The sequence below is a fragment of the Streptomyces abyssomicinicus genome, from assembly GCF_008974245.1.
GTDB classification, from domain to species: Bacteria; Actinomycetota; Actinomycetes; order Streptomycetales; family Streptomycetaceae; genus Streptomyces; species Streptomyces abyssomicinicus.
Window position 1 is genome coordinate 1,101,126 of the sequence record NZ_BBZI01000006.1, and the last position, 55,767, is coordinate 1,156,892.

Annotated in this window: 55 protein-coding genes and 1 pseudogene (1 of these 56 cut by a window edge); 21 read left to right on the forward strand and 35 right to left on the reverse strand. The window is 72.5% G+C overall.

Annotation, left to right across the window (positions count from 1 at the left end):
- Together GBN72_RS12225 and GBN72_RS12230 are read left to right on the forward strand one after the other, a co-directional pair.
- Positions 1-1,043: nucleotide sugar dehydrogenase (locus GBN72_RS12225; protein WP_151772015.1), on the forward strand; the 1,043-nt coding region annotated here is incomplete at its 5' end.
- Positions 1,044-1,160: 117 nt separating this feature from the next.
- Entirely contained in the window at positions 1,161-1,760 is a 600-nt protein-coding gene (locus tag GBN72_RS12230; protein ID WP_151771719.1) for a proline-rich domain-containing protein, read from the forward strand.
- A 73-nt stretch (positions 1,761-1,833) separates the two neighbouring features.
- Here GBN72_RS12230 and GBN72_RS12235 read toward each other — a convergent pair whose 3' ends face one another.
- The 4 genes from GBN72_RS12235 to GBN72_RS12250 form a co-directional block, all read right to left on the reverse strand.
- A complete protein-coding gene (locus GBN72_RS12235) occupies positions 1,834-2,958 on the reverse strand; it encodes a GuaB3 family IMP dehydrogenase-related protein (protein WP_151771720.1) in 1,125 nt (374 codons plus the stop codon).
- 114 nt (positions 2,959-3,072) lie between these two features.
- A complete protein-coding gene (gene guaB, locus GBN72_RS12240) occupies positions 3,073-4,578 on the reverse strand; it encodes an IMP dehydrogenase (protein ID WP_151771721.1) in 1,506 nt (501 codons plus the stop codon).
- A 224-nt stretch (positions 4,579-4,802) separates the two neighbouring features.
- Positions 4,803-5,378, reverse strand: a complete 576-nt coding sequence (locus tag GBN72_RS12245) for a sigma-70 family RNA polymerase sigma factor (RefSeq protein ID WP_151771722.1) — start codon at positions 5,376-5,378, stop codon at positions 4,803-4,805.
- Positions 5,379-5,671: 293 nt separating this feature from the next.
- Positions 5,672-6,283 (reverse strand): response regulator transcription factor, encoded by a 612-nt coding sequence (locus tag GBN72_RS12250; RefSeq protein ID WP_003948568.1) that lies wholly within the window; start codon positions 6,281-6,283, stop codon positions 5,672-5,674.
- Between the two features lie 403 nt (positions 6,284-6,686).
- On the opposite strand from GBN72_RS12250, the pseudogene GBN72_RS12255 reads away from it, so the two are divergent.
- Positions 6,687-6,998, forward strand: a pseudogene (locus tag GBN72_RS12255) (WhiB family transcriptional regulator); the annotation flags it as partial.
- Positions 6,999-7,267: 269 nt separating this feature from the next.
- On the opposite strand, the gene GBN72_RS12260 reads toward GBN72_RS12255, so the two are convergent.
- The gene (locus tag GBN72_RS12260; protein WP_151771723.1) at positions 7,268-8,179 is read right to left on the reverse strand and encodes a LysR family transcriptional regulator; all 912 of its coding nucleotides are present in this window, start codon (positions 8,177-8,179) and stop codon (positions 7,268-7,270) included.
- A gap of 94 nt (positions 8,180-8,273) precedes the next feature.
- Here GBN72_RS12260 and GBN72_RS12265 point away from each other — a divergent pair, with 94 nt between their 5' ends.
- From GBN72_RS12265 to GBN72_RS12285, 5 genes are all read left to right on the forward strand, one after another.
- Positions 8,274-8,942, forward strand: coding sequence for an MOSC domain-containing protein (locus tag GBN72_RS12265; protein ID WP_151771724.1), 669 nt, complete (start codon positions 8,274-8,276; stop codon positions 8,940-8,942).
- A gap of 62 nt (positions 8,943-9,004) precedes the next feature.
- Positions 9,005-9,781 carry an SDR family NAD(P)-dependent oxidoreductase gene (locus tag GBN72_RS12270; RefSeq protein ID WP_151771725.1) on the forward strand — a complete coding sequence of 259 codons (777 nt, stop codon included), beginning with the start codon at positions 9,005-9,007 and terminating at the stop codon, positions 9,779-9,781.
- 124 nt (positions 9,782-9,905) lie between these two features.
- Positions 9,906-10,148: a DUF6243 family protein gene (locus GBN72_RS12275; protein ID WP_151771726.1), complete on the forward strand. Its 243-nt coding sequence runs from the start codon at positions 9,906-9,908 to the stop codon at positions 10,146-10,148.
- Positions 10,149-10,325: 177 nt separating this feature from the next.
- The gene (locus tag GBN72_RS12280) at positions 10,326-11,384 is read left to right on the forward strand and encodes an SPFH domain-containing protein (RefSeq protein WP_151771727.1); all 1,059 of its coding nucleotides are present in this window, start codon (positions 10,326-10,328) and stop codon (positions 11,382-11,384) included.
- Positions 11,381-12,283 carry an NAD(+)/NADH kinase gene (locus GBN72_RS12285; RefSeq protein ID WP_151771728.1) on the forward strand — a complete coding sequence of 301 codons (903 nt, stop codon included), beginning with the start codon at positions 11,381-11,383 and terminating at the stop codon, positions 12,281-12,283. The genes GBN72_RS12280 and GBN72_RS12285 overlap by 4 nt, the downstream gene beginning before the upstream one ends.
- 254 nt (positions 12,284-12,537) lie before the next feature.
- On the opposite strand, the gene GBN72_RS12290 is transcribed toward GBN72_RS12285, so the two are convergent.
- From GBN72_RS12290 to GBN72_RS12300, 3 genes are read right to left on the reverse strand one after another with little or no spacing between them, the layout of a single operon-like run.
- Positions 12,538-13,248: a hypothetical protein gene (locus tag GBN72_RS12290; RefSeq protein WP_151771729.1), complete on the reverse strand. Its 711-nt coding sequence runs from the start codon at positions 13,246-13,248 to the stop codon at positions 12,538-12,540.
- A complete protein-coding gene (locus GBN72_RS12295) occupies positions 13,248-13,973 on the reverse strand; it encodes a hypothetical protein (protein WP_164540574.1) in 726 nt (241 codons plus the stop codon). The genes GBN72_RS12290 and GBN72_RS12295 overlap by 1 nt, the downstream gene beginning before the upstream one ends.
- Complete coding sequence (locus GBN72_RS12300) at positions 13,918-14,160, reverse strand: hypothetical protein (protein ID WP_151771731.1); 243 nt, start codon at positions 14,158-14,160, stop codon at positions 13,918-13,920. Before GBN72_RS12300 ends, GBN72_RS12295 begins: the two co-directional genes overlap by 56 nt.
- A gap of 418 nt (positions 14,161-14,578) precedes the next feature.
- Between GBN72_RS12300 and GBN72_RS12305 the strand changes: the two genes are divergently transcribed.
- Positions 14,579-15,655: a hypothetical protein gene (locus GBN72_RS12305; RefSeq protein WP_174887122.1), complete on the forward strand. Its 1,077-nt coding sequence runs from the start codon at positions 14,579-14,581 to the stop codon at positions 15,653-15,655.
- Between the two features lie 109 nt (positions 15,656-15,764).
- On the opposite strand, the gene groL is transcribed toward GBN72_RS12305, so the two are convergent.
- Both groL and groES read right to left on the reverse strand, forming a co-directional pair.
- The gene (gene groL / locus GBN72_RS12310) at positions 15,765-17,393 is read right to left on the reverse strand and encodes a chaperonin GroEL (protein WP_151771732.1); all 1,629 of its coding nucleotides are present in this window, start codon (positions 17,391-17,393) and stop codon (positions 15,765-15,767) included.
- Positions 17,394-17,614: 221 nt separating this feature from the next.
- Positions 17,615-17,923, reverse strand: a complete 309-nt coding sequence (groES, locus tag GBN72_RS12315) for a co-chaperone GroES (RefSeq protein WP_031477499.1) — start codon at positions 17,921-17,923, stop codon at positions 17,615-17,617.
- A gap of 358 nt (positions 17,924-18,281) precedes the next feature.
- Here groES and GBN72_RS12325 point away from each other — a divergent pair, with 358 nt between their 5' ends.
- Positions 18,282-19,484, forward strand: coding sequence for a class I SAM-dependent methyltransferase (locus GBN72_RS12325; protein ID WP_439959753.1), 1,203 nt, complete (start codon positions 18,282-18,284; stop codon positions 19,482-19,484).
- Between the two features lie 209 nt (positions 19,485-19,693).
- Here the strand turns inward: GBN72_RS12325 and GBN72_RS12330 are convergent, their stop codons facing one another.
- Together GBN72_RS12330 and GBN72_RS12335 are read right to left on the reverse strand one after the other, a co-directional pair.
- Positions 19,694-20,884, reverse strand: a complete 1,191-nt coding sequence (locus GBN72_RS12330) for an LCP family protein (protein ID WP_151771735.1) — start codon at positions 20,882-20,884, stop codon at positions 19,694-19,696.
- Positions 20,885-21,060: 176 nt separating this feature from the next.
- Positions 21,061-22,119: a LacI family DNA-binding transcriptional regulator gene (locus GBN72_RS12335; RefSeq protein WP_151771736.1), complete on the reverse strand. Its 1,059-nt coding sequence runs from the start codon at positions 22,117-22,119 to the stop codon at positions 21,061-21,063.
- Between the two features lie 208 nt (positions 22,120-22,327).
- Here GBN72_RS12335 and GBN72_RS12340 point away from each other — a divergent pair, with 208 nt between their 5' ends.
- The 4 genes from GBN72_RS12340 to GBN72_RS12355 are packed head-to-tail and all read left to right on the forward strand — an operon-like array spanning position 22,328 to position 27,741.
- Entirely contained in the window at positions 22,328-23,638 is a 1,311-nt protein-coding gene (locus GBN72_RS12340; protein ID WP_151771737.1) for an ABC transporter substrate-binding protein, read from the forward strand.
- A complete protein-coding gene (locus GBN72_RS12345; protein WP_151771738.1) occupies positions 23,635-24,540 on the forward strand; it encodes a carbohydrate ABC transporter permease in 906 nt (301 codons plus the stop codon). Before GBN72_RS12340 ends, GBN72_RS12345 begins: the two co-directional genes overlap by 4 nt.
- 5 nt (positions 24,541-24,545) lie before the next feature.
- A complete protein-coding gene (locus GBN72_RS12350; RefSeq protein ID WP_151771739.1) occupies positions 24,546-25,403 on the forward strand; it encodes a carbohydrate ABC transporter permease in 858 nt (285 codons plus the stop codon).
- 16 nt (positions 25,404-25,419) lie between these two features.
- On the forward strand, positions 25,420-27,741 hold the full coding sequence (locus GBN72_RS12355) for a beta-xylosidase/alpha-l-arabinosidase (protein ID WP_151771740.1): 2,322 nt from the start codon (positions 25,420-25,422) through the stop codon (positions 27,739-27,741).
- Positions 27,742-27,761: 20 nt separating this feature from the next.
- Here GBN72_RS12355 and GBN72_RS12360 read toward each other — a convergent pair whose 3' ends face one another.
- From GBN72_RS12360 to tsaB, 6 genes are all read right to left on the reverse strand, one after another.
- Positions 27,762-28,604 (reverse strand): hypothetical protein, encoded by an 843-nt coding sequence (locus GBN72_RS12360; protein WP_151771741.1) that lies wholly within the window; start codon positions 28,602-28,604, stop codon positions 27,762-27,764.
- A 609-nt stretch (positions 28,605-29,213) separates the two neighbouring features.
- Complete coding sequence (locus tag GBN72_RS12365) at positions 29,214-29,621, reverse strand: DUF7919 family protein (RefSeq protein WP_151771742.1); 408 nt, start codon at positions 29,619-29,621, stop codon at positions 29,214-29,216.
- A 7-nt stretch (positions 29,622-29,628) separates the two neighbouring features.
- On the reverse strand, positions 29,629-29,886 hold the full coding sequence (locus tag GBN72_RS12370) for a hypothetical protein (RefSeq protein ID WP_151771743.1): 258 nt from the start codon (positions 29,884-29,886) through the stop codon (positions 29,629-29,631).
- Positions 29,883-31,025: a tRNA (adenosine(37)-N6)-threonylcarbamoyltransferase complex transferase subunit TsaD gene (gene tsaD, locus GBN72_RS12375; protein WP_151771744.1), complete on the reverse strand. Its 1,143-nt coding sequence runs from the start codon at positions 31,023-31,025 to the stop codon at positions 29,883-29,885. The genes GBN72_RS12370 and tsaD overlap by 4 nt, the downstream gene beginning before the upstream one ends.
- Complete coding sequence (gene rimI, locus GBN72_RS12380; RefSeq protein WP_151772016.1) at positions 31,018-31,524, reverse strand: ribosomal protein S18-alanine N-acetyltransferase; 507 nt, start codon at positions 31,522-31,524, stop codon at positions 31,018-31,020. The genes tsaD and rimI overlap by 8 nt, the downstream gene beginning before the upstream one ends.
- Positions 31,525-31,580: 56 nt before the next feature.
- Positions 31,581-32,234 carry a tRNA (adenosine(37)-N6)-threonylcarbamoyltransferase complex dimerization subunit type 1 TsaB gene (gene tsaB, locus GBN72_RS12385; RefSeq protein WP_151771745.1) on the reverse strand — a complete coding sequence of 218 codons (654 nt, stop codon included), beginning with the start codon at positions 32,232-32,234 and terminating at the stop codon, positions 31,581-31,583.
- 147 nt (positions 32,235-32,381) lie between these two features.
- Here tsaB and GBN72_RS12390 point away from each other — a divergent pair, with 147 nt between their 5' ends.
- Together GBN72_RS12390 and GBN72_RS12395 are read left to right on the forward strand one after the other, a co-directional pair.
- Entirely contained in the window at positions 32,382-32,936 is a 555-nt protein-coding gene (locus tag GBN72_RS12390; RefSeq protein ID WP_246212437.1) for a hypothetical protein, read from the forward strand.
- A 146-nt stretch (positions 32,937-33,082) separates the two neighbouring features.
- A complete protein-coding gene (locus GBN72_RS12395) occupies positions 33,083-33,280 on the forward strand; it encodes a hypothetical protein (RefSeq protein WP_151771746.1) in 198 nt (65 codons plus the stop codon).
- Positions 33,281-33,529: 249 nt separating this feature from the next.
- Here the strand turns inward: GBN72_RS12395 and tsaE are convergent, their stop codons facing one another.
- The 5 genes from tsaE to GBN72_RS12420 form a co-directional block, all read right to left on the reverse strand.
- Positions 33,530-34,162 carry a tRNA (adenosine(37)-N6)-threonylcarbamoyltransferase complex ATPase subunit type 1 TsaE gene (gene tsaE, locus GBN72_RS12400; protein ID WP_281371655.1) on the reverse strand — a complete coding sequence of 211 codons (633 nt, stop codon included), beginning with the start codon at positions 34,160-34,162 and terminating at the stop codon, positions 33,530-33,532.
- Positions 34,053-35,408, reverse strand: coding sequence for an alpha/beta fold hydrolase (locus tag GBN72_RS12405; RefSeq protein ID WP_439959754.1), 1,356 nt, complete (start codon positions 35,406-35,408; stop codon positions 34,053-34,055). Before GBN72_RS12405 ends, tsaE begins: the two co-directional genes overlap by 110 nt.
- An 84-nt stretch (positions 35,409-35,492) precedes the next feature.
- Positions 35,493-36,659: an alanine racemase gene (gene alr, locus GBN72_RS12410; protein ID WP_151771747.1), complete on the reverse strand. Its 1,167-nt coding sequence runs from the start codon at positions 36,657-36,659 to the stop codon at positions 35,493-35,495.
- Positions 36,660-37,149: 490 nt separating this feature from the next.
- Entirely contained in the window at positions 37,150-38,736 is a 1,587-nt protein-coding gene (locus tag GBN72_RS12415) for an NAD(P)H-hydrate dehydratase (protein WP_151771748.1), read from the reverse strand.
- Between the two features lie 22 nt (positions 38,737-38,758).
- Complete coding sequence (locus tag GBN72_RS12420; RefSeq protein ID WP_151771749.1) at positions 38,759-39,130, reverse strand: holo-ACP synthase; 372 nt, start codon at positions 39,128-39,130, stop codon at positions 38,759-38,761.
- Positions 39,131-39,321: 191 nt separating this feature from the next.
- On the opposite strand from GBN72_RS12420, the gene GBN72_RS12425 reads away from it, so the two are divergent.
- A complete protein-coding gene (locus GBN72_RS12425) occupies positions 39,322-40,281 on the forward strand; it encodes a hypothetical protein (RefSeq protein WP_151771750.1) in 960 nt (319 codons plus the stop codon).
- Positions 40,282-40,295: 14 nt separating this feature from the next.
- Entirely contained in the window at positions 40,296-42,050 is a 1,755-nt protein-coding gene (locus GBN72_RS12430) for an insulinase family protein (RefSeq protein ID WP_151771751.1), read from the forward strand.
- A gap of 186 nt (positions 42,051-42,236) precedes the next feature.
- Here GBN72_RS12430 and glmS read toward each other — a convergent pair whose 3' ends face one another.
- Positions 42,237-44,147 (reverse strand): glutamine--fructose-6-phosphate transaminase (isomerizing), encoded by a 1,911-nt coding sequence (glmS, locus tag GBN72_RS12435; protein ID WP_151771752.1) that lies wholly within the window; start codon positions 44,145-44,147, stop codon positions 42,237-42,239.
- A gap of 390 nt (positions 44,148-44,537) precedes the next feature.
- Here glmS and coaA point away from each other — a divergent pair, with 390 nt between their 5' ends.
- Together coaA and GBN72_RS12445 are read left to right on the forward strand one after the other, a co-directional pair.
- The gene (gene coaA, locus GBN72_RS12440) at positions 44,538-45,530 is read left to right on the forward strand and encodes a type I pantothenate kinase (protein ID WP_151771753.1); all 993 of its coding nucleotides are present in this window, start codon (positions 44,538-44,540) and stop codon (positions 45,528-45,530) included.
- A gap of 24 nt (positions 45,531-45,554) precedes the next feature.
- Positions 45,555-46,502 carry a DUF389 domain-containing protein gene (locus GBN72_RS12445; RefSeq protein ID WP_151771754.1) on the forward strand — a complete coding sequence of 316 codons (948 nt, stop codon included), beginning with the start codon at positions 45,555-45,557 and terminating at the stop codon, positions 46,500-46,502.
- A gap of 188 nt (positions 46,503-46,690) precedes the next feature.
- Here GBN72_RS12445 and glmM read toward each other — a convergent pair whose 3' ends face one another.
- The 3 genes from glmM to rplM form a co-directional block, all read right to left on the reverse strand.
- Complete coding sequence (gene glmM, locus GBN72_RS12450; RefSeq protein ID WP_151771755.1) at positions 46,691-48,049, reverse strand: phosphoglucosamine mutase; 1,359 nt, start codon at positions 48,047-48,049, stop codon at positions 46,691-46,693.
- A gap of 241 nt (positions 48,050-48,290) precedes the next feature.
- A complete protein-coding gene (gene rpsI / locus GBN72_RS12455; protein ID WP_151771756.1) occupies positions 48,291-48,803 on the reverse strand; it encodes a 30S ribosomal protein S9 in 513 nt (170 codons plus the stop codon).
- 42 nt (positions 48,804-48,845) lie between these two features.
- Positions 48,846-49,289, reverse strand: a complete 444-nt coding sequence (gene rplM / locus GBN72_RS12460; RefSeq protein WP_151771757.1) for a 50S ribosomal protein L13 — start codon at positions 49,287-49,289, stop codon at positions 48,846-48,848.
- 259 nt (positions 49,290-49,548) lie between these two features.
- On the opposite strand from rplM, the gene GBN72_RS12465 reads away from it, so the two are divergent.
- Entirely contained in the window at positions 49,549-50,442 is an 894-nt protein-coding gene (locus GBN72_RS12465) for a hypothetical protein (protein WP_151771758.1), read from the forward strand.
- Between the two features lie 224 nt (positions 50,443-50,666).
- Here the strand turns inward: GBN72_RS12465 and truA are convergent, their stop codons facing one another.
- From truA to map, 8 genes are all read right to left on the reverse strand, one after another.
- On the reverse strand, positions 50,667-51,545 hold the full coding sequence (gene truA, locus GBN72_RS12470; RefSeq protein ID WP_151771759.1) for a tRNA pseudouridine(38-40) synthase TruA: 879 nt from the start codon (positions 51,543-51,545) through the stop codon (positions 50,667-50,669).
- A gap of 90 nt (positions 51,546-51,635) precedes the next feature.
- Positions 51,636-52,130 carry a 50S ribosomal protein L17 gene (gene rplQ / locus GBN72_RS12475; RefSeq protein WP_151771760.1) on the reverse strand — a complete coding sequence of 165 codons (495 nt, stop codon included), beginning with the start codon at positions 52,128-52,130 and terminating at the stop codon, positions 51,636-51,638.
- Between the two features lie 180 nt (positions 52,131-52,310).
- On the reverse strand, positions 52,311-53,333 hold the full coding sequence (locus tag GBN72_RS12480; RefSeq protein ID WP_151771761.1) for a DNA-directed RNA polymerase subunit alpha: 1,023 nt from the start codon (positions 53,331-53,333) through the stop codon (positions 52,311-52,313).
- 189 nt (positions 53,334-53,522) lie between these two features.
- Positions 53,523-53,927, reverse strand: coding sequence for a 30S ribosomal protein S11 (gene rpsK / locus GBN72_RS12485; RefSeq protein WP_003956432.1), 405 nt, complete (start codon positions 53,925-53,927; stop codon positions 53,523-53,525).
- 65 nt (positions 53,928-53,992) lie between these two features.
- Positions 53,993-54,373 (reverse strand): 30S ribosomal protein S13, encoded by a 381-nt coding sequence (gene rpsM, locus GBN72_RS12490; RefSeq protein ID WP_151771762.1) that lies wholly within the window; start codon positions 54,371-54,373, stop codon positions 53,993-53,995.
- Between the two features lie 205 nt (positions 54,374-54,578).
- Positions 54,579-54,692 (reverse strand): 50S ribosomal protein L36, encoded by a 114-nt coding sequence (gene rpmJ / locus GBN72_RS12495; protein WP_003998809.1) that lies wholly within the window; start codon positions 54,690-54,692, stop codon positions 54,579-54,581.
- A 78-nt stretch (positions 54,693-54,770) separates the two neighbouring features.
- Complete coding sequence (gene infA, locus GBN72_RS12500; RefSeq protein WP_004927214.1) at positions 54,771-54,992, reverse strand: translation initiation factor IF-1; 222 nt, start codon at positions 54,990-54,992, stop codon at positions 54,771-54,773.
- A 421-nt stretch (positions 54,993-55,413) separates the two neighbouring features.
- Positions 55,414-55,767, reverse strand: the 3' end of a protein-coding gene (gene map, locus GBN72_RS12510) for a type I methionyl aminopeptidase (protein ID WP_151771763.1). 486 nt of this gene lie beyond the right edge of the window; only the last 354 of its 840 coding nucleotides appear in the window; its start codon lies beyond the right edge, outside the window; its stop codon occupies positions 55,414-55,416.

Here is a 55,767-nt window from a genome sequence, read left to right on the forward strand (position 1 = left end):
ACGAACTCGCCCGGGTCCGCACCGCCGTCATCTGCGCGCCCGTCACCCGCGCGGCGGACGGCGGCCTGGACCTCACGGAGGTGGCCTCCGCCGGCCGCACCCTGGCCGCCCGGCTGCGCCCGCACACCACCGTGATCCTCGAGTCACCCGTCCACCCGGGCACCACCGACGGCTTCCTGCGCGACGTGCTGGAGCGGGGCTCCGGACTGACGGCCGGCCGCGACTTCCACCTCGCCTACTCCCCCAGCCGCGTCGACCCCGGCAACCGCGCCTGGACGCCCGGCAACACCCCCACCGTCGTGGGCGGCCTCACCCCCGCCTGCACCGAGTCGGCGATCGCCTTCTACTCCCGGATCACCGACCGCGTGGTGCGGGCCCGGGGCCTGCGCGAGGCGGAGACGGTGCAACTGCTGGAGACCAACTACCGGCACGTCAACATCGCCCTGGTCAACGAGATGGCGGTGCTCTGCCACGGCCTCGGCGTCGACCTCTGGGACGTCATCCGCTGCGCCGAGACCAAGCCGTTCGGATTCCAGGCGTTCCGCCCCGGCCCCGGCGTCGGCGGCCACGGCCTTCCCCGCGACCTGACCGAGCACTCCGCCGGCCCCGACGGTCCCGCCCTGCGCATGGTCGAACTCGCCCGGCAGGTCAACGACGGCATGCCCCTGTACGTGGCCCGGCGGGCCGCCGCCCTCCTCAACGAGCACGGCAAGTCCGCGCGCGGCGCCCGGGTCCTGCTGCTCGGCGTCACCTACAAGCCCGACCTCGACGACGAGCGGAGCACCCCCGCCGAGGAGATCGCCGTCCGGCTCGGTGAGCTGGGCGCCCAGGTCCTCTTCCACGACCCGTACATCGGGGAGTGGCGCGTTCGCGACCGCCCCGTGCCCCGCGCCGACTCCCTCCACGAGGCCGCCGCCAACGCCGACCTCACCATCCTGCTCCAGCAGCACCGGGCCTACGACCTGCAGAGTCTGTCCGTGAAGGCCCAGCTCCTGCTGGACACCCGGGGCGCCACACCCACCGGAGCGGCGCACCGGCTCTGACGACGCGGTACCCCACGGACGGGCGGACCACTGGCCGAAAACCGGCGAAGGCGGCGGGGCTCCACTGCTACTCTGCCCCTTCTTCGTACACCCGCTCGTACCAACGGGGGAACTGTCATGACCCAACCAACGCCTCCTCAGCAGCCCGCCGAGGGCAACCCGTACGCCGCCGCTCCCGGCGTCCCGCCCCAGGGCGCGCCCCAGGGTGGCCCTTACGGCGCGCCGCAGGGCGCGCCCCAGGGTGCGCCGCAGTACCCGGCCGCTCCGGCCTACACCGCGCCCGCCATCCCCGCGCTGCCCTCGGGCGGCAAGCTGGCGCTGGGCGCCGTGGCCGGTCTGGTCGCCGGTCTGGTGGCGGCCGTCGTCTACGGCATGATCATCGGCAAGGCCGAGGTGGAGATCGGCTACGCCGCGGTGGGCGTCGGCGCCCTCGTGGGCCTGGTGGCCGGCAAGATCGGCGGCGGCAACCCGGTGACCGGCGCGATCGCCGCGATCATCTCGCTGGGCGCCGTCTACCTCGGCCAGGTGATCGGCATCGCCGTCTTCGCGGCGGACAGCCCGCTGCTGCCGTACGACAGCTTCCTCCAGGTGCTGACGGAGGACTTCAGCTCCGTCCAGCAGGTGTGGAGCGAGCAGCTGGACGTCCTCAGCTTCCTCTTCCTCGCCCTGGGCGGCGCCGCGGCGTTCAGCGTCGCCAAGAAGGTCGGCAACGACTGATCCGCACCCTGCGCCACGAGGGCCCGCCCACCGAAGCGATCGGTGGGCGGGCCCTCGTGCGTGAGCGGTGCGGTCAGCGGCGGTGCTGGGAGTCCGCGACCGTCACCTCGACGCGCTGGAACTCCTTGAGCTCGCTGTAGCCGGTCGTGGCCATCGCCCGCTTGAGCGCGCCGAAGAAGTTCATCGATCCGTCCGGCGTGTGCGAGGGGCCGGTGAGGATCTCCTCCAGCGTGCCGACCGTGCCCAGCGCGACCTTCTTGCCGCGCGGCAGCTCGGCGTTGACCGCCTCCATGCCCCAGTGGTGGCCCTTGCCCGGCGCGTCGGTGGCGCGCGCCAGCGGGGAGCCGATCATCACGGAGTCCGCGCCGCAGGCGATCGCCTTCGGCAGGTCGCCGGACCAGCCCACGCCACCGTCGGCGATCACGTGCACGTAGCGGCCGCCGGACTCGTCCATGTAGTCCCGGCGGGCGGCCGCGACGTCGGCGACCGCGGTGGCCATCGGCACCTGGATGCCCAGCACGTTGCGGGTGGTGTGCGCGGCGCCGCCGCCGAAACCGACCAGCACGCCCGCCGCGCCGCTGCGCATCAGGTGCAGCGCCGCCGTGTAGGTGGCGCAGCCGCCCACGATCACCGGCACGTCCAGCTCGTAGATGAACTGCTTCAGGTTCAGCGGCTCCTGCGCGGAGGACACGTGCTCGGCGGACACCGTGGTGCCGCGGATCACGAAGATGTCGACGCCGGCGTCCACGACCGTCTTGGAGAACTCTGCGGTGCGCTGCGGGGAGAGCGCCGCGGCGGTCACCACACCGGCGTCGCGCACCTCCTTGATGCGCTGCCCGATCAGCTCTTCCTTGATCGGGGCGGCGTAGATCTCCTGGAGGCGGCGGGTGGCCGCCTCGGCCGGCAGCCCGGCGATCTCGTCCAGCAGCGGCTGCGGGTCCTCGTAGCGGGTCCACAGGCCCTCGAGGTTGAGGACGCCGAGGCCGCCCATCTCGCCGATCCGGATGGCGGTGGCCGGGGAGACGACCGAGTCCATCGGCGCGGCCAGGAACGGCAGCTCGAAGCGGTAGGCGTCGATCTGCCAGGCGATCGAGACCTCCTGCGGGTCCCGCGTACGGCGGCTCGGGACGACGGCGATGTCGTCGAAGGCGTACGCCCGGCGGCCGCGCTTGCCGCGCCCGATCTCGATCTCAGTCACGTCTGTGGCCTTTCCCTCTGCTTGTCAGGCGTCATCCAGTATCACCGACGCCCATGACGAGGGCGGCCCCGCACTCCGCGGGGCCGCCCTGCTGCGTGTCTTTCGTGCTTCCCGTTACAGCTGGCCGCTGTAGTTCGGCGCCTCGACCGTCATCTGGATGTCGTGCGGGTGGCTCTCCTTGAGGCCCGCCGAGGTGATCCGGACGAACCGGCCCTTGGACTCCATCTGCTCGATGGTCTCCGCGCCCACGTAACCCATGGTCTGGCGGAGGCCGCCGACGAGCTGGTGCAGCACGTTGGAGAGCGGGCCGCGGTAGGGGACCTGGCCCTCGATGCCCTCCGGGACGAGCTTCTCGTCGGAGCTGACCTCGGCCTGGAAGTAGCGGTCCTTGGAGTACGACTTGCCCTGGCCGCGGGACTGCATCGCGCCGAGCGAGCCCATGCCGCGGTAGGACTTGAACTGCTTGCCGTTGATGAACTGCAGCTCGCCGGGGGACTCCTCGCAGCCGGCCAGCAGGCTCCCCAGCATCACGCTGTCCGCGCCGGCCGCCAGCGCCTTGCCGATGTCGCCGGAGTACTGGAGGCCGCCGTCGCCGATCACCGGCACACCGGCCGGACGGCAGGCGAGGGACGCCTCGTAGATGGCGCTGACCTGCGGCACGCCGATGCCGGCGACCACGCGGGTGGTGCAGATGGAGCCGGGGCCGACGCCGACCTTCACACCGTCCGCGCCGGCGTCGATGATCGCCTGCGCGCCGTCACGGGTGGCGACGTTGCCGCCGATCACGTCCACGCCGACCGCGGACTTGATCTTGGCCATCCAGGACAGGGCGTTGCTGTTGTGGCCGTGGGAGGTGTCCACGATCAGGAAGTCCACGCCGGCGGCGGCCAGCGCCTGGGCCCGCTCCAGGGCCTCCGGGCTGGCGCCCACCGCGGCGCCGACGAGCAGCCGGCCCTCGGAGTCCTTGGCGGCGTTCGGGTACTGCTCGGCCTTGACGAAGTCCTTGACCGTGATCAGGCCCTTGAGGACGCCCGCGTCGTCGACCAGCGGAAGCTTCTCGATCTTGTGGCGGCGCAGCAGCTCCATGGCGTCCGTGCCGGAGATGCCGACCTTGCCGGTGACCAGCGGCATCGGCGTCATGACCTCGTGCACCTTGCGGTTGCGGTCGGTCTCGAAGGCCATGTCGCGGTTGGTGACGATGCCCAGCAGCTTGCCCGCCGGGTCGGTAACCGGGACGCCGCTGATGCGGAACTTGGCGCAGAGCGCGTCCGCCTCGGCGAGGGTGGCCTCGGGGTGCACGGTGATGGGGTCGGTCACCATGCCCGACTCGGACCGCTTCACCAGGTCGACCTGGTTGACCTGGTCCTCGACCGACAGGTTGCGGTGCAGCACACCGACACCGCCCTGGCGGGCCATGGCGATGGCCATCCGGGACTCGGTCACCTTGTCCATCGCCGCCGAGAGCAGCGGGATGTTCACCTTGATGTTCCGGGAGATCCGCGTGGAGGTGTCGACCGCGTTGGGGAGGACGTCCGACGCTCCCGGTAGCAGCAACACGTCGTCGTAGGTCAGCCCGAGTGTCGCGAATTTGGCGGGCACTCCGTCGACGTTTGCAGTCATGACACCTTCCCCAAATGGCCTTGATCGGTGCGGATGTCCATGCTAACGGGATCCAGGGGTCCGGCATTCCACCATTCGTGGGCGCGGCGGGTGACGCACCGGCTCCGCGTTCGGTTACCGGCTGTGACCGGAGGCCGGGCCGGGAGGCGCGGACGCCTCCCCGCTGGGGCACGGACGCCCTGGTGGCCGGTAATCGCCGCTCCGTCCGTCGCGCGCAGTGACGGTCACTGCTCGGCGAGCGCCCTCAGGCGGCTCAGCGCACGGTGCTGGGCGACCCGTACGGCACCGGGTGACATTCCCAACATCTGGCCGGTTTCCTCCGCCGTGAGACCGACGGCGATGCGGAGCAGCAGCAGTTCGCGCTGGTTCTCCGGGAGGTTGGCCAGCAGCTTCTTCGCCCACTCCGCGTCACTGCTGAGCAGGGCCCGCTCCTCGGGGCCGAGCGAGTCGTCGGGCCGCTCGGGCATCTCGTCGGAGGGCACCGCCGTGGAACCGGGGTGGCGCATGGCGGCGCGCTGCAGGTCGGCGACCTTGTGCGCGGCGATGGCGCAGACGAACGCCTCGAAGGGCCGGCCGGTGTCCCGGTAGCGCGGCAGGGCCAGCAGGACCGCCACGCAGACCTCCTGCGCCAGGTCCTCCACGAAGTGGCGGGCGTCGCCGGGGAGCCGGGACAGCCGGGTGCGGCAGTACCGCAACGCCAGCGGATGCACCCGGGCCAGCAGGTCGTGCGTCGCCTGTTCGTCCCCGTCGACCGCACGACGGACGAGGGCACCGATCACCGTCGTCTCGTCGTCGCGCATCGCTCCATGGTGCCCTGGAGCCTGCGAGACGGGTCCGCCGTGCCCCTGGTTGTGCACCGAAGCGTTATGAGCAGGTGCGCCGGCACTCATCTCCTGCGCCCTCCCCTTCCGCTCGACCGACTCGTCCCCGAGAACTCCACACCTCAAGGATGCGGCATCCGCGGCGAAACGAGCATCGGGCACCCGTCGGGAGGTTCTGACGTCTCCGTCACAGGTGCGGCAGGCGGGGTCCTCCGGAGGGCTCTCCGGCACCCCGCCCTGACGCAGTCATCGAGGCGACCCACGAGCGGGTCCTACCGGACCAGGCCCCACCGGAACCCGAGCGCCACGGCGTGCGCCCGGTCCGAGGCGCCGAGCTTCTTGAAGAGCCGGCGGGCATGGGTCTTGACCGTGTCCTCGGAGAGGAACAGCTCACGGCCGATCTCCGCGTTGGAGCGGCCGTGGCTCATGCCCTCCAGGACCTGGATCTCGCGGGCCGTGAGCGTGGGCGCGGCGCCCATCTCGGCGGAGCGCAGACGGCGAGGGGCGAGCCGCCACGTCGGATCGGCCAGGGCCTGCGTCACCGTGGCGCGCAGTTCCGCCCGGGAGGCGTCCTTGTGCAGGTAGCCGCGGGCACCGGCGGCGACGGCGAGCGCCACGCCGTCCAGGTCCTCGGCGACGGTGAGCATGATGATGCGGGCCCCGGGGTCGGCGGAGAGGAGGCGGCGGACCGTCTCGACACCGCCCAGGCCGGGCATGCGGACGTCCATGAGGATGAGGTCCGAGCGGTCGGCGCCCCAGCGGCGGAGGACTTCCTCGCCGTTGGCCGCCGTCGTCACACGCTCGACGCCGGGCACGGTCGCGACCGCGCGGCGGAGCGCCTCTCGGGCAAGCGGGGAGTCGTCGCAGACGAGGACGGAAGTCATGACCGCCCTCCGCAGCTGATGCGCGTCACCTTGAGCCTCCAGGCTGGTACGAAATCGTCACCTGTGCGGTCGATCCTTCGTGGGCCTCTCGGATCATCCACCCGAGCGCTTGTTCCGTCGACCGCCTCGCCCTCTCAACGACGGTCACTCGAAAGAGTTACGGGGAGAAAGGCCGCCTTCAGCACTCTACGTGAGGGGGTCATCACCTCACAGTGACTCACAGCATGCACACAAGCTTTCCCCATGGCCTCTGACCCGATTGGTCCCTTTTCTTCCGTTTTGCTGGTGTCTGTGACTAGATTCGCAATGAGTCATATTTTCATCTCCTTAGATCGTTCGTAGATCTTCATTGATCGCGGGTACGCGGTCGCCGAACCGGCAACCAGCACCAAGGGGACACGCCATGGCTGATTTCTCCCGCCTTCCCGGCCCTAACGCGGATCTGTGGGACTGGCAGCTCCACGCCGCCTGCCGAGGAGTCGACAGTTCGCTGTTCTTCCATCCGGAGGGTGAACGCGGGGCGGCGCGCAGCGCCCGCGAGAACTCGGCCAAGGAGGTGTGCATGCGGTGCCCGGTCCGGGCCGAGTGCGCCGCCCACGCGCTGGCGGTGCGCGAGCCGTACGGGGTGTGGGGCGGGCTCACCGAGGACGAACGCGAGGAACTGATGGGGCGGGCGCGGCACCGCCTGGTCCCCGTGCCGGACCGGGGCGGCCACCGCGACCGCGACGAGGGGCACGGGGCGAGTGCCGCGCACGGCACGCAGAGGATGAACGGCGTCCACAGCGTGTCCGGGAGGCCGGACGGCATGGACGGCATCGATGGCATGGGCGGCATGGGCGGCATGGATGACATCGACGGCATGCACGGCGCCGACGAGTGAAACGTTTCTCCTGAGCGCCGGGCCTCGTACCGGGCGACCATCGCGCGACCACCGCACGCCACCGCACGAAGCCCGGGCGGTGACCGGGCGGCGAGGGCCGGGCCTCAGACGCGGGCGGCCGCCGCACGCTCCAGCTGGCGGAGGGTGGCCGCGACGGCGGGAACCTGCTCGAGGTCGGTGAGGGTGAGGGCGACCACCTCGCGCCGCACCGCCGGCTCCACGCGGACCTCGCGAACGCCCCGCCCCCGCACCGCCTCCACCGCCAGCCGGGGGAGCACGGCCACCCCGAGTCCGGCGCCGACCAGCCCGACCACCGCCGGGTAGTCGTCCGTCGCGAAGTCGATCCGCGGCGTGAACCCTGCCTCCGCGCACACCTGCACCAGCTGCCCGCGGCACCGCGGACAGCCCGCGATCCAGGGCTCCTCGGCCAGCTCCCCGATCCCGACCGACTCGGCGGACGCCAGCCGGTGCCCCTGCGGCACCAGCCCCACCAGCCGGTCGCTCAGCAGCGGCCGCACCACCAGGTCGTCCCACTCCTGCGACTCCGCGGAGCCCGCCGCGCCGCCGTACCGGAAGGCCAGCGCCACGTCGCAGTCACCGGCGCGGAGCATCTCCACCGAACGCGGCGGCTCCGCCTCCTCCAGCGACACCTGGGTGCCGGGGTGCTCGGCGCGCAGCGCGGCCAGGGCGGTCGGCACCAGCGTGGAGCTGCCGCTCGGGAAGGACACCAGCCGGACCCGGCCGGCGCGCAGCCCGGCGATCGCGGCGACCTCCTCCTCCGCGGCGGTCAGCCCGGCGAGGATGCCCGCGGCGTGCCGCACCAGCGCCTCACCCGCCTGGGTGAGGCGCATGCCGCGCCCGGCGCGGACGATCAGCGGCGTACCGGCCGAGGCCTCCAGCGCCTTCATCTGCTGGCTGACGGCCGGCTGGGTGCAGCCCAGCTCACGGGCCGCCGCGGAGAACGAGCCGGTGGTGGCCACGGCGCGCAGGACACGGAGATGACGAGCCTCGATCACCCTGCCCAGCATAGGTCAGCCCATAAGTGAGGCTTGTACCGGAAAGAAGAATATCGACTCCCGCTTTGACCACGGCGCCGCTACCGTGCCAGGTATGAAGGTGCTCTCACTCAACCTCGCCACCGCCGCCGTCGTGCCGTACACCAGCCAGCGCGACGGCCTCACCGGCATCGACAAGCGCCCGGTGGACGGTCCCGTCCGGGTCTTCGCCCCCGGCCCCAAGGGCACCGGAGGCAGCGGCATGACCGGTGACGCGGTCTGCCACACCCGCCATCACGGCGGCGACGACCAGGCGGTCTACGCGTTCGCCCGCGAGGACCTGGACGAGTGGGAGCGCGAGCTCGGCCGGCCGCTGCGCAACGGCGTCTTCGGCGAGAACCTCACCACCTCCGGCCTCGACGTCTCCGGCGCCCGCATCGGCGAGCGGTGGCGCATCGGCCCCGAGGTGGTCCTCCAGGTCACCTCGCCGCGCATCCCGTGCGGAACCTTCCAGGGCCATCTGGGCGAGCCCCGGTGGGTGAAGCGGTTCACCGCCAAGGGGGCGCCCGGCGCCTACCTGCGGGTGGTCACCCCCGGCGAGATCCGTGCCGGCGACGCCGTCGAGGTCGTCCGCCGTCCGGACCACGACATCACGATCGCCCTCTCCTTCCGCGCCCTGACCCTGGAGCGCGGGCTGCTGCCCCGCCTCCTGGAGGCGGGCGACGACCTCCCGGAGGAGGAGCGCGCGACCGTCCACACGTTCCTCGCGGGCCGCCCGTCCTGACGCGCGGTTCCACCCTGCGGCCCCACCTCCCCCACGCGTCCCGGCCTGCTTAATCTGACCCCATGACTACGGCTCTGATCACAGGTTCGACGGCCGGCCTGGGCGCCGCCTTCGCACGGCAGCTGGCCGCCCGCGGGCACAACCTGGTGCTGGTGGCCAGGGACACCGAGCGGCTGCGCACGCAGGCGACCGAACTGCACGACCGGCACGGCATCGAGGCCGAGGTGCTCACCGCGGACCTCGCCGCCGACGAGGGCATCGAGGCGGTGGCCGCCCGCCTGTCCGACCGCCGCGACCCCGTCGACCTGCTGGTCAACAACGCGGGCTTCGGCAACAAGGGCCGGTACCTGGAGGTCCCGGTCGCCGACGAGCTGCGGATGCTCAAGGTCCACTGCGAGGCGGTGCTGCGCCTGACCTCCGCGGCGGTCGAGGGGATGCGGGAGCGCAGGCGCGGCGGCGTGATCAACGTGGCCTCGGTGGCTGCCTTCCTCCCGCGCGGCACGTACGGCGCGTCCAAGGCGTGGGTCGTCCAGTTCACCCAGGGCGCGGCCCGCGACGTGGCGGCGGACGGCGTCCGCCTGATGGCCCTGTGCCCCGGCTTCGTGCGCACCGAGTTCCACGAGCGGGCGGGCATGGGCACGGACAACATCCCCGGCTGGATGTGGCTGGACGCCGACAAGGTCGTCACCGCGGCCCTCGCCGACCTCACCCGCGGCAAGACCGTCTCGATCCCGGACCCGCGCTACAAGACCCTGATGGGCCTGACCAAGCTGGTCCCGCGCAACCTGATCGGCGGCGTCTCCACGTCGGCGGGCCGGAAGTACGGGCCGGACCGCTGAGCGGTTAATCATGGTGGCCCTGGACCGGGGGGCGATTAGGCTACGAGCAGCCGGGGCAGCTCCGACACCGGTGGGCGTCATGACCCAGCCGTGCTCCAGCCCACCACTCACCGATGGGACTCCGATGGCCAACCGACGCAACGACATGCTCGGCGTCGGCGGACAGCGCAAGAAGCTGTCCCGTTCCGATCAGAAGGCCTCCGTCACCGCCGGCTCCAACAGCCGGCAGACGGCCGCCGAGCAGAAGCGGGAACTGCTCCGCAAGATGCGCGAGCGCACGCAGGGCACGGACGCGCGGACGGACGGCTCCGACGCGCAGACGGACGGCTCCGACGCGCGGACGGACAGCTCCGACGCGCAGGGCTGAGCCGTAAAGCACCGTGGCCGCCTCCCTCTGGGAGGCGGCCATCGTCGTTCCTCGCTCCGTCCGGTCTCGCCCGGCACCGGAGACGCCGGCGACGGCGACCCCTTCTCGTCGGGTTGACGAAAATAAGGTGGGCGCAATATCGTCAGAGGGACGAAAACCGGTGCCAGGGAGGCCCTCATGGCTGACATCATCAAGCGCTTCGGCATGCGCCACCTGCGCGGAACGCCCACCGCGCACATCCGGCACCACCGTTCCGGGCAGCTCGCGCACGAGGGGCCCGGGATCAGCTTCTGGTACCGGTCGCTGACCGCCGCGCTCTCCGAGGTTCCGGTGGACGACCGCGAACTCGCCATGACCTTCCACGCCCGCACGGCCGACTTCCAGGACCTGACCGTGCAGGCCACCGTCACCTACCGGATCGGCGACCCCGCCGTCGCCGCCGAGCGACTGGACTTCTCCATCGACCCGGACACCGGCATCTGGCGGGGCGCGCCCCTGGAGCAGCTCTCCACGCTGCTCACCGAGTCGGCACAGCAGCACGTGCTCGACGTGCTGGCCCGGACCCCGCTGGAGCGGGCGCTGGCGGACGGGGTCGGGCTGGTGCGGGAGAGGGTCGCGGCCGGGCTGGCCGCGGAGCCGCGGCTGCCGGCGACCGGCATCGAGATCGTCACCGTGCGGGTGGTGGCACTGCGGCCGGAGCCCGAGGTGGAGCGGGCGCTGCGCACCCCGGCGCGGGAGCGGATCCAGCAGGAGGCGGACCGCGCCACCTACGAGCGGCGGGCGGTGGCGGTGGAACGGGAGCGGACCATCGCCGAGAACGAGCTGGCCAGCAAGATCGAACTGGCCCGGCGCGAGGAGCAGCTGGTCGACCAGCACGGCACCAACGCGCGCCGCCAGGCTGAGGAGAAGGCGGCAGCCGACGCGGTGCGCGCCGAGGCCGAGGCGGCGCGCACGGTGCGGCTGGCACAGGCTCAGGCACAGGCGGAACGGGAGACCGGCGCGGCCAAGGCCGAGGCGCAGGCCGCCTGGCTGCGGGTGCACGCCGAGGTCGACGCCGGCACGCTGCGGGCGCTGACCGGCATGCAGCTCGCCCAGCACGTCCCGGACATCGCGAACCTCACCATCTCGCCGGACGTCCTCACCGGCCTGCTCGCGAAGCTGGCCGGGGGCGGCACCGTTCCCGGCACCGGCAGGGGCACCGGCACCGGTACCGGCACCGGAGGGACCGCGGCATGAGTCTCGCGCCGCGCGCCGTGGTGGTGCACCGGGCCACCGAGTACGAGGAGCTGGTGGCCCGGCACGGCACCCACGGCCAGGCCGCCTTCTTCCTCTCCTCCCGCGGCCGGAGCATCGACGAGGTCGCCGAACGCCACGCGCGGACCCGCCGCGCGCTGGCCGAGGTGGCGGCCGCCATACCGCTGACCTGGCGGCAGGCGCGGGTCGAGCGGCGCGACGTGGACCGGTTCCTGTTCGCACCGGAGGACGTGGTGGTCGTGGTCGGCCAGGACGGCCTGGTCGCCAACGTCGCCAAGTACCTCGCCGGCCAGCCGGTGATCGGCATCGACACCGACCCGGGCCGCAACCCGGGTGTCCTGGTCCGGCACCGCCCCGCCGCCGCACGGCGGCTCCTGCCCCACGCGGCACTGCCCTCCGTCCGGGCCGACGAGCTCACCATGGTCGAGGCCGTCGCGGACGACACCCAGCGGCTTACCGCCCTCAACGAGATCTACCTGGGCGCCCCCGGCCACCGGACCGCCCGCTACCGCCTGGCTCTCGACGCCCCCTCAGCCCCCACCGAGTCGCAGGCGTCCTCCGGCGTCCTGATCGGCACCGGCACGGGCGCGACCGGCTGGATCCGCTCCGTGTGGCAGGAGCGCCCCGGCCAAGCCCAGCTGCCCCTCCCCCGCCCGACCGAGGACCGCCTCCTCTGGTACGTCCGCGAGGCCTGGCCGTCCCCCGGCACGGGCACCTCCCTGGTCGCCGGCGAACTGGCCGCCCGCGCCCGCCTCTCCCTCACCGTCGAGTCCGAGCACCTGGTGGCCTTCGGCGACGGCATGGAGGACGACGCCCTCGACCTGACCTGGGGCCAGACCGTCCGCGTCGGCGTCTGCGCGGACCGCCTGCGGCTGGTGTGACGGCCCTCGGACGGGCCGCGGCGGGTCCTGCCGCGGACTGGTCCGGTTTCGTGCGGATACCCAAGCAAGACGGAGCGCTCGTCATCGACCGGAATGTTCGCCACGACCGGCATCACGATCGATGAGGCGACAACAGACGCGGTCGACCGCTGCAGAAGGGTCGGCCGGACCGGCAGGGGCGCCGGATTCTCCTCGCAGACGACCGCTTACACCCGCATGCGCTCCGCTCGCTCCGCACTGTCTGCCATTCCCGGTCACACGTCCGGCGCATGTTCCGGCAATGGCGGACTGTTGAGGCAATCGGCCTTCTTCACCGCCACTCGTGCAGCGTCAAGCAACACGTCGAAACGCGATACCGCACCGGTTTCCCCAGCAAGGGTGTCCTTCATCGTGACCTCGATCGCCACCCGCTCTCCCTGTGCACTCATCGCGCCTTTGACCTGGCACTTCACGTAGACGGAGTTCCGGTTTCCTCGCTTCTCGTCGGGAGCCCACGCCACCAACTTGACGTCTCCGTCCATCTCCGTGACATGGGTCCCCTTTCCCATGGCCCCCGCCACAAGCTCCTCGAAGGGGAAGGTCCCTGGGCCGAGCTTGATCGTGACCGGACCCTCGGCGCTCATCACCCCCTCAGGCACCAGTCGGCATACCGTCGGCAGGGAACGAAGGAAGTAGACGCTGTCAGTTTCAGGGGTCCAGGAGCGGGCGTTGCTGCGAAATCGCTCCACCGCCTCATTCGCATCCTGTGCATCACGGGACGATTCAGCGAGCGCAGCGCCATGGGTCCTCTCCGACCACTCAACGCCATCGGCGCCGATTAACTCCCGGCAGCCAGCGCTTCTTTGTGCCGGGGAGGAGGACGAATGCGCTTCGACGTCACCACCGGACGACCCGCACGACGTCAGCCCTCCGGCCAGGCAGATCAGCAGAAGGGGAGCGACTCCGGTCACACCTGCTCTGCGCATCACTTCTCCACGTCGTCGGTATCCGTCACGATCCTGCCCCTGTTGTAGGCATCGTCCATTTCCTCGATCACATCCTGAACAGCTCCCGACGGCATGCCCGTCTGCAGCAAGTACTCGCGCAAAGGGCTGGCAGCGTTTGCCTGGTTGGCAAACTTGGCGCCGTCGAGCGTCTTGATGGCCTCATGCGCGTTCTTGAACTCGTTCTCCTTGAGCCAGTCCATCATGTGGTTTCCCACGGCCGTCTCCACGGCACTTCCCACGGTGTCGACGACGATGGGCACCGCCACCGCCCCGACCCCGGCAGTAGGGGCCGTCACGAGACCGGCACCCACCCCGACAAGTGCTCCTGCTCCGTACTCGATCCAGGCAGCCTGCTTTTCCAGCTCCTGGTTTCGCTTGTCGGCCTCGTCCTTGTACTGACCGGCAATGGCCTCCATACGAGGCTCGTCGATCAACCCGTGCATGCGGATGCTGCGCTCCGCCGCGTTGATGGCGTCCGCCTGACTGTCTCCATGGGCCGCCATCAGGCTGGTCCCGTAGATCTGCTGCGCTTGTGCGAGGGTCTGGTGTGCTCCCTCGTCAGCTGCGATGTTGCGCAGGAAGCCGACCGTGTTGGCCACTCCGAAGTCTCGCAAGCGGGCGTCGTCCCTCCCGTAATACCCGTCTCGGTCAGCCAGGTCCCCCATACCGCCCCAGTTCGCCATGGAGTAGTTGACGCTGTCCACTCCACTGCTGGTAATCGCCGGAGACGGCGAGCGTGCCGAGGGCACGCAGCTGCTGGTGCTGGACCTTCAGGTCAGGGCCGCTGCTGCCGCCCTGGCCGGCGGCGTGCTGGTTGAGCCGCATCCCGCCCGACGGGGCGGAGGGTGCGGCCCCCTCCGCCTTCAACTGCTCCCACTCTTCCCAGGCCATGTCCCCCGCGCCTCCCCCGTGGTCCGGTCTCGCACCGGCGTGACACCAGTCGTACCAAGCGACCTTGGGGCCTAGTGGCGGTCAGGAACGGAACTGACCGAAACCGAGCAGCAACGGCGCGCTCAGCACCGGCGGTTCCGCGGGCTCGACGCCTGGTGGGGGCCCTGAGCGTGGAACGCCCGTGCGGACGGTCAGTGAATTGGGGCCTGGCGTGACTCTTGCGGGTGAATCAGCGACTGGGGAGGGTGCCAGGAGCTTGCATATTCACTCTTCGCGCATGGACACATACGCAGCGTGCAGTAGCGTCGTCTCGTCAACCTGACCCGCCGCGGGTCCGGTTGGCGCAAACAAAACGGCCCCCGGGACGGTTGCACCCGTCCGCGAGGGCCTTGAACCACAAGTGGAATGAGGCTCCACGGTGATCTGCCGCAACTTTATCGCGCCCAAGCGCGCCTTCACCCAGCTGGCCAACGAGATCATCCGGCACCCGCGACTGTCCTCGGACGCCGCCCGCATCCTGACCTGGCAGCTCTCCCTCCCGCCCGGTGCGACCGAGACGCTGTCGGAGACCGCGAAGCGCGCCCGCATCGGCGGGTCGGCCTTCACCACCGCCAAGCGGCAGCTCATCGCCGAGGGCTATGTCCACGAGCGGCGCGTGCCGGTCGAGCGGGGCCGCTGGAGCACGCAGCAGCTCGTCTCCAGCGTGCCGCTGCGGCCGGGTGAGGGGCTCAAGCTTCTCGCGGCCGTGCCGGCGCAGGGGAAGGACACCACGCATCGGGTAACGCCGCAGGTCGGGCCGAGTAGCCACCTTCCGGCCGTCGGTCGGCCGACAGCCCGGCCGACCGGCGGTCAACCCCTCCAGAACATGGAAGAGAAGGAAAAGACTTCCCACCATCCGGCGGCGGCCGGGGACGCGGCGGTAACCGGGGCGACCTCGGTGGAAGCCTCCGCCACGGACGGGCCTGCGGCAACGCCGGCAACAGCTCCTGGCGGCCGAGCCAGGGACGACAGCAGCGACAGTGGCACCAGCGGCACCAGCGGCGGTCCCGCGTCCGAAGCGCTGGACCAGGCCCGCGCGCTCGTCGAAGCGTTCCCGGCGCTCGATCCCGACCTGAGGGGCATCCCTCGCGCCATGCGGCCCGAGCTGACGCGCCTCACCGCACGCTGGCTGGCCGCGGGGCACACCCCCGCCGACGTACGCAGCCACGTCCTGCGCGGCCTGCCCGCGGACGGAGCCCCGGTCCGCAGACCCGGTGGCCTCCTGCGCTACCTGCTGACCGACGTACCGCCGCTCCCCACCGCCGCCCGCGCGCTCACCCCGCCGCCCGAGGCTCCACCGCGGCCCCAACCGCTGCGGGAGTGCGAAGGCGACCGTCACGACCACCCCACGATGTTCCGGCCCACCCAGGACGAGTCCCTCTGTCCCGGCTGCCTCGCCTCGATCGCGGGAGCTGGGACGGTCGGCGATCAGACGGGCGGGGACGCCTGGGTGTAGCCCTCGGCGAGGGATCGCCGCCCGTGGACGGCCCGCACGCGCCGAGGCCCGGCGTCCCGCGGGGAGCGGGAGGCCGGGCCTCGGGGTGGTACGGGTGGAGCGGGGTGGGTCAGTGGGAGTGGCCGTGGCTGTGGCCGTGACCCGCCGGGGCCTCCTCCTCTTCCTTCTTCTCGACGACCAGGGTCTCGGTCGTGAGGAGGAGGGAGGCGATGGAGGCGGCGTTCTCCAGGGCGGAGCGGGTGACCTTGACCGGGTCGATGACGCCGGCCTTGACCAGGTCGCCGTACTCGCCGGACGCGGCGTTGTAGCCCTGGCCCTTGTCGAGCTCCTTGACCTTGGAGACGATCACGTAGCCCTCGAGGCCGGCGTTCTCGGCGATCCAGCGCAGCGGCTCGACGACCGCGTTGCGGACCACGGAGACACCGGTGGCCTCGTCGCCGGTCTTGCCGAGGTTGCCCTCCAGGACCTTGGCGGCGTGGACCAGCGCGGAGCCACCACCGGAGACGATGCCCTCCTCGACCGCGGCGCGGGTCGCGGAGATGGCGTCCTCCAGACGGTGCTTCTTCTCCTTCAGCTCCACCTCGGTGGCGGCGCCGACCTTGATCACGCACACGCCGCCGGCCAGCTTCGCGAGGCGCTCCTGGAGCTTCTCGCGGTCCCAGTCGGAGTCCGTGGCGTCGATCTCGGCCTTGATCTGGTTGACGCGGCCCGCGACGTCCGCGGAGGAGCCGGCGCCGTCGACGATGGTGGTGTCGTCCTTGGTGACGGTCACGCGGCGGGCGGAGCCGAGCACCTCGAGGCCGACCTGGTCGAGCTTGAGGCCGACCTCCTCGGCGATGACCTGGGCGCCGGTGAGGACGGCCATGTCCTGCAGCATCGCCTTGCGGCGGTCACCGAAGCCGGGCGCCTTGACCGCGACGGCGTTGAACGTGCCGCGGATCTTGTTGACCACCAGGGTCGACAGGGCCTCGCCGTCGACGTCCTCGGCGATGATCAGCAGCGGCTTCGAGGCGTTGGTCTGGATGATCTTCTCGAGCAGCGGCAGGAGGTCCTGGATGGAGGAGATCTTGCCCTGGTTGATGAGGATGTACGGGTCCTCGAGGACGGCCTCCATGCGCTCCTGGTCCGTCACGAAGTACGGGGACAGGTAGCCCTTGTCGAAGGCCATGCCCTCGGTGAAGTCCAGCTCCAGACCGAAGGTGTTGGACTCCTCGACGGTGATGACACCGTCCTTGCCGACCTTGTCCATCGCCTCGGCGATGAGCTCGCCGACCTGCTTGTCCTGGGCGGACAGGGCGGCGACGGCGGCGATGTCGGACTTCTCGTCGATCGGGCGGGCGGTGGCGAGGAGGTCCTCGGACACGGCCTTGACCGCGGCGTCGATGCCCTTCTTCAGGGAGGCCGGGGAGGCGCCGGCGGCGACGTTGCGCAGACCCTCGCGGACCAGGGCCTGGGCGAGCACGGTCGCGGTGGTCGTACCGTCACCGGCGATGTCGTTGGTCTTGGTCGCGACCTCCTTCACCAGCTGGGCGCCGAGGTTCTCGTACGGGTCCTCGATCTCCACCTCGCGGGCGATGGTGACGCCGTCGTTGGTGATGGTCGGGGCGCCGAACTTCTTGTCGATGACGACGTTGCGGCCCTTGGGGCCGATCGTCACCTTGACCGTGTCGGCCAGCTTGTTGACGCCGCGCTCGAGGGCGCGACGGGCGTCCTCGTCGAACTTCAGGATCTTCGCCATGGGAGCGGTTCAGCCCTCTCGGGAGAATGCGGTGTATCGCCGTTGTGTCGGAGCAATACGAAGTCTTGAAAAAGCGAACTGCGCCCCGGCGCCCGGCTTATGGCGCGGGGGCCCGGGGCGCAGCTCGGTGCTTCAGGAGAAGCGGGCTTCGGCGGGAGCGAGCACGCGGTCGACCGAACGAGCGTCGATCGGGCGGGCAGGCTCCGGCGAAGCGGGGTGAATTACTTCTCGATGACCGCGAGGACGTCGCGGGACGAGAGGACGAGGTACTCCTCGCCGTTGTACTTCACCTCGGTGCCGCCGTACTTGCTGTAGAGCACGATGTCGCCGACCTTGACGTCGAGCGGCAGGCGCTCGCCGTTCTCGAAGCGGCCCGGGCCCACGGCCAGGATGACGCCCTCCTGGGGCTTCTCCTTGGCGGTGTCCGGAATGACCAGGCCAGAGGCCGTGGTCTGCTCGGCGTCGAGCGGCTGGACCACGATGCGGTCCTCGAGCGGCTTGATGGCAACCTTGGAGCTGGCGGTCGTCACGATCCGACCTCCCCCTTCGGAGATCTCACGGGGTTAACTGTCTGAGGTGGCGACCAGGTGGATCCGTCGTCGCGGGTGCCGGACCTGCCCGTCGCTACTGGCACTCACCTGGGGCGAGTGCCAGAGCTGAGACTATGACCGGGGTTAGCACTCGGTCAAGCGGAGTGCCAATTTCCCGGCGGGTTGCGCGAACTCCCGCGGCAGGGCAAGGCGTCCCGCCCGCACTCTCCCCGCCCCCGCCGCCCTGCCCTCACCGTCCCGCGGCGCGGGCGGGTGGGCCCGGTGGAGAGTGGAAGGCAGGGACGGGGACGGCGGGGACGGTGGGAACGGGGGCACTGGGGACGGGGACAATGGGGCGGTGAGTGAGACCGCTGTGCACCTGGCCGCGTTCGCGGCGCTGCTGACCCCCGAGGGCCGCGCCCTCCTCGACGAGGTACGGGACGTGACCCCCGGCGAGGAACTGGCCACCGCCACCCGGTTGCGGAGGACCCACTCCCCGGAGCTGGTGTCGGCCGCCCTCACCCAGGCCCGTCTGCGCACCCGTGCCGCCGCCAAGTTCGGCGCGGAGGACGCCCGGCGGATGTTCTTCACCCCCAACGGCGTGGAGCAGTCCACGCGCGCCTCCGTGGCCGCCCACCGCGCCGCGCGGTTCGCCGCCCTCGGTGTCCGCTCCGTCGCCGACCTCTGCTGCGGCATCGGCGGCGACGCCGTCGCCCTCGCCCGGGCCGGCGTCCGCGTGCTGGCCGTCGACCGGGACCCGCTGACCGCCGCCGTCGCCCGGGCCAACGCCGAGGCGCTGGGCCTCACCGACCTGATCGAGGTGCGGGAGGCCGACGTCACCGAGGTGGACGCCGCGCCGTACGACGCGGTGTTCGTGGACCCGGCGCGCCGCGGCGGCCGGGGGCGGATCTTCGACCCGGAGGCCTACTCGCCGCCGCTGTCCTGGGCGGTGGAGGCCGCCCGCGGCGCCTCCCGTGCCGCCGCGCTGAAGGTGGCTCCCGGCATTCCGCACGATGCGGTGCCGGGGGACGCCGAGGCGGAGTGGATCTCGGACGGCGGCGACGTCAAGGAGGCCGTCCTCTGGTTCGGCGGGGCCGCCCGCCCCGGCGCGGTGTGCGCCACGCTGCTGCCGGGTCCGCGCCGGCTCGACGGCCGGGGGCTGCCCGATCCGGCCGTCCGGCCCGTCGGCCGGTACCTGTACGAGCCGGACGGCGCGGTGATCCGCGCGCATCTGGTCGCCGAGGTGGCCGAGGAGGTCGGCGGTGGGCTGATCGACGAGACCATCGCCTTCGTCACCTCCGACGAGCCGCACCCCACCCCGTACGCCACCGGGTACGAGATCACCGACACGCTGCCCTTCAACGTCAAGAAGCTGAAGGCGCTGCTGCGGGAACGTCAGGTCGGCACCCTCACCGTGAAGAAGCGCGGTTCGGCGGTCGAGCCGGAGGAACTGCGCCGCAAGGCACTGCCGAAGCCGCAGGGCAGGAACGCGGTGACGGTCTTCCTCACCCGCGTGGCGGGCGCTCCGACGATGCTGCTGGGGCACCCGCTGCCACGGTGAGGCCACCGAGGAGCCCCGCCCGGGGCCCGGACGAGCCCGGGCGGAGCCCGGCGAGGGTGGCGGCAGTGCGTCGTCCCGGCGGGTGCGCCGGCCCGTGGTTCCTGCCGGACCGGCTGCCTGCGCACCGGATGCCTGCGGACCGCTGCACCCTGCCGCACCGCTGCGCCCTGCCGGACCGGCGCCCTGCCGGACCAACCCGCGCAGAAACGTTACTGCGACGAGAGGGCCGACAGCCCGGTGGACGGCACGGTGGACCGCCCGCCCGGGGAGGACGACACCTCCGGTTCCGGCCCCGCCGGGTCCGCCCCCGGCAGCAGCGACGCCCACAGCTCCCCCGCCTCCGGCTCGTCGGGCACCACCCGGTTCCGGTCGGCCGGGGCGGGGACGACCGGAAGTGTCACCGTCCGGACCCCTTCGGGCGGCAGACCGCGCAGGCTCTGCCCGAAGGCGGCCAGTTCCTCCAGCGAGTCGAGGCCGGTGTCGGCGGTGAGGCCGGAGGTCGCCGCGTCGGCCACCCGGTACAGGCGCACCGGGTCGGTCAGCAGTTCCGCCCGCGTGACCTCCTCCAGCAGTGCCTTCACCAGCTTCTGCTGGAGCCCTATGCGCCCCAGGTCGCTTCCGTCACCGACTCCGTGACGGGTGCGGGCGAGGGCCAGCGCCTGTTCGCCGTGGAGGCGGTGGACACCGGCCTCGATGTGCAGGTGGCTCCTGTCGTCGTCGATGGACTGCTCCACCTCCACCGTGACGCCGCCCAACGCGTCCACCAGGTCCGCGAATCCGGCGAAGTCGATCTCCAGGTAGTGGTCCACCGGCAGCCCGGTCATGGCCTCCACGGTCTTCACCGCGCAGACCGGCCCGCCCACCGCGTAGGCGCTGTTGAACATCACGCCGTGCGCGACGGCGGTGGAGCCGCCCTCCGGCAGCGGGCAGGCCGGGCGGGTCACCAGGGTGTCGCGCGGTATCGAGACCACGGTCGCCGAGGTCCTGCCCTCGTCCAGGTGCACCACCATCGCGGTGTCCGAACGCGCCCCGCCGGACGCGTCGCCGCCCCCGAGACGGTGGTTCTCCTCGCCGTCACGGGAGTCGGAGCCGAGCACCAGGATGTCCAGCGCCCCGCCCCCGCCGTCCCGCGCACCGCTCTCCGGCGACGGCTCGCCGGTCCCCACCGGCATGCCGACCGGCGCGTGCGGCCGGTCGTCCCCCAGCGCCGCGTCGATGTCGACGCTGCGGATGTTGCCGTCCAGATGCCAGTACGCCCAGCCGCCACCGGCGGCGCCGAGCACCAGCACTCCCCCGAGCGTGTATCCGACGGCCCTGGTCCAGCGCCTGTTCGGCGTCCGGACGGCGGCTCCCCGGCCGCGCCCGCCGTGCCCCTCTGCTTCAGTCACGGAGCAGAACATAAGTCCGCACCGGCCCGGGAGGGAATCTCCCACCGGCCGAGGGAATCTCCCACCGGCCGACGGCTGGACGGCGGTGGAAGCGACGGCCGGGGGCGGAGCCGCCGGACGGGCCGGTCAGTCCGGCCCGGGCCGGCCGCCGAAACGATGGACCGAAAGTTTCGACGGCCGTTTGCGACTCAGATCGCCCCCGCGGCCGGAGGAGCCGTGCTGCTCCGCACCACCAAACTGGTGGCCAGTTCCATCCGCGCGCCCGCCGTGGGCTTCTCCTCGCGTCCCAGTTCGAGAACCATCCTGGTGGCCGCCTCGGCCATCTCGGTGAGCGGCTGCCGGACGGTGGTCAGCGGCGGCCCCACCCAGCGGGCCACCGGCAGGTCGTCGAAGCCCACGACGCTCAGGTCGTCGGGGATCCGCAGCCCGAGTTCGCGCGCCGCCTCGTAGATGCCCAGCGCCTGGAGGTCGTTGCCGGCGAAGACCGCCGTGGGCCGGTTCTCGCGGCGCAGCAGGTCCAGGCCGAGCCGGTAGCCGGCCTCGTGATGAAAGTCACCGTCGAGGATCAGGCCCGGGTCCACGGCCAGCCCGGCGGTCTCCAGCGCGGCACGGTAGCCGTCCACCCGCGCCCGCGCGCACATCATCCGGGTGGGGCCGCTGATGGCGCCGATCCGGGTGTGCCCGAGCTCCACCAGGTGGCGGGTGGCGGAGAGTCCGCCCTGCCAGTTCGTGGCGCCGACCGAGGGCACGTCGGCGCCGGGGTCGCCGGCCGGGTCCATCACCACGAACGGGATGGACCGGCTCGTCAGCAGCGTGCGCTGGCCCTCGTCCAGGCCGGACAGGACCAGGATCACGCCGTGCGGCCGGCGGGCGGCCACCTGGTCCGCCCAACTCCCCCCGGGCGTATGGCGTCCGGCGCTCTCCGAGAGCACCACGCTGAGGCCCGCGCGCCGGGCGGCGCGCTCCACCCCGCGGATGACCTCCATCGCCCAGGCGCTCTCCAGTTCGTGGAAGACGAGTTCGATCAGCGGGGACCTGGAGGCGTCCGCACGCCGCCTGCGGTAACCGTGGCTCCGCAGCAGGCGCTCCACGCGGGAGCGGGTCGCAGGGGCCACGTCGGCCCTGCCGTTGAGGACTTTCGAAACAGTCGGAGCGGACACACCGGCCGCCCGGGCGATCTCGGCAAGCGTCGCTGTGCGCCCCTGCCGGGGCACGGAGGGGGTTTCGGCGGAATCCGGAGACGTCATGGTTCGGGATCGTATATCTGCGCTACCTCTTGACGAACCCCTCTGACGCGCTTAGGTTCCCAAAACATTCGCGGCATCGTTCGAAAGCTTCGAAGGAAGCACCCCACAGGGCCGTGCCGAGAGTTACCCGACGGGCAAACACCCCCACGGCGCCCGATCCCCGTAGTTGCGGTCAAGGAAGACCGCTTCCTTCAAGGAGTGCTAGTCCATGGAGTCCTACAGCAGGCGTTGGTTCCTCGGCGTCAGTGGCGCCACCATGCTCTCCGCCGGTCTCACCGCCTGTGGTTCCAGCGATTCCGGCAGCGGCAAGAAGGACAGCGAGCTGACGGCGTTCGTCTGGGGAGACGACGCCGCGAGGATCCAGGAAGACGCGATCAAGACCTTCAACGCGTCCTCCGCCGCCAAGAAGACCGGCGGCACGATCAAGCTGCAGCGCATTCCGGGCAGCGACTACCCTGCCAAGCTGCGCACTGCCATGGGCTCGCCGAGCGCGCCGGACCTGTTCTTCAACTGGGGCGGCGGCTCGATCAAGGCTTACGTCGACGAGGACCAGCTCATCGACCTGCACGACATCATCGAGTCCACCCCGGCGCTGAAGAACGGCTTCCTGCCGTCGATCATCCAGTCCGGTGCGCTCGAGGGCCGCCCGTACGGCATTCCGATGCGTGGCATGCAGCCCGTCCTGCTGTTCTTCAACAAGAAGGTCTTCAAGGACGCCGGCCTCGAGCCGCCGACCAGCTGGACCCAGCTGGTCGAGATCAACAAGAAGTTCAGGGCCAGGGGCATCCAGCCGTTCGCGCTCGGCGGCGCGGACAAGTGGACCGAGCTGATGTGGGTGTCGTACCTGGTGGACCGCATCGGCGGCCCCGAGGTCTTCCGCAAGATCCAGTCCGGCGACCCCGCCGCCTGGGGCGACCCGGCGGTGCTCCGCGCGGCCGAGGAGATCAAGGGCCTGGTCGACAACGAGGCGTTCGGCAAGGGCTTCAGCTCCGTCCAGTACAACAACGGCGGTGCCTCCGCCCTGCTGGCCAAGGGCAAGGCCGCCATGCACCTGATGGGCTCGTGGGAGTACTCGACCCAGCTCGGCAAGTTCAAGGCGTTCGCCGAGAAGGACCTCGGCTGGGTCGCCTTCCCGGCGTACGACGGCGGCGCGGGCGACATCAGGAACGTCGTCGGCAACCCGACCAACTACTGGTCGCTCAGCTCCCGCACCCAGAACAAGGAAGCGGCGATCGAGTTCCTCAAGACCTGCGCGTCCGAGGAGTACACCAAGGCGCTGATCGCCAACGGCGACATCCCCACCACCGCCAACGCGGGCGCGCTCCTCGAAGACTCGCCCAACCCGGAGTTCGCGAAGTTCCAGTACGAGCTGGTCCAGAACGCCCCCGCGTTCACCCTCAGCTGGGACCAGGCCGTCAAGCCCGACTGGTCTGCTCCGATGCTCACCGAAATCGACAAGCTCTTCCTGGGCCAGTCCTCGCCCAAGGAGTTCGTCACCGCACTGAAGGGGCTCAAGTGACCGAGCCGGTCACCAAATCCGTCGACGCAGCGCCCAAGGGCGGCGTTCGGGCAACCCAGGTGGGTCGCCCGAACGCGTCCTGGGCGCTGCCCGGCGTCCTGTTCTTCCTGTTCTTCGCTGTCGCTCCGATGGCGCTGGCCGTCTACCTCTCCTTCACCGAGTGGAACGGCCTCGGCGACCCCGAATTCGTGGGCCTGGAGAACTGGCGCAACCTCGTCAGCGATCCTCGCCTCACCCAGTCACTGACCGTCACCGTCGCGCTGACCGTCGTCAGCTGGGTCTTCCAGACCGTCATCGCGCTTCTGCTCGGTGTCTGGGCCTCCGGCAAGCAGCGCAACCGCGCTGTCCTGTCGGCGATCTTCTTCACGCCGTTCCTGCTGTCCTCCACGGCGATCGCACTGCTCTTCTTCGCCCTCCTCGACCCGAACTTCGGCGTCATCAAGGGCGACACGCTCGGCACCACCTCGGGCGCCTTCCTGGCGATCGTCTTCGTCGGCGGCTGGCAGTTCATCCCGTTCCACACCCTGATCTACCAGGGTGGCGCGCGGCAGATCCCCGAGGTCCTGTACCAGGCCGCCGCGATCGACGGGGCGGGCCGTGTACGCCAGTTCTTCTCCATCACGCTGCCCCAGCTGCGGCACACCATGGCGATGTCCAGCGTGCTGATGGTGGTGGGCTCCCTGACCTACTTCGAGACCGTGCTGATCCTCACCCAGGGCGGGCCGGGCACCGACACCGCGATCCTGCCGTACCTCATGTACGAAGCCGGTTTCCGGTCCTACGACTTCGGCTACGCCAGCGCGGTCGCCACCTTCCTGGTGTTCGCCGCGACCGGCCTCTCCCTGCTGATGGTCCGGATCACCGGGTTCGGTTCCATGCGCAGCGCCCGAGAGGGGATGTGACCCACATGTCCCACCGCAGCACCGCCACCGCGCCGCGCCGCTCCCGGTCGAGGCGGAGCAACCCCGTCGCGGGTGTCGCCTCGTTCGTGTGGCTGCTCATCGTGCTCATCCCCCTCTACGCGATGATCACGACCTCGCTCGCCGGACCCGAGGAGGCGGTGGGCCGCAACGCCCTCAAGCCTCCGAACGATCCGACGCTGGACAACTACAGCCTGGTGCTGGAGTCCGGTTTCCCGCACTACCTGCTGAACACCGCGCTGGCCGCTCTCGGCGTCGTTGCCATCGTTGTCGGGCTCACGGTTCCCCTGGCCTTCGTCGCGGTCCGCAACCGCGGCTTCTGGTCCGGCGGCGCGTTCCGGCTGTTCCTCCTCGGCGTCGCCATCCCGGCGCAGGCCGTCGTGGTGCCGCTCTACCTGATGATCACCAAGCTGAACGTCTACGACAGCCTGTGGGCGATCGTCCTGCCGACGGCCGCCTTCGCCATGCCGGTCTCGGTGCTGATCCTGGTCGGCACCCTGCGCGACATCTCCGAGGAGTCGTACGAGGCGATGGCCCTGGACGGTGCCTCGCCGACCCGTATGCTCTTCCAGCTGGTGATTCCGCTGGCCAAGGGCGGCATCAGCACGGTGATCATCTATTCCGCGCTGCAGGCCTGGAACGGATTCCTGTTCCCCCTGATCTTCACCCAGTCCGAAGAACCCCGGGTCCTCACCCTGGGTCTGTACAACTACGTCAGCCAGTTCGGGGTCAACATTCCCGCGCTGCTGGCCTCCGTCGTCCTTTCCGGCGTGCCGATCTTCGTCGTTTACCTGGTGGCCCGTCGGGCCCTGGTGAGCGGGTTGATGGGCGTCGGCGGCAAGTAACACTTCTCTCAGGAGCATCATGACCGCCCCCTGGCGCGATTCCGCACTGCCCGCCGAAGCCCGTGTCGAGGATCTTCTCTCCCGGATGACCCTGGAGGAGAAGGCCGCACAGCTCTACGGAGTGTGGGTCGGCGCCTCGACGGACGCGGAAGCCGGCGTCGCCCCCCACCAGCACGAGATGGCCACCGACTGGAACTGGGACGAGGTGATCACCCACGGCCTGGGCCAGATCACCCGTTCCTACGGCACCGCGCCGATCGCCCCGGACGAGGGCGCCCGCGCGCTCGCCCGGGCCCAGCGGACGATCATGGCCGCCAACCGGTTCGGCATCCCGGCCGTCGCCCACGAGGAGTGCCTGGCCGGGTTCACGGCCTGGGGTGCCACCGCGTACCCGGTGCCGCTCGCCTGGGGCGCCTCCTTCGACCCGCAGCTGGTCGAGGAGCTGGGTCGCCGCATCGGCTCCGACCTGGTCGCGGCCGGCGTCCAGCAGGGCCTCGCGCCCGTGCTGGACGTGGTGCGCGACCTGCGCTGGGGCCGGGTCGAGGAGACCATCGGCGAGGACCCGTACCTGGTCGGCACGGTCGCCTCCGCGTACGTGCGCGGCCTCGAGTCCACCGGTGTGGTGGCCACCCTCAAGCACTTCGCCGGCTACGCCTCCTCGGCGGGCGCCCGCAACCACGCCCCGGTGCGCGCCGGCGAGCGCGAGTTCGCCGACGTGACGCTGCCTCCGTTCGAGCACGGACTGCGGCACGGCGGGGCACGATCGGTGATGGCCGCCTACACGGAGATCGACGGCGTTCCCTCCCACTCCGACGCGACCCTCCTCACCGACCTGCTGCGGGAGCGGTGGGGCTTCACCGGCACCGTGGTCGCCGACTACTTCGGCGTCGGTTTCCTGGAGAGCCTCCAGCGGGTCGCGGACGGCCTCGGCGACGCCGCCCGGGTGGCGCTGGAGGCGGGCGTCGACGTCGAGCTGCCCACCCTGCGCTGCTACGGCAAGCCGCTGGTGGAGGAGGTGCGCGCGGGCCGGGTCTCCGAGGAGCTGGTGGACCGGGCCGCACGCCGGGTGCTGCTGCAGAAGTGCGAACTGGGCCTGCTGGACGAGGGCTGGTCGCCGGAGCCCAAGGGCTCCCTCGACCTGGACTCCGCCGGCAACCGCGCGCTCGCCCGCCGGATCGCCGAGGAGTCGGTGGTGCTGCTGGCGAACGGCGGCGGCGCCCTGCCGCTGGGCCCCTCCGCGGGCCGTCGCATCGCCGTGGTCGGTCCGCGGGCCGACGACGCGATGGCGATGCTGGGCTGCTACTCGTTCCCCTCCCACGTGCTGCCGCACCACCCCGAGGTCGAACTCGGTGTGGAGATCCCCACGGTGCTCGAGGCAGTGCGGGGCGAGTTCCCGGACGCCACGGTGGAGTTCGCCGCCGGATGCGACACCCAGGACCCCGACACCTCCGGGTTCGCGGACGCCGCCTCGCTGGCCTCCTCCTCCGACGTGGTCGTCGCCGTGCTGGGCGACCGGGCCGGGCTCTTCGGCCGCGGCACCTCGGGTGAGGGCTGCGACGCCGCCGACCTCGCCCTGCCGGGCGTGCAGGGCGAACTGCTGGACGCGCTCCTGGAGACCGGCAAGCCGGTCGTCCTGGTGCTGCTCACCGGCCGGCCGTACGCGCTGGGCCGCTGGGCGGACCGGCTCGCCGGTGTCGTCCAGGGCTTCTTCCCGGGCGAGGAGGGCGGATCCGCGGTGGCGGGCGTGCTCTCCGGGCGGGTCTCCCCGTCCGGCCGGCTGCCCATCAGCGTGCCGCGCGACCCGGGCGGCCAGCCCTGGACCTACCTCCAGCCGCCGCTGGGCCTGGCCAACGAGATCACCAACCTCGACCCGACGCCGCTCTACCCCTTCGGCCACGGCCTGTCGTACGCCTCCTTCGCCTGGGAGGTCTTCGAGGCCCCGGCCTCCGGCGCCGAGATCGGCACCGACGGCACCTACGAGGTGTCGGCGACCGTGCGCAACACCGGCGACCTGGCCGGCACCGAGGTGGTGCAGCTGTACCTGCACGACCCCGTCGCCACGGTCACCCGCCCGGACATGCGCCTGATCGGCTACCAGCGGGTGGAGCTGTCCCCCGGCGAGGCGCGCCGGGTGACCTTCCGGTTCCACGCCGACCTCGCGTCGTTCACCGGCCGCGCCGGCACCCGGGTGGTCGAGCCCGGAAGGCTGGAACTGCGCCTCGCCGCCTCCTCGGCGGACGTGCGGCACGTCTTCCCGCTCACCCTGAACGGTGAGACCCGGGTGGTCGGGCACGACCGGGAGCTGCTCTGCCCGACGGAGGTCAGCAAGGCCGAATGACGGCCTGGGACCGCCCTCGCCTACTCCTCCTCACCGGCGCAGTAGGCGAAGGCGATCCCGCTGAGTTCCTCGGCCGTCGGGTTGTCGAAGACGACCCGCCAGCTGTCGGAGCCCAGTCGCTGGGAGACCCCCTGGACCAGGCCGGGCTCGACGGTGGACCAGCCGCCGGAGACAGCGGTCATGCCGTCCGGGCAGACGGCGACACTGGTGGCGCTCCCGCCGGCCGGGACCGTCACGATGTCGCCGACCGCCTCGGTGAGCCCGTCCCTCGTCTCACAGGTACCGCCCCGCGTGATGTCGCGCGGGGCGGTACCCGTCTGTGCGCCGGGCCCCGCGGCCGTCCCCGCCGCCGCGGCGGACAGCGGGCGCACACTCTCCCTGCCCTGGGCGGCGTCCACCCGGTCGCCGCCCTGCAGCGGCTCGGGCCGCGGCCGCGACTGGTCCCGGCACCTGTCCCACTCGCCGTCGCAGCCGTGCACCGCGCGGTCGCCCAGGCCCCACATCGAGAACCACGAGGCCAGTCCCTCGCCCCTGCGGCCCGGGTCCCACGGACGGTCCCGGCCGTCCTCGTCCCGCCGGTCGCGGCCGTCCTCGTCCCGCCGGTCGCGGCCGTCCTCGTCCCGCCGGTCCCGGTCGTCCTCGTCCCGCCGGTCGCGGCCGTCCTCGTCCCACCGGTCCCGATCGTCCTCGCACCTCTCCGCCGGGAGCGGAGCGGCCGCACCCGGCGCCGCACCCCGCGCCGGCTCCGCGGCCACCGCGCCCGCCGCCGCGCCCCAGGTCAGCGCCACGGCCAGTGAGGCGGACACACCGCCGGTGATCCACACGGCGCGGTGGTTCCGCTGCCTTCTGCGCCCAGAGGTCATCTGCTCTCCCGCGTCTCGTTCCGGTCGTTCTGCGAGAGAGCTGTGACCCCGGGCGGCCCGCGTCACTCGTGGCGGATGGGCCAGGCGGGGTAATCAATCATCTGATCGGCCTGGACGGGTCCCCCGAACGGCCGCGCCGGGCACCCCTCGGCCACCGGGCCGGGTCCCGCGGCCCACGAACCGCTGCCCACTGCCCGCGAACCGCTGCCCGCTGCCCGCTGCCCGCTGCCCGCGACCACCTGCCCGCGGCCCACGGCCACACCGCCGGACGGGCTCTACGCGGCCGTACGGTACGGGCAGGAGGCGTCCGCGCCGGCGCGCGCCCGCCGCCCCGGTATCGCGCGCGACCGCCGGGTCTCCGCCCCGCACTCCCCGCACCGCGGGGCCGGCGGCGCGACCTCGGCCGCCCGCGACGCCTCCCGCAACGCGGCGGTGGCCTCCGCCAGCACGTCACGCAGCAGCACCGGTTCGCGATCGCGACTCGTGCTCCGCTCGTCCCACATCGCCGACCCCCTTACGGGCGGCCCGGTATTCCGTCCGGGCCTTCGACAGCACCTGCCGAGATCTTCGCACCCGCCACTGACAACGGCCGGAACACAGGACGAACGTTCAGCCCTGACGGCCCCGGAGGACTGCGTGGACGAACTCGTTCGGCGGCAGGTACTCGTGCGCCTCGACGTAGTGCGCGATCAACTCGGGGGCCGCGTAGGCGACGTCGTCACCCACCACCCTGATCTCGGCGCTGCTGCGCGGACATTCGGGGCCCGCGCGCAGCAGGCGCATCGAACACCAGGGGCAGAGGTGGAAGCCGCGCGTCTGCTGGGCCCGGTTGCTGCGGGTCATCTCCCGCAGCGTCTCGGCGAGTTCGGGCGGCGGTGTGCCCTTGCGGTACCCGCGGGCGGCGCTCAGCCAGCCGACGTTGAGCAGCGGCAGCCCGTGCCAGGGCGGCGGCGTCCCGGTGCCGGGCCCGCCGGGCGGGAGGTAGGTGTAGGGGGTGAGGTCCGCGTAGTAGGTCACCCGGCCGTCACTCCGCCCCGAGCGACTCGAAGCGCCACCGGTGCACCGGCCGCGAGGTCAGTCCGCCCGGCGGGTCGGGCAGTTCGGGCAGCGGCTCGTGCGGCTCGGCGTCCCACCAGGTGACGACCAGGACCCGGTCCCGCGGCGCCCGGAAGCTCTCCCGGCGTGCGGGGTCGCGGGGCAGTGGCTGGGAGCGGGCCCAGGTGAGGAGTTCCGCGCCCCGGCCCTCGGGCGCCCGGGCCTCCCACATCAGTGCGACGGTCACGAGTACAGGTTCTCCTTCGAGAGCTCGTGCACATGGTCGTGGGAGTGCGCGTGCGTGTGCCCGTGCCCGTGCGCGGCGGCGCCCTCGGGGGCGGGCACGTGCGGCTCGGTCACCGGGAGGGAGGAGTCGGCCGACAGGTCCCAGGCCGAGGCGGCCCGTCCCCGCGCCACCATCTCGGCGCCCAGCGCGGCGACCATCGCGCCGTTGTCGGTGCACAGCTTGGGCCGCGGCACCCGCAGCCGGATGCCCGCCGCCTCGCACCGCTCCTGGGCCAGCGCCCGCAGCCGGGAGTTGGCGGCCACACCGCCGCCGATCATCAGGTGGTCGACACCCTCGTCCTTGCAGGCGCGCACCGCCTTGCGGGTGAGCACGTCCACCACGGCCTCCTGGAAGGACGCGGCGACGTCCCGCACCGGCACCTCCTCGCCCGCGGCCCGCTTCGCCTCGATCCAGCGGGCGACCGCCGTCTTGAGGCCGGAGAAGGAGAAGTCGTAGGCGGGGTCACGCGGGCCGGTCAGGCCGCGCGGGAAGGAGATGGCGGTCGGGTCGCCCTCCTTGGCGTACCGGTCGATCACCGGGCCGCCGGGGAAGCCGAGGTTCAGCACCCGGGCGATCTTGTCGAAGGCCTCGCCGGCCGCGTCGTCGATGGTGGCGCCCATCGGCCGTACGTCGGAGGTGATGTCGCTCGACAGCAGCAGCGAGGAGTGGCCGCCGGAGACCAGCAGCGCCATGGTCGGCTCGGGCAGCGGCCCGTGCTCGAGCTGGTCGACGCAGATGTGCGAGGCCAGGTGGTTGACGCCGTAGAGCGGCTTGCCCAGCGCGTAGGCGAACGCCTTGGCGGCGGAGACGCCGACCAGCAGCGCGCCCGCGAGACCGGGGCCGGCGGTGACCGCGACGCCGTCGAGGTCCTTGGCGCTGACGCCCGCCTCCTTCAGCGCCCGTTGAATGGTGGGGACCATCGCCTCCAGGTGGGCCCGGGAGGCCACCTCCGGCACGACGCCGCCGAAGCGGGCGTGCTCGTCGACGCTGGAGGCGACGGCGTCGGCCAGCAGGGTGGTGCCCCGGACGACGCCGACGCCGGTCTCGTCGCAGGAGGTCTCGATGCCGAGGACGAGGGGTTCGTCCCGCAGGTCAGCCATGGTTCCGGGTTCCTTGTGCAGCGGAGGCGGGGGATGCGGCGGAGGAGGGGGCGGATGCGGGGTCGGTGAGGCGCATCACGAGGGCGTCGACGTTGCCCGGCTGGTAGTAGCCGCGGCGGAAGCCGATGGGCTCGAAGCCGAATCTCTCGTAGAGCCGCTGGGCGCGGAGGTTGTCGACGCGGACCTCGAGCATCACCTCGTGGCACTCGAAGTCGGTCGCCGCGCGCAGCAGTTCACCGAGCAGCCGGCTGCCGAGGCCGGTGCCCTGGTGGCCGGGGGCGACGGCGATGGTCTGCACGTCGCCCTGGTCGCCGGCGGCGGCGAGACCCGCGTAACCGGCCAGCCGGCCCTCCGGGGTCTCGGCGACCACGTACCGACGGGTGGCGCCCGGGCCGCGGGCGTGGGCCAGTTCGGACCAGAACATGCCCCGGGACCAGGCGTCCTCGGGGAACAGCTCCTTCTCCAGCCTCAGCACCGGGTCGATGTCCCACCAGCGCATCTCGCGGAGCTCGACGGTGGGGACGGGGGCGCCCACGGCGGTGTTGCCCGTGGCGCTCACCGGGGGGTGACCACCTTGTAGTTCTTGGGGACCTGCGCGTCCGGCCGCCGCAGGTAGAGCGGGCGCGGCGCCGCGAGATCCTCACCGCGGGCCAGCCGCTCGGCGGCGAGCGAGGCCAGCGCGGCGGCCGAGACGTGCTCCGGTCCGTGCACGTCGGGGAAGGCGTCCGGGTAGAGCAGCGCGCCCGCGCCGACCGCGGGCACTCCGGCGACCTGCTCCGCGATGTCGGCCGGGCGGTCGACGGCGGGGTCGGTGAGGCGGGTGCGGGAGTCGGCGTAGCGGGCCCAGTAGACCTCCTTGCGCCGGGCGTCGGTCGCCACGACGAAGGGGCCGTCGAGGTCGGCGGCGAAGGCCAGACCGTCCAGCGTGCACACACCGTGGACCGGGACGCCGAGCGCCATGCCGAAGGTGTCGGCGGTCATCAGGCCGACGCGCAGTCCGGTGTACGGACCGGGGCCGACGCCGACGACGATGCCGGTGACGGCGTCGAGCCCGGTGCCCGCGGCGGCGAGGACGCGGTCGACGGCCGGCAGCAGCAGCTCTCCGTGGCGGCGCGCGTCCACCTGGCCCGACGAGGCGACGACGTCCGTCCCGTCGTGCAGGGCGACGGTGACGGCGGGGGTTGCGGTATCCAGAGCGAGCAAGAGCACGCGAACAGCCTACGGCTCCAGGGCCCGTGGCACGGCCTCGCAGGGCTCCCGGGCGCCTCACTGCTAACGTCACGCTCATATCCGACTCCGAAGAGTGACGGCGATGGGCGCGGTGACGAACGCGCCGACGAGCGAGGGAGACCGGCGGTGGCGGTCCGCAGCGGGGTGTTGGTGGCGATGCTGACGGGGGCGGCGCTGACCACGGTGGTGGTGCTGGGGCTCCAGGCGAACGCGAACGTGCCGCCGGCCCTGCGTTCACCGGGCCCGCCCGCGGCCGCCGAGGCCACCGAGGCGGTCGCGGCGCCCGAACGGCCGGGCCCGCGCGGCCTGCCCGCCCGCTCGGGCTCCGGGGAACGGGTCGTCTACTCGCTGGAGCAGGACCGGGTGTGGCTGGTGGACGCGCGCGGCGGCGTCCGCCGGGTGTTCCGGGTGGTCCCCGGCGCGGTGGACCCGGCGCCGGGCCGGTACACGGTGACCTCGCGCTCCCGGCACGGCGTCGGCGCGGACGGCGCTCCCATCGAGCACGTGGTGCGCTTCGCGGAGGTGGAGGGCGTGGTGATCGGCTTCAGCGCGCCGCGTGCCGGCACGGCGGTGGCGGGCAGCCCGGCCCCGGGCACCGGCGGCATCCGCGAGGCCGGGCCGGACGGCCTGGCGGTGTGGGACTTCGCGGTCCTGGGCGCGCGGGTGGTCGTGGTCCGGTGACCGGGCCGCCCGTCGCGGGGTCCGCCGTGCGTGCGCACGTGCGCACCGGGTTTCCGACACCGCGTCGGGAAGATATTGCGCGGCGCCCGGACGGCGTGGTTAGGTCTACCTAACCACGCCCGCCCTTCGGGATTCCAGGAGGCGTCATGCTCTTTCCGGTAGCCGGCCCCGACCCCGCGGAGCAGCACCCGGCCGCCGCGCCGGCGGACGCGGTGGCGCGTGGAGCGGCCGCGGTGTCGATGCGGGACCTGCTCGCCTCCTGCGCGGCGGCCCGGGCGGTCTCCGTCCCCCCGTGCCCGGAGCGCACCGCGGCCGACGGCCGGACGGCCCGCGAGGCGGCGTAGCCCCGGCGCGGCCCAGCTCCGCTCCGGTCCAGATCCGGCCTGGTCCAGATCCGGCCTGATCCAGCACCGCTCTGTTCAGCACCGCTCTGTTCAGCACCGTTCTGGTTCAGCACCCCTCCGGCGGCACCGCTCCTGAGCGGAACCGATCCGGCGCGGCACCGCCCCGATCCAGCGCCGCCCCGGCCCGGCGCGCTCCGGTCCAGCACCGCTCCGGTCCGGCTGCGCTCCGGCCGGTCGTTCGCGGCCTGCTCAGCGCTTGAGGGCGTCGAGGTCGGCCCGGACCCACCGGTCGCCCAGACCGGTGACGGTCAGCCGCCGCACGTCGTCGTCGGTGTCCCCGGTGGCCCGGGCGATCAGGATCTGCAGCCGGTCCTCGGTGAGTTCCTCGACCTTGCCCTCGCCCCACTCGACGACGACGACCGAGTCCGGCAGCGAGACGTCCAGGTCGAGGTCCTCCATCTCGTCCAGCCCGCCGCCCAGCCGGTAGGCGTCGACGTGGACCAGCGGCGGTCCGTCGCCGAGGGAGGGGTGGACCCGGGCGATCACGAAGGTCGGTGAGGTGACCGCGCCGCGGACGTTCAGCCCCTCGCCGAGGCCTCGGGTCAGCGTGGTCTTGCCGGCACCGAGTTCACCGGTGAGCATCAGCAGGTCGCCGGCGCGCAGGAGCCCGGCCAGACGGCGGCCGAGGTCCAGCATCTCCTGGGCGGAGTGGACGGTCAGCTCCAGCGTCCGCCTGCCGCCGGCCGGGTCACCGGGGCCGCCGGGGTTCGGTTCACTGCGGTCCTGGGCACTGGGGTCCTGGGCGCTGGGGTTCCGGGCGCTGCGATTCTGGGCGCTGAGGTTCTGGTCGCTGGGGTTGTGCGGTGCCGCGGGTGCTTCCATGGGACGACACGGTAGCCGCCCCGGGCAGTGCTCCCGCGCGGGTGAGGAGTTCGGCGAGCCGGGCGTTCACCACCTCGGGGTGCTCCAGCATCACCAGGTGCCCGGCGTCCGGCACCCGCACCAGCTCCGCCTCCGGCAGTTCCCGCGCCATCGTCTCGCTGTGGCCGACCGGGGTGACCAGATCGTCCTCACCGGAGACGATCAGGACCGGCAGTCCGCGGAAACGGGCCAGTGCCGCCGTCTTGTCGTGCTCGTCGAAGGCCGGGTAGAAGTCGGCGACCACGTCGATCGGCGTGGACTCGATCATCCGCTCGGCGAACCGGGTGACCACCGGGTCGACCTCGGCGGAGGCGAACGAGTAGCGGGTGATGATCCCGGCGAACAGGTCCGCGGTGGCCCGCCGCCCCTTCTCCACCAGCTCCGCGCGCTGCCCCAGCGCCCGCAGCACACCCGGCAGGAAACGCCGCACCGCGTTCACCCCGGCGACCGGCAGCCCGAAGTGGACCTCGCCGAGCCCGCCGGAGGAGGTGCCCACCAGGGCGACCCCGGCGACCCGCTCACGGACCAGTTCGGGGAACCGGTCGGCCAGCGCCATCACCGTCATACCGCCCATGGAGTGCCCGACCAGCACCAGCGGCCCAACCGGTGCGGCGGCGTCGACGACGGCCTTGAGGTCGCCGCCCAGCTGGTCGATGGTGACCGGCGCCGACCGCCCGTCGGGGGCGGGGCCGCGCCCGGACCGGCCGTGGCCGCGCTGGTCCCAGTACACGGCGCGAACGCCGGCCGCGCGGAGGGCGGCGCGCTGGAAGTGCCAGGCGTCCTGGTTCAGGCAGTAGCCGTGGCTGAGGACCACGGTCACCGGCGGGTCCGGCTCGGGCGGCCTGCGACGGCCGCCGAACAGCCGGCGGCGGCGCGGAGCCGGGTCGGCGTCGGACGCGGGGGCGGGCTCCTCGTCCACCTCGTAGTGGAGGGCGGTGCCGTCCTCGGCGTACGCGACGCCGGGAGTGCCGCGCAGGGTGCCGTAGGGACCGGTGACCTCCAGGGCGAGGCGGGCCCTGCGGCGGATGCCGCGGCCCATGGTGAGGCGTTCGACGGCGACCCCGGCGGCGGCGCCCGCGGCGACCACGCCGATCGCGGCGCCCGCCAGACCGGTGGTGCGGCGCCAGGTCCGGGGGGCGGGGACGGCGACCCCCGTGGCGGCGACCACCAGCTCCGGAACGGTCACCACCGGGCTCTCCTCGCTCACCTGGCGCTCCCTCTTCTCCCGTCTCCCGGGATCGTCCGGCGGACCGCCTGCCGCCGTGCGCGCGTCAGGCCCTCTGCCGTTCGATTACCCGGTGGGGTCCTCGTTCACGTACACCCGGGGCACCCGGGATCCGATCCGGGTGACGATCTCGTAGGCGATGGTCCCGCACGCCTGCGCCCAGTCCTCGGCGGTCGGCTCCCCGAGGTCGCCGGCGCCGAACAGCACGGCCTCGCTGCCCGTCTCCGGCCGGTCGCCGCCGAGGTCCACCACGAACTGGTCCATGGCGACCCGCCCGGCGACCGTGCGCAGCTTGCCGCCGACGAGCAACGGGCCCACGCCGGAGGCGTGCCGGGGGATGCCGTCGGCGTATCCGGCGGGGACGAGGCCGAGGGTGGTCTCGCCCGGGGTGACGTAGTGGTGTCCGTAGCTGACGCCGTGGCCGCCGGGCACCTGCTTGACCAGCACCAGGTCGGCCGAGAGCCGCATCACGGGGCGCAGTCCCAGGTCGGCCGCGGAGCCCAGCTCGGGGCTGGGCGACACGCCGTAGGTGGCGATGCCGGCGCGGACCAGGTCGAAGTGGGTGTCGGGGCGGGTGAGGAGGGCGGGCGAGTTGGCGATGTGCCGCACCTCGGGCCTCACGCCCCGCGCCTCGGCGTACCCGACCATCTCGCGGAACCGGGCGAGCTGGGCGTCGGTGGCCGGGTGCCCGGGCTCGTCGGCGCAGGCGAAGTGCGACCAGATGCCGACGACCCGCACCAGGCCCTCCTCCTCGGCGGCGAGGGCGGCGGCGACCAGCTCCGGCCAGTCGGCGGGCTGGCAGCCGTTGCGGCCGAGGCCGGTGTCCGCCTTCAGGTGCACCCGGGCCGGGCGGGCCTCGGCGCGGGCCGCGTCGGCCGCCTCGCGCAGCGCCCACGGGTCGCTGACCGACACGTCCACGTCCGCGGCGATCGCCTCGCGCCAGGGGCCGCCGGGTGCCCACAGCCAGCTGAGCATCCGCCCCGGCAGGCCGGCCTCGCGGAGCGCCAGCGCCTCCTCGGGGGTGGCCGTGCCCAGCCAGTCGGCGCCTGCCTCCTTGGCCGCGCGGGCGCACGGGACGGCGCCGTGGCCGTAGGCGTCGGCCTTCACGACGGCCATCAGGGCGGCGCCGGAGACCCGTGCGCGCAGCGACCTCACGTTGCCGCGCAGGGCGTCCAGGTCGATCTCGGCGCGGACGCGTGCGGTGCCGGGAGGGGGCGGAACACTCTCACTCATGGTCCCCCCAGTCTGACAGAGCCCCGCCCCACCACCGGGCGGCCCCGCGAACGAGCCCCGGCCGCGGCCCCCTCGGGGGCTGCGCGACGCACCGGGCCGGGCCGGCCTTCCGGGGACACGGTGCGCCGGGGTGGGGCCCGCCCGCTCGTGGACGCCATGCGCCGGATCGGGCCCGCCCATCAGGGACACGGTGCGCCGGATCGGGCCCGCCCATCAGGGACACGGTGCGCCGGATCGGACCGGTACCTGCGGGGACGCCATGCGCTGGACCGGCCCGCCCTCCCAGGGCCGCGACGCGCCGGCCCGAGCCGGTTCCGACGGGGCGCGGTGCGTCGGGCCAAGCCGGGTCCGGCGGGGCGCGGTGCCCCGACCCGAGCCAGGTCCGGCAAGGCGCGGTCCCCCGACCCGAGCCGGGTCGGGTCGGCCCGAGCCGGGTCGGGTCGGCCCGAGCCGGGTCGAGCCAGGTCGGGTCGGCCCGAGCCGGGTCGGGTCAGGCGGGAGCGGTGATGTCCCGCCAGACACCGGGGATCGCCGCCGCGACGTCCTGCGCGGCGAGCGGCGCCCCCGCCGCCGCGCCCCGGGCCGCGAGGCCGTGGACGTAGGCGCCCACACTTCCCGCGTCCCGCGCGGAGAGCCCCGCCGCCAGCAGTGACCCGGCCAGCCCGGACAGCACGTCCCCCGAGCCGGCCGTCGCCAGCCACGGCGTCCCCGTGGGATTGACCCGCACGGGGGCGTCCCCCCGCGGCGACGCCACCAACGTCGTCGACCCCTTCAGCAGCACCGTCGCCCGGTACCGCTCCGCCAGCTCCCGCGCCGCGTCGAGCCGCGCGGACTCCACCTCGACCCGGTCGACCCCGAGCAGCGCCGCCGCCTCGCCCGCGTGCGGGGTGAGCAGCGTCGGCGCCGTCCGCGACCGCACCGCGTCGCGGTCGGCGAGCCGCAGCCCGTCGGCGTCGATCAGCACCGGCACCTGCGCTTCGTCGGCGACGGCCAGTACCTCCGCCACCGTCGCGGCGTCGTCCCCCGCGCCGGGCCCGACCACCCACGCCTGCACGCGTCCCGCCCGCCGCGGTCCCCCGTCGGACACCAGTGTCTCGGGGTACCGCGCCAGCACCGCCCGGCCGGCCGGGCCCGCGTACCGCACCGCCCCGGCACCGCCCCGCAGTGCCCCGGCGACGGCGAGCACCGCCGCCCCCGGGTACCGCGCCGACCCGGCGGCGATCCCGACCACGCCGCGCCGGTACTTGTCGCTCTCCGCGCCCGGCCGGGGCAGCAGCCGGGCGACGTCGGCGTGCTGCAACGCCTCCAGCTCGGGCCGCTCGGGAAGCCAGGGGTCCAGCCCGATGTCCACCAGCCGTACCGCGCCCGCGTGCTCGCGCGCCGGGTCGATCAGCAGCGCCGGCTTGTGCGTGCCGAAGGTGACGGTGAGGTCGGCGCGCACCGCGGGGCCGCGTACCTCCCCGGTGTCCGCCTCCACCCCGCTCGGCAGGTCGACGGCGACCACCGCCGCCCCGGACGCGGCAGCCAGCCCGGCCAGCGGCGCGGCGTTCTCCCTCAGTCCGCCCCGACCGCCGATGCCGACGATCCCGTCCACCACCAGATCGGCCGCCATGACCAGCCGCGCCACCTCGTCCGGTCCGGCATCCGCACCCGCACCCGCCGCGTCACCCGGCACAGCGCCCGAGCCACGCGGGCCACCGCCGCCGCCGGAGCCGCCCGAGCCGCCCGGCGGCGCCCCGCCTCCCGCCGGGACGGCGACGGCCCGTCCCCCGGCACGCCGCAACGCGGCCAGCCCGCCGTCGTGCACCCGCTCCGGCGAGAGGAGCACGGCCGTCACCCCGGCCCCGCGCCGCGCCAGCCGCGCCCCGGCGTACAGCGCGTCCCCACCGTTGTCGCCGCTGCCGACCAGCAGGACCACCCGGCTGCCGTAGACCCGGCCCGCCGTCCGGCCCAGGACCTGGGCACAGGCGGCGGCCAGCCCGGCGGCCGCCCGCTGCATCAAAGCGCCCTCGGGAAGCCTCGCCATCAGCTCCCGCTCGGCCGCACGTACCGTCTCCACGCTGTAGGCACTTCGCATACAGCCGAGTCTTCCCCAGGAATCAGCCCTCCGCGATCACCACCGCCGAGGCCACACCCGCGTCATGACTGAGCGACACGTGCCAGGAACTGACGCCCAGTTCGGCCGCGCGGGCGGCGACCGTGCCGAAGACCCGCAGCCGGGGCTGCCCGCTCTCCTCCAGGTACACCTCGGCGTCCCGCCACTGCAGCCCGGGCGGCGCGCCCAGCGCCTTCGCCAGCGCCTCCTTGGCCGCGAACCGGGCGGCCAGTGAGGCGATGCCGCGGCGCTCGCCGCTGGGCAGTATCAGTTCGCTGTCGTTGAAGAGGCGTTGTGCCATGTGCGGGGTACGGGCGAGAGCGGCCTGGAACCGGTCGATCTCGGCCACGTCGATTCCGACGCCGATGATGCTCATGGCCCTCAGCCTACGGACGAACGCCGCACCCGTCGGGCCCTGTGGACAACGGGGCCGGGCCCGCACCCACCCTGTGGATAACTTTCCGGGACGACCCCGCCCCCCTGTTAGCCTGCGACGTCACCGAATCGAAGGGGACACGGCGCACAGCCGGTCCGCCCGACACATCCGCGCGGCGTCCAGGGGGGCCGATGAGCAGCATCCACCAGAGCACCGGTACGGTCACCGGTTCACCACGTCTGGATCCGTACGAACTCCTGCCGGAGATGGCCGAACTGCGCACCGCGGTGGCCGGCCGCCGCTGGCCGGCCGTGCAGGCCTTCTTCGACGCCCGTACGCCCGCGGACCAGACCTACGCGGCCGTCCTGGTCAGCGAGACGGCGGGCGTGGAGTCCTTCCTCGCCGAGGCCGCGGCCGCGCACCCGGCCGCCCCGCTGCCCCGCACGCTCCTCGCCTACCGGCAGGTGGTGATCGGCTGGGACATCCGCAGCGCTGACCGCGCCCGGAACGTCTCGCGCGACCAGTTCCGGAAGTTCCACGACTGGCTGCGCAAGGCCGAGCAGCTCCTCATCGACGTCTGCGCCGAGCAGCCGGCGTTCCCTCTGGCCTGGTACGTCCGCCTGATCACGGCGCGTGGCCTGGAGCTCGGGCAGTCGGAGGCCCGCCGCCGCCACGACCGGCTCGCCGCCGTCTCCCCGCACCACCACGCCGCGCAGTCCCAGCTCCTCCAGCAGCTCTGCCCCAAGTGGGGCGGCACCTGGGAACTGGCGCACGGCTTCGCCCGGGAATGCGCGTCCGCCGCGCCCGACGGCTCCGACTGCGCCGTGCTGGTGGCCGACGCGCACATCGAGCACTGGCTCGACCTGCCGTCCTCGGAGGACGAGGCCTACATGCGGGGCGTGCCGGTCCGCGACGATCTGCGCTTCGCCGCCGAGGTGTCGGTGTGGCACCCGGCCTACCGGCCGGACGCGAACTGGATATCGGCGCACAACACGTTCGCGATGGCCTTCTCGCTCGGCGGCCATCTCCAGGACGCCGCGCGTCACTTCGCCGTACTCGGCGACCGGGCCTGCAGGTCTCCCTGGAACTACCTGGGCGACCCGAAGGCGATGTTCGCCAAGCACCGCAGAGCCGCGCTGACAGCGCGCTGAGGGGGACCACCACCATGACCGTCGACACCACCGCCCAGGTCGCCGCCCTGCGGGAGCTGGCCGGATACGCCACCACGCAGGGGATACCGACCCTGTTCGCCCCGCAGGCGGGCAACGAGATCACCGCCGGCCTGTTCTTCCGGGTGGGCTGCGCGGACGAGACCCTGGCCACCGCCGGCATCACGCACCTGGTGGAGCACCTGGCCCTGCACCGCATCGGCCTGAGCGACGCACACCACAACGGCGCCACCGCCAACGCCTTCACCCTCTTCCACGTCACCGGCACCGAGACCGAGGTGGTGGCGCACCTCAACTCCGTCTGCGCCTCCCTCCGCGACCTGCCTCTGGAGCGGCTGGAGACGGAGAAGGAGATCCTGCGCACGGAGGCCGCGGGCCGCAGCCGCGGCGTCAACCAGCAACTGCCGCTGTGGCGGTACGGCGCGCAGGGCTACGGCCTCTCCAGCTACTCCGAGCTGGGCACCTGGCGGTTGACGCCGGACGAGGTCCGGTGGTGGGCGCAGACCCGTTTCACCCGCGACAACGCGGTGCTCTGGATCACCGGCGACCACGTTCCCGACGGGCTGGACCTGACGCTGCCCGCCGGCCGCCGGATACCCGCCCCGGCACCCAGCAGCGCCCTGCCGCAGACCCCCGCGTACATCGGGGGCGACGACGGCCAGGTGGTCCTCGACGCCGTGGTGCGCCGTTCCACCGCCGCGTCGGTCTTCTCCGACGTGCTGGGGCGGGCGCTCTTCCGGGAACTGCGCCAGGAGGGTGGCTACTCGTACGCGGTGGACGCCGACTACAGCCCCCGGGACGCCGAGTGGGCGACCGTGACCGCCTTCGCGGACGCGCTGCCGCAGAAGCAGGACGCGGTGACCGGCGCGTTCGTCGACGTGCTGGCGCGGCTGCGGGCCGGACGGATCGAACCGGCGGAGCTCGAGTCGGCGAAGGCCAAGGCGCTCAAGTCGCTGGACGGGCCCGACGTGGCGGCGCGCGCGCTGCCGTCGTGGGCGCTGAACCTGCTGATGGGGCACGAGATCCTGACCCCCGACCAGCACCGGGAGCAGATAGCCGCCGTGACCGTCGAGGACGTGCGCGACGTCGCCCGGGAGGCCTGGTCCACCGCCCTGGTCCAGGTGCCGGGGCAGGACCTCGCCTGGGCCGGGTGCGCGTCGGCGCCCCAGTTCTCCGAGGCGGCGGTCGCCGGGACGCGGCACCCGTCCCTGGAGGACGACCGGGTCACCCTGGTCATCGGCGCCGAGGGCGTCTCGCTGACGATGCCGGGCGGGCCGGTGACCGTCCGGTACGACCGGTGCGTGGCGATGGCGGCCCGGCCCGACGGGGCGCGTGTGCTCACCGGGCCGGACGGCTTCCGGGTGGAGGTGGAGCCGACGCTCTTCAAGGGCGTCACCCCGGAGCGGATCGCGGCGATCGACGCCGCGGTGCCGCCGGGGGCGGTCGTGCCCCTTCCGCCGCGGGAGGACGTTCCCCGGCCCCGCCCGCGCTCGACCACGCGTACCCGGAGGGCCTCGCACGGCTCCGGGATCGCGGCCGCCACCGCCGGGCCGTCCACGCCGGGGCGGGCGTTCCTGCGGTGGCTGATCTGGACGGCGACGGCACTGTTCGGCCTGCTGGCCGTGGTCCTCACGGTGGACGAGCTGGTGGCGCCGGTGCCGGACACCGACGTCATCCTGGGCGTCTGGATACTCGAGCTGCCCCTCGCCCTGGCGGCCTGGTCGCAGTGGCGCACCCGGCCCGCGAACTGACCGGAACCCGCAGGAACCGACCGGCACCCGCGCGGACGGGCCCCGACACCCGTCGCGCGGAACCCGGGCCGTCGGCCGGGCCCGGGGCCCACGACCCACGGCCCAAGGCCCAGTGCCCACGGCCCGGGGCCCCGGTCCTCCAGGCTCCGGGAGCCCGGCCGACGGGAGGCGCGTCCGCGGGGGCCGTCACTCCACCGTGACGGACTTCGCCAGGTTCCTCGGCTGGTCCACCTCGTTCCCGCGTGCCGTCGCCAGCTCGCAGGCGAACACCTGGAGCGGGACCGTCGCCACCAGCGGCTGGAGCAGCGGCGGCGTGGCGGGGATCCGCACCAGGTGGTCGGCGTAGGGCACCACCGCCTCGTCCCCCTCCTCCGCGATGACGATGGTCCGCGCGCCCCGCGCCCGGATCTCCTGGATGTTGGAGACGATCTTGTCGTGCAGCACCGCCCGGTCGCGCGGCGAGGGCACGACCACCACCACCGGCACGCCCTCCTCGATCAGCGCGATCGGCCCGTGTTTCAGCTCGCCCGCCGCGAACCCCTCGGCGTGCATGTAGGCGAGCTCCTTCAGCTTGAGCGCGCCCTCCAGTGCCACCGGGTGGCCCACGTGCCGGCCGAGGAACAGCACGGTGTTCCGGGAGGACAGGGAACGCGCCAGCTCCCGCACCGGCTCCATCGTCTCCAGCACCCGCTCCACCGCGTCGCCGATCCCCGACAGCTCCCGCACCTGCTCGCGGATCTCCTCCCCCGAGCGGGTGCCGCGTACCTGCCCCAGGTACAGGGCGACCAGGTAGCAGGCGACCAGCTGGGTCAGGAACGCCTTGGTGGAGGCGACGGCGACCTCCGGCCCGGCGTGGGTGTACAGCACCGCGTCCGACTCGCGGGGGATGGTCGCTCCGTTGGTGTTGCAGATGGCCACCACCTTGGATCCCTGCTCCCGCGCGTGACGCAGCGCCATCAGGGTGTCCATGGTCTCCCCCGACTGGGAGATGGCGATCACCAGCGCGCGTGGTCCCAGGATGGGGTCGCGGTAGCGGAACTCGCTGGCCAGGTCCACCTCGCAGGGGACGCGTGTCCAGTGCTCGACGGCGTACTTGGCGATCAGTCCGGCGTGGTGGGCGGTCCCGCAGGCCACGATCACCACCTTGTCGACCTCGCGCAGTTCCTCCGGCGGGATCCGCAGCTCGTCCAGCGAGAGGTGGCCCGAGCCGTCGATCCGGCCCAGCAGCGTGTCCGCGACCGCCTTGGGCTGCTCGGCGATCTCCTTGAGCATGAAGTAGTCGTAGCCGCCCTTCTCGGCGGCGGAGGCGTCCCAGTCGATGTGGAACTCCCGCACCTCGGCGGGCAGCCCGTCGAAGCCGGTCACCGTCACCGCGACCGCCCCGCCCGTCCCGTCCGCCCCGCCCGTCCCGCCCGTGGCGTCCGGCCCGCCGGCCCCGTCGCGGCGCAGCTCGACGACCTGGTCCTGGCCCAGCTCGATGGCGTCCCGGGTGTACTCGATGAACGCGGACACGTCCGAGGCGAGGAACCCTTCGCCCTGGCCCACCCCGACCACCAGCGGCGAGTTCCGCCGGGCGCCGACCACCACCCCGGGCTCCTCCGCCGCGACCGCCACCAGGGTGAACGCGCCCTCCAGCCGCCGGCACACCAGCCGCATCGCCTCGGCGAGCCCGCCGCACGCCGAGTACTCCTCGGCCAGCAGGTGGGAGACGACCTCGGTGTCGGTCTCCGAGGTGAGGCGGTGGCCTCGTTCCTCCAGCTCGGCGCGGAGCCGCGCGAAGTTCTCGATGATGCCGTTGTGCACGACGGCGACCCGGCCTGCATCGTCCAGATGCGGGTGGGCGTTCACGTCGTTGGGCGCACCGTGGGTGGCCCAGCGGGTGTGCCCCAAACCGGTTGTGGCGGCCGGGAGGGGGCGCTCGCCGAGCTCCTTCTCCAGGTTGACCAGCTTGCCCGCCTTCTTGGCCGTCGCCAGCACGCCGTCGGCGAGGACCGCCACGCCCGCCGAGTCGTAGCCCCGGTACTCCAGCCTCCGCAGTCCCGCCGTCACGACCTCCAACGCCGCCTGACGGCCCACATATCCCACAATTCCGCACATGTACCCCACCCTAGGTGCGGCCCCACGACCGCGCGGCCGGTCGTGGTCCGTTCGGGCCTCCCCGGCACGCCGCTCCACGGGGCTCCCCGGCACCCCGGTCCACGAGCCTCCCCCGGCACCCCGCGCCCCGCACCCGGCAGCAGGACGCCGTCGCGCCGGACCAGGACCCCGCGGCCGTCAGGCCCGGTACGCACCCGGTACGCACCCGAAGCGCGCCAGGAACACGCCCGGAGCACACCCGAGGCCCGCCCGACGCCCGCCCGAGCCGCGTCTGACCCGCGCCCGACCCGGGCCGCCCCGCCCCGCTCCCGCCTGGCCCGGCCGCCGCCACCGCCGTCCTAGTGACGCACCCCACCCCGCGGCCCGGACGGACGCCCGTAACAATGGACTGTGATCTCTCCGGCCTCCCCGATGCCCTCAGGCGGCGCCCACCGGTCCCGGCCGGAAGCGACCCCGTACGTGGACCTGACCCGCCAGGAGTGGAGCGCGCTGCGTGACAAGACGCCGCTCCCCCTCTCCGCGGAGGAGGTCGAGCGCCTGCGCGGCCTCGGCGACGTCATCGACCTGGACGAGGTGCGGGACATCTACCTGCCGCTCTCCCGGCTGCTCAACCTCTACGTGCGTTCCACGGACAACCTGCGGTCCGCCCTGAACACCTTCCTCGGCGAGAAGGGCTCCCAGTCGGGGACACCGTTCGTCATAGGGGTGGCCGGCTCGGTCGCGGTCGGCAAGTCGACGGTCTCCCGGCTGCTGCAGGCGCTGCTCTCCCGGTGGCCGGAGCACCCGCGCGTCGAACTCGTCACCACCGACGGCTTCCTGCTGCCCACCCGCGAGCTCCAGGCGCGCGGGCTGATGGAGCGCAAGGGCTTCCCCGAGTCCTACGACCGCCGGGCGCTGACCCGGTTCGTCGCCGACATCAAGGCCGGCAAGGACGAGGTCACCGCGCCGGTCTACTCCCACCTGATCTACGACATCGTCCCCGGTGAGAAGCTGACGGTCCGCCGGCCCGACATCCTGATCGTCGAGGGCCTCAACGTCCTGCAGCCCGCCCTCCCCGGCAAGGACGGCCGCACCCGGGTGGCACTGGCCGACTACTTCGACTTCAGCGTCTACGTCGACGCCAAGCCGGAGGACGTCGAGAAGTGGTACCTGCACCGCTTCCGCCGACTGCGCGACACGGCGTTCCAGAACCCCGAGTCGTACTTCCGCCGGTGGACCCAGGTCTCCGAGGAGGAGGCCCTGGAGTACGCCCGGCGCACCTGGCGGACCATCAACGGGCCCAATCTGGCGGAGAACGTGGCCCCCACCCGTGGCCGGGCCACGCTGGTCCTGCGCAAGGGCCCGGACCACAAGGTCCAGCGACTGCGGCTGCGCAAACTCTGAGCGCCGCCCGCTAGTCTGCCGCGCATGCTGCACCTGCGACTGATCACACCGTCCGCGCGGACGGACGAGGTGATCGCACTCCTCCGCAAGACCGCCGGCTGCACCCATCTGGTCGTCCTCCCCGGGGCGGCCAGGGAACCGGCGGGCGACCTGATGACGGTGGACGTCGCCCGTGAGGCCGCCGACGAGGTGATCGCCGGCCTGCGTGCGATCGGCCTCGACCAGGAGGGCTCCATCAGCGCCGACAACCTGGACCTGTCCCTCTCCCGGCACGCGGACCGGGCCGAGGAGGAGGCACCCGGCGAGGGCGCCGACGCGGTGGTCTGGGACCAGCTGGAGGAGGCCACGCACGAGGAGTCCAGCTTCTCCTGGACCTACGTGGCCTTCCTGTCACTGGCCACCATGATCGCGGCCTGCGGTGTGGTGCTGGACAACGCGGTGCTGATCGTGGGCGCCATGGCGGTGGGCCCGGAGTTCGGCCCGCTCGCAGGGTTCTGCACGGCACTGGTCAGGCCCGCGCCGCGGCTGGCGGTGCGCTCGCTGATCGCGCTGCTGGGCGGTTTCGCGGTGGCCATGGCCCTGACGGTGCTGTTCAGCTTCCTGATGACCGGACTGGGCCTCTTCAGCGCCGAGCAGCTCGCGGCGGAGCGGCCCAACACCGCGTTCATCTACGCGCCGGACGCCTTCTCCTTCGTGGTCGCCCTGCTGGCGGGCTGCGCGGGGATGCTCTCGCTGACCTCGGCCAAGTCGGGCGCCCTGGTCGGCGTCGCCATCTCGGTGACCACGGTCCCGGCGGCCGCCAACGCCGCCGTCGCCTTCGAGTACGACTACTACGGGCAGGCGTGGGGGTCGTCGCTCCAGCTCCTGGTGAACCTGGGCGGCATCGTCCTGGCGGGCACGCTGACCCTGCTGATCCAGAAGGCGAGCTGGTCCCGCAGGCTCCGCCGCCGCCCCCTCACCGGCACGCCCTGAACCGGCCGCGCGGCACGGCGCGCAAAAGGCTGCGCGGCACGGCACGAAGCAGCGCGGCACGGCGGGCACGAAGCAGCGCGGCACGGCGCGCACGAAGCGGCACGGCACGGGCAGGCGCAGCACGGAAGACGCAGCACGAAAAGGCGCACGGGCCGCGTCCGGCCCGCCGCCCCTCCCGTACGCCCGTGTCAGCCCAGCGCGGACTTGACGACGTCGGCCAGCCGTCCGGCCACCGACTCCGCCTGGTGGATGTCGGCCGCCTCGACCATCACCCGCACCAGCGGCTCGGTGCCGGACGGCCGCAGCAGCACCCGCCCGGTGGTGCCCAGCTCGCGCTCCGCCTCGTCCACGGCGGCGGCCAGCTCGGCGGAGGTGGAGACGCGCGCCTTGTCGACGTCGCGCACGTTCACCAGCACCTGCGGCAGCCGCTCCATCACCGAGGCCAGCTCGCGCAGCGGACGCCCGCTCGCCGCGATCCGGGCCGCGAGCAGCAGCCCGGTGAGGGTGCCGTCGCCGGTGGTGGCGTGGTCGAGGGCGATCACGTGGCCGGACTGCTCACCGCCCAGCGCGAAGCCGTGCTCCTTCATCTCCTCCAGCACGTAGCGGTCGCCGACCGCGGTCTGGACGAGCTGGATGCCCTCGCGCTCCATGGCGAGCTTGAAGCCCAGGTTGGACATCACCGTCGCGACCACGGTGTCGGCGCGCAGCACGCCGCGCTCCCGCATCGCCAGGGCGAGGATCGCCAGGATCTGGTCCCCGTCGACCTCCTCGCCGGTGTGGTCGACCGCGAGGCACCGGTCGGCGTCGCCGTCGTGCGCGATGCCCAGGTCCGCGCCGTGCTCGACGACCGCGGCCTTGAGCTTGCCGAGGTGGGTGGAGCCGTAGCCGTCGTTGATGTTGAGGCCGTCCGGCTCGGCGCCGATCGTGACGACCCGGGCGCCGGCCCGCTCGAAGGCGGCCGGGGAGACCCGGGACGCGGCGCCGTGCGCCTCGTCGAGCACGACCGTCAGGCCGTCGAGCCGGTTGGGGAGCACGCCGAGCAGGTGGGCGACGTAGGTCTCCAGGCCCTCCAGGTGCTCGCCGACCCGGCCGACGCCCGCACCGGTCGGCCGGTCCCACGGGGCGCCGGTGCTGTGCTCGCGGTAGACGGCCTCGATGCGGTCCTCGAGCTCGTCGGCCAGCTTGTGGCCACCGCGGGCGAAGAACTTGATGCCGTTGTCGGGCATGGCGTTGTGGCTGGCGGAGAGCATCACGCCGAGGTCCGCGCCGAGCACACCGGTCAGGTGGGCGACCGCCGGTGTGGGCAGTACGCCCACCTTGAGCACGTCCACACCCGCACTGGCGAGACCGGCCACCACGGCGGCCTCCAGGAACTCTCCGGACGCGCGCGGGTCCCGTCCGACGACCGCCTTGGGGCGATGCCCCTCGAAGGTGCCCGCCTCGGCCAGTACGTGCGCCGCCGCCACGGAGAGACCGAGCGCGAGCTCGGCCGTCAGGTCCGCGTTGGCGACACCCCGTACACCGTCCGTGCCGAAGAGTCGTCCCACTGGTCCTCCAGAGAAGTGCTGCATCAGATGTGCTGCGCCGCAGGGGCTGCGTCGCAGGTGCCGCGTCGGAAGTTCTGCATCGTGACGAACGCCGCACCAGAGGCCCTATGAGCCTTACAGCACATTGTTCCCTTATATGACTGTCGCCGCTGATAAACGAACGCCCCGGCGGCACAAAGTGAGTGCCGCCGGGGCGTTCGGACGTACTGCGGGTCTGCCGTACGTACAGGCAGCGCCGGGTTTAGCGCTTGCTGTACTGCGGGGCCTTACGGGCCTTCTTCAGACCGGCCTTCTTGCGCTCGACGGCACGCGCGTCGCGGCTCAGGAAGCCGGCCTTCTTCAGCGCGCCACGGTTGTTGTCGACGTCCGCCTCGTTCAGCGCACGGGCGACACCCAGACGGAGCGCACCGGCCTGGCCGGAGACGCCGCCACCCGCGATGCGGGCGATGACGTCGTAGCGGCCCTCGAGCTCGAGCACCTTGAAGGGCTCGTTGACTTCCTGCTGGTGCACCTTGTTCGGGAAGTAGTCCTCGAGGGTGCGACCGTTGATCTTCCACTTGCCGGTGCCCGGGACGATCCGGACACGGGCGATGGCGTTCTTGCGACGGCCCAGGCCGGCGGCCGGCTGGGGCTCGCCGAAGCGGGAGGCCATGGACTCCGAGGTGTACTCACCCTCGACGGGGACCTCGGACTCGGTGGTGTAGCTGTCGATGTCAAGCTCTTCGAGCGGCTGCTCGGCAGTGGTCTCGGCCACGATTCTCCTCAGATTCTCTTCAGGCTTAGGGGGTGGCCGTACTTACTGCGCGACCTGGGTGATCTCGAACGGAACCGGCTGCTGGGCAGCGTGCGGGTGGTTCTCGCCCGAGTAGACCTTCAGCTTGGAGAGCATCTGACGGCCCAGGGTGTTCTTGGGGAGCATGCCCTTGACGGCCTTCTCGATGGCCTTCTCCGGGTTCTTCGCGAGCAGCTCGTCGTAACGAACCGAACGCAGACCGCCCGGGTAGCCGGAGTGGCGGTAGGCCATCTTCTGGGTCTTCTTGTTGCCGGACAGGTGCACCTTGTCCGCGTTGATGATGATGACGAAGTCACCAGCGTCGACGTGGGGCGCGTAGATCGGCTTGTGCTTGCCCCGCAGGAGGGAGGCAGCGGTGGACGCCAGACGGCCGAGGACGACGTCCTGGGCGTCAATGACGTGCCACTGGCGGGTGATATCGCCGGGCTTGGGGCTGAACGTACGCACGGTTCGTGGCCTTCGCTATCTTCAGTGAATGGTCCTAGACAAGGTCACCGAAGCGATCACGACAGCCCTGACCGCACTGCGGTGACGCATACCGCGTGCTGGTCGCTGGTCATCGGCCCGGTGGACCGGTGTAAGGGCCCGTCCCGTGAGAATGAGCAAGCCAATACACAACGAACATGCAGGCTACCCTCCGCCCCGCCCATGGGTCAAAACGCCCGCGCTTCACGCCCCGCGCGGCGGCCCGTCTAGGATGCGCGGCATGAGTTATGGGCAGGGGGGGCCTGGGCCACAGCAGTGGGACCCTTGGAAGCCCCAATCGCAGCAGCCGGACGCCGTCGCGCCTCAGCCGTGGTCGCAGGGCGGCACCGACGCATCAGGGGGACCCGACTGGGAAGCCCTCGCCGACACCTCCGCGGCCAAGGCCAAACGCCGCCGGATCATCGCCGCGGGCGCCGCGGCCGCGGTCGTCGCCGCCGGCGCGGTCACCGCGGTGCTCCTGACCCGCGGCGGGGAGGAACCGTCCACCGCCGGCGGTTCCGGCGGCGCGTCGGCCTCCACCGGCACGCCCTCGTTCGCGCCCACCAGCGCGCCCCCGCCGCTGGACCCGGAGGAGATCCTGGCGGACTCCCGCAAGGACACCGCCCCGCTCTCCCCCGCCGCGCTCTTCCCGGGCAAGGCCGGCGGCGAGCTGGCCCTCGGCCAGGCGTCCTACGTCAGGGGACCGTCCGCCGAGACCACCGACTGCGCCTCCGCCGCCCAGCACACCCTGCCGGCCGTGCTGAACGCCAACGGCTGCACGAAGATGCTCCGCGCCACCTGGACCCGTGACGGCGTGGCCGTCACCGTCGGCGTCGCCGTCTTCGACACCGCCGAGGACGCCACGGCGGCCCGCGGCCAGGCCGACAAGGCCGCCATCATCGAGCCGCTGTCCGGTAAGGGGGTGAAACCGTTCTGCGACGGCGCGGTCTGCCGCACCACCATCAATTCCTACGGGCGGTACGCCTACTTCACGATCACCGGCTTCGCCGGCGGCAAGGACGTCACCGCGCAGGACAGGAAGGTCTTCGACGCGGGCGACCAGCTCGCCCACTACACCTTCCAGCAGATCCACCGCCGCGGCGAGGCGCAGGCCACCGCGGCCCCGGCGGCCTGACCCGCGCCGGGGTCACGGGGCACGGTCTGCCCCGTGACCCGGCGCCCAGCCCCAGAACCTCACGCGGGGCCCGGGCCGGGAGGAGCCGGTCCTCGGCGGCGCCCCGGCCGCCCACGGCCCGTCCGTGCCCTCCCCGGGGGCCCGGGGAGCGCGCCCCGGCCCCGGTGGAGCGCCCCGGCCCCGCCCCGGGGAGCGCCCCGACGCCGTGGAGCCCGCGCGGCACCTCAGTCGCAGGTGACGCAGCCCTCGACCGCCGCCGCGCCCGGCAGGGTCCGCCGGTTGCGGGCGGCCAGGTTCCGCGCGGCGAGCTGGTCGTCGGCCGGATAGCCGACCTCCTCCAGCGTCAGCCCGTGCGGCCGCACCACGTGCACGGCGGAGTCCCGCACCCCGGCCGCCAGCACCTTCCCGGGCCACTCGACCGGCCGGTGCCCGTCGCCGACGAACAGCAGGGCGCCGATCAGCGAGCGCACCATGTTGTGGCAGAAGGCGTCCGCCCGCACCGTCGCGGTGACGATCCCGTCGTCCCCGCGTACCAGGCTGAGCTCCTGGAGGGTGCGGATGGTGGTGGCGCCCTCCCGCTTCTTGCAGTACGCGGCGAAATCGTGCTCGCCGAGCAGCGCCTTGGCCGCCTCGTTCATCGCGGCGACGTCCAGGGGCCAGTCGTGCCACAGCACGTGCCCGCGCAGCAGCGGGTCGACGCCGCCGGGGGCGTCCGTGACGCGGTAGGCGTACCGGCGCCAGATCGCGGAGAACCGCGCGTTGAACCCGGCGGGCGCCTCGACGGCGGACCAGATCCGCACGTCCCGGGAGAGCCGCCCGGCGAGCCGCTTGAGCAGCTTCTCCCGGTGCTCGGCCCACAGCTCCTCCGGAAGGTCGACGTGGGCGACCTGCCCCCGGGCGTGCACCCCGGCATCGGTGCGGCCGGCCACGGTCAGCTCGTACGTCGTCTCCCGCGACCGGGTCACGGTGCGCAGCGCGTCCTCGATCTCGCCCTGCACGGTCCGCTTCCCGCCGGCCTGCTTGGCCCAGCCGTGGAAGCCGGACCCGTCGTAGGACAGGTCCAGCCGCACCCGGACGAACCCGGGCTGTACTTCGTCGCTCACCCTTCGATCCTCTCAGGTCCCCGCACGCGAAAGCGGGCCCGCCCCGGAAGGGCGGACCCGCTCGCGTCAGGCGTCAGCCAGGGCGCCGAATCAGGCGTCCTTGGACTCCTCGGCCGGAGCCTCGGTGGCCTCGTTCGTCTCGGTGGCCTCGGCCTGCTTGGCCTCGTCCTCCTTGACGGCGCGCTTGGTGGCGGCCTCGGCCTCGCCGGTGGCCTGCTGGGCCACGGTCAGGGCCTCCACCAGCTCGATGACGGCCATGGGCGCGTTGTCGCCACGGCGGTTACCGATCTTGGTGATGCGCGTGTAACCACCGGGGCGGTTCTCGTAGCGCGGGCCGATCTCGGTGAAGAGCGTGTGGACGATGCTCTTGTCCGTGATCACCGAGAGCACCTGGCGGCGGTTGTGAAGGTCACCCTTCTTCGCCTTGGTGACCAGACGCTCGGCGTACGGGCGCAGACGGCGCGCCTTGGCCTCGGTGGTGGTGATGCGGCCGTGCTCGAAGAGGCTCTTGGCGAGGTTCGCGAGGAGCAGCTTCTCGTGCGCGGCGCTGCCGCCCAGACGGGCACCCTTGGTGGGCTTCGGCATGTCTTCTCCTAGGTGTCTGCCCCGGCCGTATCAGGTACCGGAGTCAGTATCCGAGCGGGCGGTCGCCCGTCGAAGATCCGGGACGAACCCGGAAGAGTGAACAGCACCCCAGGGTACGGCGTCCCGAAGGGTGCGGACCGTGCCTGTGGCGGGGTCCGGGGACCCCGCCACAGGAGACGGTCAGTACTGCTCGGTCTCGACGAACCCGGCGTCCGAGTCGTCGTCCGCGCCGAACGCGTCGGCGGCGGCGGTCGGGTCGAATCCGGGCGGGCTGTCCTTGAGGGCCAGGCCCATGCCGGCCAGCTTCGCCTTGACCTCGTCGATGGACTTCGCGCCGAAGTTGCGGATGTCCAGCAGGTCGGCCTCGGAGCGGGCGACGAGCTCACCCACGGAGTGGATGCCCTCGCGCTTGAGGCAGTTGTACGACCGAACGGTGAGCTCGAGCTCCTCGATCGGCAGCGCCAGGTCGGCGGCCAGGGCGGCGTCCGTCGGGGACGGGCCCATGTCGATGCCCTCGGCGTCGACGTTGAGCTCGCGGGCCAGACCGAACAGCTCGACCAGGGTCTTGCCGGCCGACGCCATGGCGTCACGCGGACGCATGGCCTGCTTGGTCTCGACGTCGACGATCAGCTTGTCGAAGTCGGTGCGCTGCTCGACTCGGGTCGCCTCGACCTTGTAGGTGACCTTGAGGACCGGCGAGTAGATCGAGTCGACCGGGATGCGGCCGATCTCCTGGCCGGCCTGCTTGTTCTGGACGGCGGAGACGTAGCCGCGACCGCGCTCGACGGTCAGCTCCATCTCCAGCTTGCCCTTGCCGTTCAGCGAGGCCAGAACCAGGTCGGGGTTGTGCACCTCGACACCGGCCGGGGGCGCGATGTCGGCGGCGGTGACCAGACCCGGGCCCTGCTTGCGCAGGTACATCACGACCGGCTCGTCGTGCTCCGAGGAGACGACCAGCTGCTTGATGTTGAGGATCAGGTCGGTGACGTCCTCCTTGACGCCCGGCACGGTGGTGAACTCGTGCAGCACGCCGTCGATGCGGATGGACGTGACCGCCGCACCCGGGATCGAGGAGAGGAGGGTACGACGCAGGGAGTTGCCGAGGGTGTAACCGAAGCCCGGCTCCAGCGGCTCGATCACGAACCGGGAGCGGAACTCGTCGACGACCTCTTCGGTCAACGAGGGACGCTGAGCGATCAGCATTCTTGGATCAGATCCTTCTTTCGTGGACGCCCGCTATTTGACGTCCGACAAAACCGTGCCCATTGCCGAGGCACGGGTACTGCAAGGATACGGGCGGCACGCCCCCTCACGGAGTCGTACCGCCCGGCACCTCAAGCCCTCACGGGCGTCGCACGCGGCGACCGGCAGCCGGGAGAACCCGGCAGCGGATCAGACGCGACGACGCTTCGGCGGACGGCAGCCGTTGTGCGGGGTGGGGGTGACGTCCTGGATCGAACCCACCTCGAGGCCGGTGGCCTGGAGGGAGCGGATCGCGGTCTCACGGCCGGAGCCGGGACCCTTGACGAAGACGTCGACCTTGCGCATGCCGTGCTCCTGCGCGCGACGCGCGGCCGACTCGGCGGCCATCTGCGCGGCGAACGGGGTGGACTTGCGCGAGCCCTTGAAGCCGACGTGGCCGGCGGAGGCCCAGGAGATCACGTTGCCGGACGGGTCCGTGATCGAGACGATCGTGTTGTTGAACGTGCTCTTGATGTGCGCGTGGCCGTGAGCGACGTTCTTCTTTTCCTTGCGGCGCACCTTCTTGGCAGCGCCCTGACGTCCCTTGGGGGGCATGTCTTATCTCCTACGGGAGGTGGTCGGTCCTACAGCGAAGACCGTGGACAGTCGTCCGCTGCGGACTACTTCTTGCCCGGCTTCTTCTTGCCGGCGATGGCGCGACGCGGGCCCTTGCGGGTACGGGCGTTCGTGCTGGTGCGCTGGCCGCGGACCGGCAGGCCACGACGGTGACGCAGACCCTGGTACGAGCCGATCTCGACCTTGCGGCGGATGTCGGCCGCAACCTCGCGACGGAGGTCACCCTCGGTCTTGATGTTGGCGTCCACGTACTCGCGGATCGCGACGAGCTGCTCCTCGGAGAGGTCGCGAACACGGATGTTCGGGTCGATGCCCGTCGCGGCCAGCGTCTGCTGGGAGAGGGTCCGGCCGATGCCGAACACGTAGGTGAGGGCGACCTCCACGCGCTTTTCGCGCGGGATGTCAACACCGGAAACGCGTGCCATTCAATGGCTCCAGTTGGTTGTCGGAGGTCTGCAGCAGAACCGGCCCCCGCCCGCCGTTCCCCGCCGTTTCACGGGGTCGGTACGGGACGGGTCCCCAGCCTCCGACCGGGGGTGTCGGAACCGACGAGACGGTTCCGGGTCCTGCGTATGACAATTTGCTCGCGTCGCGCGAAGACTCTGCGGAAGCAGAGGGGAGGTCAGTGCGTCAGCCCTGGCGCTGCTTGTGGCGCGGGTTCTCGCAGATGACCATGACCCGACCGTGACGGCGGATCACCCTGCACTTGTCGCAGATCTTCTTGACGCTCGGCTTGACCTTCATGGGATGAGGTTCTCCGGGTCAGTGCCACCACCCGCGCGGACCGTCCAAGCCGGACGGATGCACGGAGTGCAGGCAGATCTACTTGTACCGGTAGACGATCCGGCCACGCGTCAGGTCGTACGGAGACAGCTCCACCACGACCCGGTCGTCAGGGAGGATGCGGATGTAGTGCATACGCATCTTGCCGCTGATGTGAGCCAGGACCTGGTGGCCGTTCTGGAGCTCGACCCTGAACATGGCGTTCGGCAGAGACTCGACGACAGTGCCCTCGATCTCGATGGCACCTTGCTTCTTGGCCACGCTTCGCCCTTCGAATCGACTACCTTGATCGACCCCGCGCGAAGCGCATACGGACATGCGGGTGCACGGGAGCCGACGAGTCAGTCTACGTCAGGGCCCCGTGAAATACGAATCGGGGAAGAATGCCCCATCCGCGTGATCCTTATGCCGGATAGCGGCGACGGACAGCGGCACGGCGTCCTGCACGCGCCGGGGCGAGGCCCCGCGGAAGGGCACGCGGCGGGCGCCCGGCGCGTCCCCGCCGGGCCGGCGGCGGGCACTCGGGCCGAGGGGCGGGCATTCGGGCCGGCCGAACGGACCGCGCCCCGCCCCCGGGCCCGCCGAACCCCGCACGACCGGCGGGGTGGGGCAACGACAGAGGCAGGGGCAGCGGCAGGGGCAGGGGCCGGGGCCGGGGCCGGGACAGGGCGCCCGGCAGGGCTCAGGCGGACAGCGGGTCCGGCGCCGCGGTGATGCCGTGCTCTGCCAGCTTGGCGCGGCCGGCGTCCGGCGCCGTGAGGACCAGCGGACCCGCCTCGGTCAGCGCGACGGAGTGCTCCCAGTGCGAGGACCAGGTGCCGTCGGTGGTGATGACCGTCCAGTCGTCGGAGAGGACCTTGGTCTTCGGCGTGCCCAGCGACACCATCGGCTCGATGGCCAGGCAGAAGCCGGTGACCAGCTTCGGGCCCTTGCCGCGGCGCCGCTCGACGTAGTTCAGCAGGTGCGGGTCCATGTGCATCTCGGTGCCGATGCCGTGGCCGCCGTAGTCCTCGACGATGCCGTACTTGCCGCCGCC

Excerpts from the sequence above, each read along its gene's own strand:
- GBN72_RS12230 (WP_151771719.1), top strand. The coding sequence starts at position 1,161 with ATGACCCAACCAACGCCTCCTCAGCAGCCCGCCGAGGGCAACCCGTAC.
- guaB (WP_151771721.1), bottom strand. The coding sequence starts at position 4,578 with ATGACTGCAAACGTCGACGGAGTGCCCGCCAAATTCGCGACACTCGGG.
- GBN72_RS12245 (WP_151771722.1), bottom strand. The coding sequence starts at position 5,378 with ATGCGCGACGACGAGACGACGGTGATCGGTGCCCTCGTCCGTCGTGCG.
- GBN72_RS12250 (WP_003948568.1), bottom strand. The coding sequence starts at position 6,283 with ATGACTTCCGTCCTCGTCTGCGACGACTCCCCGCTTGCCCGAGAGGCG.
- GBN72_RS12265 (WP_151771724.1), top strand. The coding sequence starts at position 8,274 with ATGAAGGTGCTCTCACTCAACCTCGCCACCGCCGCCGTCGTGCCGTAC.
- GBN72_RS12270 (WP_151771725.1), top strand. The coding sequence starts at position 9,005 with ATGACTACGGCTCTGATCACAGGTTCGACGGCCGGCCTGGGCGCCGCC.
- GBN72_RS12275 (WP_151771726.1), top strand. The coding sequence starts at position 9,906 with ATGGCCAACCGACGCAACGACATGCTCGGCGTCGGCGGACAGCGCAAG.
- GBN72_RS12280 (WP_151771727.1), top strand. The coding sequence starts at position 10,326 with ATGGCTGACATCATCAAGCGCTTCGGCATGCGCCACCTGCGCGGAACG.
- GBN72_RS12285 (WP_151771728.1), top strand. The coding sequence starts at position 11,381 with ATGAGTCTCGCGCCGCGCGCCGTGGTGGTGCACCGGGCCACCGAGTAC.
- GBN72_RS12290 (WP_151771729.1), bottom strand. The coding sequence starts at position 13,248 with ATGCGCAGAGCAGGTGTGACCGGAGTCGCTCCCCTTCTGCTGATCTGC.
- GBN72_RS12300 (WP_151771731.1), bottom strand. The coding sequence starts at position 14,160 with ATGGCCTGGGAAGAGTGGGAGCAGTTGAAGGCGGAGGGGGCCGCACCC.
- groL (WP_151771732.1), bottom strand. The coding sequence starts at position 17,393 with ATGGCGAAGATCCTGAAGTTCGACGAGGACGCCCGTCGCGCCCTCGAG.
- GBN72_RS12330 (WP_151771735.1), bottom strand. The coding sequence starts at position 20,884 with ATGTTCTGCTCCGTGACTGAAGCAGAGGGGCACGGCGGGCGCGGCCGG.
- GBN72_RS12335 (WP_151771736.1), bottom strand. The coding sequence starts at position 22,119 with ATGACGTCTCCGGATTCCGCCGAAACCCCCTCCGTGCCCCGGCAGGGG.
- GBN72_RS12340 (WP_151771737.1), top strand. The coding sequence starts at position 22,328 with ATGGAGTCCTACAGCAGGCGTTGGTTCCTCGGCGTCAGTGGCGCCACC.
- GBN72_RS12350 (WP_151771739.1), top strand. The coding sequence starts at position 24,546 with ATGTCCCACCGCAGCACCGCCACCGCGCCGCGCCGCTCCCGGTCGAGG.
- GBN72_RS12360 (WP_151771741.1), bottom strand. The coding sequence starts at position 28,604 with ATGACCTCTGGGCGCAGAAGGCAGCGGAACCACCGCGCCGTGTGGATC.
- tsaD (WP_151771744.1), bottom strand. The coding sequence starts at position 31,025 with ATGGCTGACCTGCGGGACGAACCCCTCGTCCTCGGCATCGAGACCTCC.
- rimI (WP_151772016.1), bottom strand. The coding sequence starts at position 31,524 with ATGCGCTGGTGGGACATCGACCCGGTGCTGAGGCTGGAGAAGGAGCTG.
- GBN72_RS12395 (WP_151771746.1), top strand. The coding sequence starts at position 33,083 with ATGCTCTTTCCGGTAGCCGGCCCCGACCCCGCGGAGCAGCACCCGGCC.
- tsaE (WP_281371655.1), bottom strand. The coding sequence starts at position 34,162 with ATGGAAGCACCCGCGGCACCGCACAACCCCAGCGACCAGAACCTCAGC.
- alr (WP_151771747.1), bottom strand. The coding sequence starts at position 36,659 with ATGAGTGAGAGTGTTCCGCCCCCTCCCGGCACCGCACGCGTCCGCGCC.
- GBN72_RS12415 (WP_151771748.1), bottom strand. The coding sequence starts at position 38,736 with ATGCGAAGTGCCTACAGCGTGGAGACGGTACGTGCGGCCGAGCGGGAG.
- GBN72_RS12420 (WP_151771749.1), bottom strand. The coding sequence starts at position 39,130 with ATGAGCATCATCGGCGTCGGAATCGACGTGGCCGAGATCGACCGGTTC.
- GBN72_RS12425 (WP_151771750.1), top strand. The coding sequence starts at position 39,322 with ATGAGCAGCATCCACCAGAGCACCGGTACGGTCACCGGTTCACCACGT.
- GBN72_RS12430 (WP_151771751.1), top strand. The coding sequence starts at position 40,296 with ATGACCGTCGACACCACCGCCCAGGTCGCCGCCCTGCGGGAGCTGGCC.
- glmS (WP_151771752.1), bottom strand. The coding sequence starts at position 44,147 with ATGTGCGGAATTGTGGGATATGTGGGCCGTCAGGCGGCGTTGGAGGTC.
- GBN72_RS12445 (WP_151771754.1), top strand. The coding sequence starts at position 45,555 with ATGCTGCACCTGCGACTGATCACACCGTCCGCGCGGACGGACGAGGTG.
- GBN72_RS12465 (WP_151771758.1), top strand. The coding sequence starts at position 49,549 with ATGAGTTATGGGCAGGGGGGGCCTGGGCCACAGCAGTGGGACCCTTGG.
- rplQ (WP_151771760.1), bottom strand. The coding sequence starts at position 52,130 with ATGCCGAAGCCCACCAAGGGTGCCCGTCTGGGCGGCAGCGCCGCGCAC.
- GBN72_RS12480 (WP_151771761.1), bottom strand. The coding sequence starts at position 53,333 with ATGCTGATCGCTCAGCGTCCCTCGTTGACCGAAGAGGTCGTCGACGAG.
- rpsK (WP_003956432.1), bottom strand. The coding sequence starts at position 53,927 with ATGCCCCCCAAGGGACGTCAGGGCGCTGCCAAGAAGGTGCGCCGCAAG.
- rpsM (WP_151771762.1), bottom strand. The coding sequence starts at position 54,373 with ATGGCACGCGTTTCCGGTGTTGACATCCCGCGCGAAAAGCGCGTGGAG.
- rpmJ (WP_003998809.1), bottom strand. The coding sequence starts at position 54,692 with ATGAAGGTCAAGCCGAGCGTCAAGAAGATCTGCGACAAGTGCAGGGTG.